Source organism: Pseudomonas sp. A214, from assembly GCF_900156295.1.
Classification (GTDB): Bacteria; Pseudomonadota; Gammaproteobacteria; order Pseudomonadales; family Pseudomonadaceae; genus Aquipseudomonas; species Aquipseudomonas rhizophila.
Map to the genome: position 1 here is coordinate 4,216,914 of NZ_LT707062.1, position 57,671 is coordinate 4,274,584.

General features: G+C 60.6%; 52 protein-coding genes (2 of these 52 cut by a window edge). 35 read left to right on the forward strand and 17 right to left on the reverse strand.

Going from position 1 to position 57,671, the window contains the following annotated elements; genetic code table 11:
* Nucleotides 1-121, reverse strand: partial view of a circularly permuted type 2 ATP-grasp protein gene (locus BW979_RS18795; protein WP_076385079.1) — the 5' end (the start) only. Its footprint begins 1,289 nt before the window's first position; only the first 121 of its 1,410 coding nucleotides appear in the window; the start codon lies at nt 119-121; the stop codon falls past the left edge of the window.
* Between the two features lie 686 nt (nt 122-807).
* On the opposite strand from BW979_RS18795, the gene BW979_RS18800 reads away from it, so the two are divergent.
* The 7 genes from BW979_RS18800 to BW979_RS18830 all read left to right on the forward strand — a co-directional run bounded on the left by BW979_RS18800 (nt 808) and on the right by BW979_RS18830 (nt 6,153).
* Nucleotides 808-1,398 (forward strand): amino acid synthesis family protein, encoded by a 591-nt coding sequence (locus BW979_RS18800; protein WP_047226613.1) that lies wholly within the window; start codon nt 808-810, stop codon nt 1,396-1,398.
* A gap of 45 nt (nt 1,399-1,443) precedes the next feature.
* Entirely contained in the window at nt 1,444-2,277 is an 834-nt protein-coding gene (locus BW979_RS18805) for an alpha/beta fold hydrolase (protein WP_047226614.1), read from the forward strand.
* Nucleotides 2,274-3,755 (forward strand): aldehyde dehydrogenase, encoded by a 1,482-nt coding sequence (locus BW979_RS18810; protein WP_047226615.1) that lies wholly within the window; start codon nt 2,274-2,276, stop codon nt 3,753-3,755. The genes BW979_RS18805 and BW979_RS18810 overlap by 4 nt, the downstream gene beginning before the upstream one ends.
* A gap of 12 nt (nt 3,756-3,767) precedes the next feature.
* Nucleotides 3,768-4,253, forward strand: coding sequence for a flavin reductase family protein (locus BW979_RS18815; RefSeq protein ID WP_047226616.1), 486 nt, complete (start codon nt 3,768-3,770; stop codon nt 4,251-4,253).
* A 116-nt stretch (nt 4,254-4,369) separates the two neighbouring features.
* Nucleotides 4,370-4,759 carry a carboxymuconolactone decarboxylase family protein gene (locus BW979_RS18820; RefSeq protein WP_047226643.1) on the forward strand — a complete coding sequence of 130 codons (390 nt, stop codon included), beginning with the start codon at nt 4,370-4,372 and terminating at the stop codon, nt 4,757-4,759.
* Nucleotides 4,760-4,834: 75 nt separating this feature from the next.
* Nucleotides 4,835-5,587 carry a GntR family transcriptional regulator gene (locus tag BW979_RS18825; RefSeq protein ID WP_047226617.1) on the forward strand — a complete coding sequence of 251 codons (753 nt, stop codon included), beginning with the start codon at nt 4,835-4,837 and terminating at the stop codon, nt 5,585-5,587.
* 2 nt (nt 5,588-5,589) lie between these two features.
* A complete protein-coding gene (locus tag BW979_RS18830; protein WP_047226618.1) occupies nt 5,590-6,153 on the forward strand; it encodes an NUDIX hydrolase in 564 nt (187 codons plus the stop codon).
* 6 nt (nt 6,154-6,159) lie between these two features.
* On the opposite strand, the gene BW979_RS18835 is transcribed toward BW979_RS18830, so the two are convergent.
* Nucleotides 6,160-6,453: a DUF1330 domain-containing protein gene (locus BW979_RS18835; RefSeq protein WP_047226619.1), complete on the reverse strand. Its 294-nt coding sequence runs from the start codon at nt 6,451-6,453 to the stop codon at nt 6,160-6,162.
* A 68-nt stretch (nt 6,454-6,521) separates the two neighbouring features.
* Here BW979_RS18835 and ribBA point away from each other — a divergent pair, with 68 nt between their 5' ends.
* The 8 genes from ribBA to BW979_RS18875 all read left to right on the forward strand — a co-directional run bounded on the left by ribBA (nt 6,522) and on the right by BW979_RS18875 (nt 14,793).
* The gene (gene ribBA, locus BW979_RS18840; RefSeq protein WP_076385081.1) at nt 6,522-7,631 is read left to right on the forward strand and encodes a bifunctional 3,4-dihydroxy-2-butanone-4-phosphate synthase/GTP cyclohydrolase II; all 1,110 of its coding nucleotides are present in this window, start codon (nt 6,522-6,524) and stop codon (nt 7,629-7,631) included.
* Between the two features lie 349 nt (nt 7,632-7,980).
* Nucleotides 7,981-9,006 carry an ABC transporter substrate-binding protein gene (locus tag BW979_RS18845; RefSeq protein ID WP_047226621.1) on the forward strand — a complete coding sequence of 342 codons (1,026 nt, stop codon included), beginning with the start codon at nt 7,981-7,983 and terminating at the stop codon, nt 9,004-9,006.
* Entirely contained in the window at nt 9,003-9,938 is a 936-nt protein-coding gene (locus BW979_RS18850; protein ID WP_076385083.1) for an ABC transporter permease, read from the forward strand. Before BW979_RS18845 ends, BW979_RS18850 begins: the two co-directional genes overlap by 4 nt.
* Before the next feature lie 6 nt (nt 9,939-9,944).
* Nucleotides 9,945-10,754 carry an ABC transporter permease gene (locus tag BW979_RS18855; RefSeq protein WP_053125546.1) on the forward strand — a complete coding sequence of 270 codons (810 nt, stop codon included), beginning with the start codon at nt 9,945-9,947 and terminating at the stop codon, nt 10,752-10,754.
* A 17-nt stretch (nt 10,755-10,771) separates the two neighbouring features.
* Complete coding sequence (locus BW979_RS18860; protein WP_076385085.1) at nt 10,772-11,923, forward strand: ABC transporter ATP-binding protein; 1,152 nt, start codon at nt 10,772-10,774, stop codon at nt 11,921-11,923.
* A gap of 40 nt (nt 11,924-11,963) precedes the next feature.
* Complete coding sequence (locus BW979_RS18865) at nt 11,964-12,449, forward strand: flavin reductase family protein (protein WP_076385087.1); 486 nt, start codon at nt 11,964-11,966, stop codon at nt 12,447-12,449.
* 29 nt (nt 12,450-12,478) lie between these two features.
* On the forward strand, nt 12,479-13,522 hold the full coding sequence (locus BW979_RS18870; RefSeq protein WP_076385089.1) for an LLM class flavin-dependent oxidoreductase: 1,044 nt from the start codon (nt 12,479-12,481) through the stop codon (nt 13,520-13,522).
* Between the two features lie 263 nt (nt 13,523-13,785).
* Entirely contained in the window at nt 13,786-14,793 is a 1,008-nt protein-coding gene (locus tag BW979_RS18875; protein ID WP_171061381.1) for an acyltransferase family protein, read from the forward strand.
* A gap of 68 nt (nt 14,794-14,861) precedes the next feature.
* Here BW979_RS18875 and BW979_RS18880 read toward each other — a convergent pair whose 3' ends face one another.
* The 3 genes from BW979_RS18880 to BW979_RS18890 form a co-directional block, all read right to left on the reverse strand.
* The gene (locus BW979_RS18880; protein WP_076385091.1) at nt 14,862-16,970 is read right to left on the reverse strand and encodes a TonB-dependent siderophore receptor; all 2,109 of its coding nucleotides are present in this window, start codon (nt 16,968-16,970) and stop codon (nt 14,862-14,864) included.
* A gap of 167 nt (nt 16,971-17,137) precedes the next feature.
* Nucleotides 17,138-18,907, reverse strand: coding sequence for a sodium:solute symporter family protein (locus tag BW979_RS18885; protein ID WP_076385093.1), 1,770 nt, complete (start codon nt 18,905-18,907; stop codon nt 17,138-17,140).
* Between the two features lie 11 nt (nt 18,908-18,918).
* On the reverse strand, nt 18,919-19,185 hold the full coding sequence (locus BW979_RS18890; RefSeq protein WP_047230535.1) for a DUF4212 domain-containing protein: 267 nt from the start codon (nt 19,183-19,185) through the stop codon (nt 18,919-18,921).
* A gap of 247 nt (nt 19,186-19,432) precedes the next feature.
* Here BW979_RS18890 and BW979_RS18895 point away from each other — a divergent pair, with 247 nt between their 5' ends.
* Nucleotides 19,433-21,229, forward strand: a complete 1,797-nt coding sequence (locus BW979_RS18895; protein WP_076385095.1) for a methyl-accepting chemotaxis protein — start codon at nt 19,433-19,435, stop codon at nt 21,227-21,229.
* A gap of 308 nt (nt 21,230-21,537) precedes the next feature.
* Here the strand turns inward: BW979_RS18895 and BW979_RS18900 are convergent, their stop codons facing one another.
* Complete coding sequence (locus BW979_RS18900) at nt 21,538-21,735, reverse strand: YbdD/YjiX family protein (RefSeq protein WP_047230563.1); 198 nt, start codon at nt 21,733-21,735, stop codon at nt 21,538-21,540.
* 16 nt (nt 21,736-21,751) lie between these two features.
* Nucleotides 21,752-23,812 carry a carbon starvation CstA family protein gene (locus tag BW979_RS18905; protein WP_076385097.1) on the reverse strand — a complete coding sequence of 687 codons (2,061 nt, stop codon included), beginning with the start codon at nt 23,810-23,812 and terminating at the stop codon, nt 21,752-21,754.
* Between the two features lie 348 nt (nt 23,813-24,160).
* On the opposite strand from BW979_RS18905, the gene BW979_RS18910 reads away from it, so the two are divergent.
* Nucleotides 24,161-25,522, forward strand: a complete 1,362-nt coding sequence (locus BW979_RS18910; RefSeq protein ID WP_047229882.1) for a cache domain-containing protein — start codon at nt 24,161-24,163, stop codon at nt 25,520-25,522.
* A gap of 31 nt (nt 25,523-25,553) precedes the next feature.
* Nucleotides 25,554-26,186, forward strand: coding sequence for a response regulator (locus tag BW979_RS18915; protein WP_047229883.1), 633 nt, complete (start codon nt 25,554-25,556; stop codon nt 26,184-26,186).
* A gap of 23 nt (nt 26,187-26,209) precedes the next feature.
* Here BW979_RS18915 and BW979_RS18920 read toward each other — a convergent pair whose 3' ends face one another.
* Complete coding sequence (locus tag BW979_RS18920; RefSeq protein WP_197685212.1) at nt 26,210-27,370, reverse strand: GGDEF domain-containing protein; 1,161 nt, start codon at nt 27,368-27,370, stop codon at nt 26,210-26,212.
* Between the two features lie 187 nt (nt 27,371-27,557).
* On the opposite strand from BW979_RS18920, the gene BW979_RS18925 reads away from it, so the two are divergent.
* The 3 genes from BW979_RS18925 (at nt 27,558) to BW979_RS18935 (ending at nt 31,030) form a co-directional block, all read left to right on the forward strand.
* Nucleotides 27,558-28,349: a transporter substrate-binding domain-containing protein gene (locus tag BW979_RS18925; protein ID WP_076385101.1), complete on the forward strand. Its 792-nt coding sequence runs from the start codon at nt 27,558-27,560 to the stop codon at nt 28,347-28,349.
* Between the two features lie 96 nt (nt 28,350-28,445).
* Nucleotides 28,446-30,323: a DUF294 nucleotidyltransferase-like domain-containing protein gene (locus BW979_RS18930; protein WP_076385103.1), complete on the forward strand. Its 1,878-nt coding sequence runs from the start codon at nt 28,446-28,448 to the stop codon at nt 30,321-30,323.
* Nucleotides 30,320-31,030, forward strand: coding sequence for a 3'-5' exonuclease (locus BW979_RS18935; RefSeq protein ID WP_076385105.1), 711 nt, complete (start codon nt 30,320-30,322; stop codon nt 31,028-31,030). Before BW979_RS18930 ends, BW979_RS18935 begins: the two co-directional genes overlap by 4 nt.
* Nucleotides 31,031-31,034: 4 nt before the next feature.
* Here the strand turns inward: BW979_RS18935 and BW979_RS18940 are convergent, their stop codons facing one another.
* The 4 genes from BW979_RS18940 to BW979_RS18955 form a co-directional block, all read right to left on the reverse strand.
* Entirely contained in the window at nt 31,035-32,705 is a 1,671-nt protein-coding gene (locus BW979_RS18940) for a BCCT family transporter (RefSeq protein WP_076385107.1), read from the reverse strand.
* A gap of 277 nt (nt 32,706-32,982) precedes the next feature.
* Nucleotides 32,983-34,002, reverse strand: a complete 1,020-nt coding sequence (locus tag BW979_RS18945) for a TRAP transporter substrate-binding protein (protein WP_047229889.1) — start codon at nt 34,000-34,002, stop codon at nt 32,983-32,985.
* A gap of 56 nt (nt 34,003-34,058) precedes the next feature.
* Nucleotides 34,059-35,339 (reverse strand): TRAP transporter large permease subunit, encoded by a 1,281-nt coding sequence (locus BW979_RS18950; protein WP_047229890.1) that lies wholly within the window; start codon nt 35,337-35,339, stop codon nt 34,059-34,061.
* Entirely contained in the window at nt 35,336-35,884 is a 549-nt protein-coding gene (locus BW979_RS18955; protein WP_076385109.1) for a TRAP transporter small permease, read from the reverse strand. The genes BW979_RS18950 and BW979_RS18955 overlap by 4 nt, the downstream gene beginning before the upstream one ends.
* A 1,009-nt stretch (nt 35,885-36,893) precedes the next feature.
* On the opposite strand from BW979_RS18955, the gene wecB reads away from it, so the two are divergent.
* The 6 genes from wecB (at nt 36,894) to BW979_RS18985 (ending at nt 45,643) form a co-directional block, all read left to right on the forward strand.
* A complete protein-coding gene (gene wecB, locus BW979_RS18960) occupies nt 36,894-38,051 on the forward strand; it encodes a non-hydrolyzing UDP-N-acetylglucosamine 2-epimerase (RefSeq protein ID WP_231990590.1) in 1,158 nt (385 codons plus the stop codon).
* A gap of 37 nt (nt 38,052-38,088) precedes the next feature.
* Nucleotides 38,089-40,302 carry a hypothetical protein gene (locus BW979_RS18965; protein WP_076385111.1) on the forward strand — a complete coding sequence of 738 codons (2,214 nt, stop codon included), beginning with the start codon at nt 38,089-38,091 and terminating at the stop codon, nt 40,300-40,302.
* A gap of 12 nt (nt 40,303-40,314) precedes the next feature.
* On the forward strand, nt 40,315-42,429 hold the full coding sequence (locus BW979_RS18970) for a glycosyl transferase family protein (protein WP_076385113.1): 2,115 nt from the start codon (nt 40,315-40,317) through the stop codon (nt 42,427-42,429).
* On the forward strand, nt 42,426-44,231 hold the full coding sequence (locus BW979_RS18975) for a bacteriophage N4 adsorption protein A (RefSeq protein ID WP_076385115.1): 1,806 nt from the start codon (nt 42,426-42,428) through the stop codon (nt 44,229-44,231). The genes BW979_RS18970 and BW979_RS18975 overlap by 4 nt, the downstream gene beginning before the upstream one ends.
* A gap of 39 nt (nt 44,232-44,270) precedes the next feature.
* Complete coding sequence (locus BW979_RS18980; RefSeq protein WP_076386684.1) at nt 44,271-45,146, forward strand: hypothetical protein; 876 nt, start codon at nt 44,271-44,273, stop codon at nt 45,144-45,146.
* 200 nt (nt 45,147-45,346) lie between these two features.
* Entirely contained in the window at nt 45,347-45,643 is a 297-nt protein-coding gene (locus BW979_RS18985; RefSeq protein WP_047229897.1) for a hypothetical protein, read from the forward strand.
* A gap of 99 nt (nt 45,644-45,742) precedes the next feature.
* On the opposite strand, the gene hpaR (BW979_RS18990) is transcribed toward BW979_RS18985, so the two are convergent.
* Both hpaR (BW979_RS18990) and hpaA read right to left on the reverse strand, forming a co-directional pair.
* A complete protein-coding gene (gene hpaR / locus BW979_RS18990; protein WP_047229898.1) occupies nt 45,743-46,165 on the reverse strand; it encodes a homoprotocatechuate degradation operon regulator HpaR in 423 nt (140 codons plus the stop codon).
* 123 nt (nt 46,166-46,288) lie between these two features.
* Nucleotides 46,289-47,194: a 4-hydroxyphenylacetate catabolism regulatory protein HpaA gene (hpaA, locus tag BW979_RS18995; protein WP_076385117.1), complete on the reverse strand. Its 906-nt coding sequence runs from the start codon at nt 47,192-47,194 to the stop codon at nt 46,289-46,291.
* A 186-nt stretch (nt 47,195-47,380) separates the two neighbouring features.
* Between hpaA and BW979_RS19000 the strand changes: the two genes are divergently transcribed.
* The 8 genes from BW979_RS19000 to hpaI all read left to right on the forward strand — a co-directional run bounded on the left by BW979_RS19000 (nt 47,381) and on the right by hpaI (nt 54,830).
* Nucleotides 47,381-48,058: a fumarylacetoacetate hydrolase family protein gene (locus tag BW979_RS19000; protein ID WP_047229900.1), complete on the forward strand. Its 678-nt coding sequence runs from the start codon at nt 47,381-47,383 to the stop codon at nt 48,056-48,058.
* A complete protein-coding gene (locus BW979_RS19005) occupies nt 48,055-48,825 on the forward strand; it encodes a fumarylacetoacetate hydrolase family protein (RefSeq protein ID WP_076385119.1) in 771 nt (256 codons plus the stop codon). Before BW979_RS19000 ends, BW979_RS19005 begins: the two co-directional genes overlap by 4 nt.
* A gap of 5 nt (nt 48,826-48,830) precedes the next feature.
* Entirely contained in the window at nt 48,831-50,291 is a 1,461-nt protein-coding gene (gene hpaE / locus BW979_RS19010) for a 5-carboxymethyl-2-hydroxymuconate semialdehyde dehydrogenase (RefSeq protein WP_076385121.1), read from the forward strand.
* A 229-nt stretch (nt 50,292-50,520) separates the two neighbouring features.
* Nucleotides 50,521-51,378: a 3,4-dihydroxyphenylacetate 2,3-dioxygenase gene (hpaD, locus tag BW979_RS19015; protein WP_076385123.1), complete on the forward strand. Its 858-nt coding sequence runs from the start codon at nt 50,521-50,523 to the stop codon at nt 51,376-51,378.
* A gap of 76 nt (nt 51,379-51,454) precedes the next feature.
* The gene (locus BW979_RS19020) at nt 51,455-51,847 is read left to right on the forward strand and encodes a 5-carboxymethyl-2-hydroxymuconate Delta-isomerase (protein WP_047229904.1); all 393 of its coding nucleotides are present in this window, start codon (nt 51,455-51,457) and stop codon (nt 51,845-51,847) included.
* Between the two features lie 50 nt (nt 51,848-51,897).
* Nucleotides 51,898-53,202 carry an MFS transporter gene (locus BW979_RS19025; RefSeq protein WP_047229905.1) on the forward strand — a complete coding sequence of 435 codons (1,305 nt, stop codon included), beginning with the start codon at nt 51,898-51,900 and terminating at the stop codon, nt 53,200-53,202.
* Between the two features lie 12 nt (nt 53,203-53,214).
* Nucleotides 53,215-54,018 carry a 2-oxo-hept-4-ene-1,7-dioate hydratase gene (gene hpaH / locus BW979_RS19030; protein ID WP_076385125.1) on the forward strand — a complete coding sequence of 268 codons (804 nt, stop codon included), beginning with the start codon at nt 53,215-53,217 and terminating at the stop codon, nt 54,016-54,018.
* 14 nt (nt 54,019-54,032) lie between these two features.
* Complete coding sequence (gene hpaI, locus BW979_RS19035; protein WP_076385127.1) at nt 54,033-54,830, forward strand: 4-hydroxy-2-oxoheptanedioate aldolase; 798 nt, start codon at nt 54,033-54,035, stop codon at nt 54,828-54,830.
* Between the two features lie 139 nt (nt 54,831-54,969).
* On the opposite strand, the gene hpaR (BW979_RS19040) is transcribed toward hpaI, so the two are convergent.
* From hpaR (BW979_RS19040) to BW979_RS19050, 3 genes are all read right to left on the reverse strand, one after another.
* Complete coding sequence (gene hpaR / locus BW979_RS19040) at nt 54,970-55,392, reverse strand: homoprotocatechuate degradation operon regulator HpaR (RefSeq protein ID WP_047229908.1); 423 nt, start codon at nt 55,390-55,392, stop codon at nt 54,970-54,972.
* A 133-nt stretch (nt 55,393-55,525) separates the two neighbouring features.
* Nucleotides 55,526-56,467: a p-hydroxyphenylacetate 3-hydroxylase reductase component gene (locus tag BW979_RS19045; protein WP_047229909.1), complete on the reverse strand. Its 942-nt coding sequence runs from the start codon at nt 56,465-56,467 to the stop codon at nt 55,526-55,528.
* A 71-nt stretch (nt 56,468-56,538) separates the two neighbouring features.
* Nucleotides 56,539-57,671: the 3' portion of a p-hydroxyphenylacetate 3-hydroxylase oxygenase component gene (locus tag BW979_RS19050; RefSeq protein ID WP_047229910.1), read on the reverse strand. It continues 37 nt past the right edge of the window; 1,133 of the gene's 1,170 nt are visible here — the last part of the coding sequence; its start codon lies off the right edge, out of view; it ends in the stop codon at nt 56,539-56,541.

Below are 57,671 nucleotides of genomic sequence, written 5' to 3' on the forward strand. Positions count from 1 at the left end.
CGCGACGCCGCTGTTCCAGCAGCTCCAGCGGCGTGTCCGCCAGCCAGCGCGAGAAGGCTTGATAGTGCGGGCGGCAGTCACCCTTTGCATCATACATTTCATTAAAAAAAGCTTGGGGCATAGCCAACTCCCAGCCGCGTTCTACACGGCATTTTTTATCACTTCGTCATTCCAATGGTCCGGCCTTGCTTTGTTTTAATGAGCCCTGTTTTTCTGAGTACCTCGATTGCACCGGTCTCTGATCTGGCCTTTGCGTCTGGATGACGTGCGCCCCCTGATTAAATCTGCGCCGTGAATGCTCCTCTGATAACCCCGCGCTGTAGTGGCCTACTTTCTTGAGCTCTAGCAAAGGCTGTGCCTAAGCCCGGTGCACCAGGACATTGCTGGAGAAACCGTCGTAGATGTACGCCCCCGCGATATTTAGTTTCATTTTTGCGACATACGCTCCTTTATACGCTGAAACGTTTATTTCAGCTTTTTCCTACATGCGCCCGAACGAGTCGAATCGGTGCAATAAGTCAGGTAACAGGTCGGTAATGCCCCGAAAGAGGGAAATTTATACTCACCGCCCTTCAGAGCGCTCAAAAGCGACTCTCCTTTTTAAGCAAGAGACTTATCCCGCACTCAGGATTAAAGCACTCATCAGGCAGAGCGCTCAGCGATCACAGCCCCCCCCACGCCCCTCACTATCCGGCTCGGCCATTTGTCGCCTCCCTGCGAACAAACTCAAAGCAGACACTTGCGCCAGTAGTATTATGGTATACCATCATACGCACAGACCAATTCCACCCTCCTACGGAGCAGCTCATGAGTTTCGAAATTCGCAAGATCGTCAGCTATGTCGAAGAAACCTTTATCGAAGGCGGCAAGGCCACCGACAAGCCGGTGACCATGGTCGGGTTGGCGGTGGTGATGAAAAACCCTTGGCTGGGCCGTGGCTTCGTTGAAGACCTGAAACCGGAAATCCGCGCCAACTGTTCGGATCTTGGCGCACTGATGGTCGAGCGTCTGGTGGGCATCATCGGTGGCGCGGAAAAAATCGAAGCCTATGGCAAGGCCGCGGTGGTGGGTGCCGACGGTGAAATCGAGCACGCCTCCGCCGTGATCCACACCCTGCGTTTTGGCAACCATTACCGTGAAGCGGTGAAAGCCAAGAGCTACCTGAGCTTCACCAATAAACGTGGCGGCCCCGGCACCTCGATCCAGATCCCGATGATGCACAAGGACGACGAAGGTCTGCGCTCGCACTACATCACCCTGGAAATGCAGATCGAGGATGCACCACGCGCCGACGAAATTGTTGTGGTGCTGGGTTGCGCCGATGGCGGTCGCCTGCACCCGCGCATCGGCAATCGCTACATCGATCTGGAAGAACTGGCCGCCGAGAAGGCGCAGTGATCCAGCCTGGGCAACCACAATAAAAAAGGCATGCAGGAGCGCTCCATGATTCGGCTCACCGCTGAACTCACCCCGGCCGGCACCAGTTATCTGGTGACCGGCCAAGGCCAGCCCGTGGTCTTGATCCACGGCGTGGGCCTGAACAAAGAAATGTGGGGCGGCCAGATCGTTGGCCTGGCCACAAAATACCGCGTGATTGCCTATGACATGCTTGGTCACGGGGCCAGTCCGCGTCCCGAAAGCGGCGCCGGCCTGCTGGGTTACGCCGACCAGTTAGTGGAGCTGCTCGACCATCTGCAAGTGCCCCAGTCGACAGTGATCGGTTTCTCCATGGGCGGCCTGGTGGCCCGTGCGTTTGCCTTGCATTATCCGCAACGCCTGCAAGGCCTGGTGGTCCTTAACAGCGTATTCAACCGCAGCGCCGAGCAGCGTGCCGGGGTCATCGCCCGCACCGCCCAGGCCGCCGAACATGGCCCGGACGCTAACGCCGAGGCCGCGCTGTCACGCTGGTTCAGCCGCGAGTATCAGGCCGCCAACCCGGCGCAGATTGCCGCCCTGCGCCAGACCCTGGCAGGAAATGATCCTCAGGGTTACCTGACCACCTATGAACTGTTTGCCACCCAGGATATGTACCGCGCCGACGACCTGGGCAGCATCACGGTGCCAACGTTGATTGCCACCGGCGAACTGGACCCGGGCTCGACGCCGGAAATGGCCCGTGAACTGGCCGAGCGAATTCCCGGTGCAACGGTTGCCGTGCTTGACGAGCAGCGGCATATGATGCCGGTAGAATCGCCGCGCCTGGTCAACCAGTTGCTGCTGGAATTTCTCGACAGCGCAAATACCCGACAAAATCCAATAAAGGGGATCGTTGCATGACACTCGCACGCTTTTCGATGTGCATCGGCGGTGAATGGGTCGATGCCCTGTCCGGCAAGACTTTCGAAAGCCTGAACCCGGCCCTGGCCAAGCCCTGGGCCGAGTTGCCCGATGCCGACGAAGCCGATGTCGAGCGCGCCGTGCAGGCTGCACAGACGGCGTTCGAGAGTCCTGCCTGGCGTGGCTTGACCGCCACCGCTCGCGGCAAACTGCTGCGGCGTCTGGGCGACCTGATCGCTGAAAACAAAGAACAGCTGGCCCAACTGGAAAGCCGCGACAACGGCAAGCTGATCCGTGAAACCCGCGGGCAGGTCGGTTACCTGCCGGAGTTTTTCCATTACACCGCGGGTCTGGCCGACAAACTTGAGGGCGGCACCCTGCCCCTCGACAAACCGGACCTGTTTGCCTACACCGTGCACGAAGCGATGGGCGTCGTTGCAGCGATCATTCCCTGGAACAGTCCGCTGTACCTGACCGCGATCAAGCTAGCCCCGGCGCTGGCGGCCGGCAACACCATCGTGATCAAACCCTCCGAGCACGCTTCGGCCACCATCCTGGAGCTGGCTCGCCTGGCCCTGGAAGCCGGGATTCCACCGGGGGTGGTCAATGTCGTCACCGGCTACGGCCCGAGCACCGGCGCCGCCCTCACCTGTCATCCGCTGGTGCGCAAGATCGCCTTCACCGGCGGCGCCGCCACGGCCCGGCATGTGGTGCGCAGCAGTGCTGAAAACTTCGCCAAGCTGTCGCTGGAGCTGGGCGGAAAATCACCGAATATCATCTTCGCCGACGCCGACCTGGACAGCGCCATCAATGGCGCGATAGCCGGGATCTACGCCGCATCGGGACAGAGTTGCGTCTCTGGTTCGCGACTGCTGGTGCAGGATGAAATCTACGATGAGTTCGTCTCGCGCCTGGTAGAGCGGGCCCAGCGCATCCGCATCGGCAACCCTCAGGAAGATGCCAGTGAGATGGGCCCGATGGCCACCGCGCAGCAACTGGCAGTGGTCGAAGGTCTGGTGGCCGACGCTATCGCTGAGGGCGCTCGTCTTCGCTTGGGCGGCAAGCGCCCAGCGAACCTGGGCGAAGGCTGGTTCTACGAGCCGACCTTGTTCGAATGCGACCGCAACTCCATGAAGATCATGCAGGAAGAAGTGTTCGGCCCGGTGGCGTCGGTCATTCGTTTCAAGGATGAAGCCGAGGCATTGGCGATTGCCAACGACTCGCAGTTCGGCCTCGCCGCCGGTATCTGGACCCGCGACCTGGGCCGCGCCCATCGCCTGGCCCGGGACGTGCGTTCGGGGATCATTTGGGTCAACACTTACCGCGCGGTCTCGGCCATGGCGCCCATTGGCGGCTTCAAGAACAGCGGCTACGGACGCGAGAGCGGCATCGATTCGGTGCTCGCTTATACCGAACTCAAAACGGTGTGGATCAATCTCTCTCAGGCGCCCATGCCTGACCCGTTCGTGATGCGCTAGGAGTCCTGAGAAATGATCGAGCCCGGCATTTACAAAGAAGTCATGAGTTCGTTCCCATCCGGCGTCACGGTGGTGACCACCCTGGACCCAGACGGCAACATCGTCGGCATCACCGCCAGCGCCTTCAGCGCGCTGTCGATCGACCCGGCGCTGGTGCTGTTTTGCCCCAACTACGCCTCCGACACCTACCCGATCCTGCGTGACAGCAAACAGTTCGCGATCCACCTGCTGTCCGCCGACCAGACCGCCGAAGCCTATGCCTTCGCCGGAAAAGGCAAGGACAAGGCCAAGGGTATCGACTGGCACCTGAGCGAGCGCGGTAACCCGCTGCTGAGCAAAGCCACAGCGATCATCGAGTGTGAACTGTGGCGCGAATACGATGGTGGTGACCACGCGATCATCGTCGGCGCGGTGAAAAACCTGATCCTGCCCGAGCAGCCGGTGACGCCGATGATCTACCACAAAGGCAAGCTCGGCCCACTGCCGGTGCTGGCCTGAGTCTTCCGGGCGCAGATCCAATGTGGGAGCGCCCCATTTTCTCAGGAGCCGGCATGAGCCAAGCAGACGTGCAACTGCACAACCAACCTCTATCGACGATGTTGAGAGCCACCACGATGAGCAACGACAAATATGAACAAGGCCTGAAGATCCGCACCCAAGTGCTGGGCGAGGACTACGTCAACCGCTCCATCGAGAACGCCGACGATTTCACTCGCCCCTTGCAGGAAATGGTCACCGAATACTGCTGGGGCCATGTCTGGGGCCGTGAGGGTTTATCGCTCAAGGAACGCAGCATGATTAATCTGGCCATGATCTCGGCGCTCAATCGTCCGCACGAACTCAAGCTGCATGTGCGTGGCGCCTTGCGTAACGGCCTGAGTCGTGAGCAAATACGCGAAATTCTGCTTCAGGTCGGCATCTATTGCGGCGTCCCTGCTGCCGTAGACAGTTTCCGGCTCGCCCGTGAAGCCTTCGCCGAAGCCGATGCCGAGGCCTCCAGTTAACCCTCGGCTGTTTGATCTGAGCGGGCAAGCCTCTTGCCCCTTCTGCATGGACAGCCACATTACAGAGCGGACCCGATGAAACGCCTGCCACTCGACGACAGCTTCAAGGTCAATCGCAACCCCGTTACCCTGCGCGAAATCGTGCTGGATAAACTGCGAAGCGCCATCATGAATTTCCAGCTTCTGCCGGGAGATCGTCTGGTCGAACGCGATCTGTGCGATCGCCTGGGCGTGAGCCGCACGTCGGTGCGCGAAGCCTTGCGTCACCTCGAATCCGAAGGGCTGGTGGAATTCGCCGATGCCAAGGGCCCACGAGTCGCGATCATCACGTTGGCCGATGCCGGCGATATCTATGAACTGCGCTGTGTACTCGAGGGTTTGATCGTTCAGCTGTTCACCCTGCGGGCCAAGGCCAAGGACATCAAAGCGCTGGAAAAAGCCCTGGAGGAGAACCGCAAGGCCCTCAAGGACGGCGAACTGCAACAGGTCATCGATTCAGTACAGGGTTTCTACGATGTGCTGCTGGAAGGCTCCGGCAACCATGTTGCCGCCACTCAGTTGCGCCAGTTGCAGGCCCGGATCAGCTATCTGCGGGCGACCTCGGTGTCCCAGCAGAACCGTCGCGGTAGCAGCAACCAGGAAATGGAACGCATGGTCGAGGCAATCAAGAGTGGCGATCCGCTGGCCGCCCACCAGGCTTGTGTCGACCATGTGCGCGCCGCCGCCAAGGTCGCCCTGGAGTACCTCAAGCGCCAGCAGGAAGAAACCGGCGACATCCCTGAAATCACGGCGCCCATCGCCCTGAAAGAACCTCGCATAGGTCGCTGATCATGTTCAGCCCCAGCTTTTGTCCAAGGTGCGGCGGCAGCGACTTGAGTCACCGCCTGCCAGCGGGCGATACCCACGAACGCCTGATGTGCGGTGGCTGTGGCTATATCCATTATGTGAATCCGAAGATCATTGCCGGCTGCATCATCGAGCAGGACGGCAAGTACCTGCTGTGCCAGCGCGCAATTCCTCCGCGCCCCGGCACCTGGACGCTGCCGGCGGGCTTCATGGAGGGCGGTGAGACCACCGAGCAGGCGGCACTGCGCGAAGTCTGGGAAGAGACCGGCGTTCGCGCGGACATTCTCTCGCCCTACTCGATCTTCAGCGTGCCGAAAATCAGCGAGGTGTACATCATCTTTCGCGCCATCGCGCTGGAGATCACTGGCCAGTTCGGCCCGGAAACCCTCGCTTGCCAGTTCTTCGCCCCTGAAGATATTCCGTGGGACAGTATTTACTACCCGGCCATCCGCCAGATCCTCGAACGCTACATCGAGGAACGCCAGGCCGGGGTCTACGGCATCTACATTGGCAACGACGACAGCGGCAAGATTCATTTCATCCGCTGACAGGCCTCAGGGCGCAATACCCTCGACGATGATCACCTCAGCCTTGGCTACGTCCAGGCGATAGCGCTTGGCCGCCTGATACTGCTGCGAGTGATAACAGGCCAGCGCCTGCTCGTAAGAATCGAACTCGATCACCACGCTGCGTTGCGGCGTGGCCCTGCCTTCCATCGCCTTGCTACGCCCGCCCCGGGCCAGCATCCGTCCGCCATACAGAGCAAACGCCGCTGGCGCCCGCTGGGTGTATTGGCTGTATTGATCGGGGTCGGTGACATCTACATGAGCAATCCAGTACGCCTTCATAGTGACCTCTCGGTTTATTTTGTATTATGGTATACCAGGTATTTTAACCTGACACCGAGAATTCCAGCATGGCCTTCAACAGCATCGAAGAAATCATCGAAGACTACCGACAAGGCAAGATGGTGCTCCTGGTTGACGACGAGGATCGGGAGAACGAAGGCGACCTGTTGCTGGCCGCCGACCGCTGCAGCGCCGAAGCCATCAGCTTCATGGCTCGCGAAGCGCGCGGATTGATCTGCCTGACCTTGACCGACGAACACTGTCAGCGCTTGGGCCTGGAGCAAATGGTGCCCAGCAATGGCAGTGTCTTCAGCACCGCCTTCACCATATCCATCGAGGCGGCCGTTGGCGTGACTACCGGCATATCTGCTGCCGACCGCGCGCGCACCGTTGCCGCGGCGGTCGCTGTCGGCGCCGGTCCCACAGACCTGGTGCAGCCGGGCCATATCTTTCCGTTGCGCGCCAAGGAAGGTGGCGTGCTGACCCGCGCCGGTCACACCGAAGCCGGTTGCGACCTGGCGCGCCTGGCAGGCTTCACACCGGCGTCGGTGATCGTCGAAGTGATGAACGACGACGGCACCATGGCCCGCCGTCCTGACCTTGAGATTTTTGCCCACAGGCACGGGATCAAGATCGGCACCATCGCCGACCTGATCCACTACCGCTTGAGCACCGAGCACACCGTGGTGCGCATCGGTGAACGCGAATTGCCCACGGTGCACGGTACCTTTCGCTTATTCACCTTCGAAGACCGCATCGAAGGCGGCGTGCACATGGCGATGGTGATGGGCGATATTCGCCGGGAAGAACCGACCTTGGTGCGAGTGCACGTGATCGACCCGCTGCGGGACCTGGTGGGTGCCGAATACAACGGGCCTTCCAATTGGACGCTGTGGGCGGCCCTGCAACGGGTCGCCGAAGAAGGCTGCGGCGTGGTGGTCGTACTGGCCAATCACGAATCGTCCCAGGCGTTGCTCGAGCGCGTACCGCAGCTGACCCAGCCGCCACGCCAGTTCAGCCGGTCGCAATCACGCATCTATTCTGAAGTAGGCACCGGTGCGCAGATTCTCCAGGACCTGGGCGTCGGCAAGTTGCGGCACCTGGGGCCGCCGCTCAAATACGCGGGGTTGACGGGGTATGACCTGGAGGTGGTGGAGAGTATTCCCTTTACCGGATAAGCATGAGGCATCACCGTCCTCTGTGGGAGCGAGCCTGCTCGCGATAGCGGTAGACCTATCGGTCTCAAATGTTGACTGACACACCGCTATCGCGAGCAGGCTCGCTCCCACAGAGAGTGCAAAAAATCCCGGCCAGACAGATAGCCGGTACGGCAAAATGCTTGCAGAAAGTTTGGAATACCATAATATGATATTCCATAGACCGACCACTCCAGCCAAGTGCGCCCAGCGGGCAAGCACACAAAACCAGCCCTTGGCCCGGTCGCCTGCAAGGCCAGATGGACCTGAAGCTCCCGATAAGCGGGTAAACACAAGCCCGCTCAATAAACACAACAATGAGGGCGTGAAAATGGTGTTGAAGAAAAGTGCAGCCGCAATTTTTTTTGCAGGTCTGCTGAGCGTTACCAGCCAGGCATCGATGGCGGCCGAAAGCATCAACTTCGTCAGTTGGGGCGGCAGCACCCAGGACGCCCAGAAGCAGGCTTGGGCCGCCCCGTTCAGCAAGGCCAGCGGCATCACCGTGGTCCAGGATGGTCCGACCGACTACGGCAAACTCAAGGCCATGGTCGAAAGCGGTAACGTGCAGTGGGACGTGGTAGATGTCGAAGCGGACTTTGCCTTGCGCGCCGCCGCTGAGGGTTTGCTCGAACCCCTGGACTTCTCGGTCATCGAACGCGACAAGATCGATCCACGCTTCGTGTCCGATCACGGCGTCGGCTCGTTCTACTTCTCGTTCGTCCTCGGCTACAACGAAGACAAGCTCGGTTCCGGTAAACCTGAGGACTGGTCCGCGCTGTTCGACACCAAGACCTACCCTGGCAAACGCGCCCTGTACAAGTGGCCAAGCCCTGGCGTGCTTGAACTGGCTCTGCTGGCCGACGGCGTTGCAGCGGACAAGCTTTACCCGCTGGACCTGGACCGCGCCTTCAAAAAACTCGACACCATCAAAAAAGACATCGTCTGGTGGGGCGGCGGTGCCCAGTCCCAGCAACTGCTTGCCTCCGGCGAAGCCAGCATCGGGCAGTTCTGGAATGGCCGTATCTATGCGCTGCAGCAGGACGACGCCCCCGTCGGCGTAAGCTGGAAACAAAACCTGGTCATGGCCGACATCCTGGTCATTCCAAAAGGCTCGAAAAACAAGGCCGCGGCCATGAAGTTCCTGGCCAACGCCAGCAGCGCCAAGGGCCAGGCGGACTTTTCCAACCTGACCGCTTACGCGCCGGTCAACGTCGACAGCATCGCACGCCTGGATTCGGTGCTCGCTCCCAACTTGCCGACCGCCCACGCCAAGGATCAGATCACACTTGATTACGCGTACTGGGCCAAGAACGGTCAGGACATCGCGACACGGTGGAACGAATGGCTGGTGAAATGAAAATTTCGGCAACGGCAACCCCTCGCACCGGGAGCGCCCCTGGCGCTGCCGACGCGGCAACCGCCAAGGCAGCGATGGTCGCGCAAACGCCGTCGCTGGCACAGCGCTGGCGCGGGGCCGGCAATCTGCTCCCCGCCCTGCTGTTCCTGGGCCTGTTCTTCCTGGCGCCGTTGATTGGGTTGCTGCTGCGTGGCGTGCTGGAACCGGTGCCCGGGCTGGGCAACTACGAGCAATTGTTCGCCAATTCGGCCTATGCAAGGGTGTTGTTCAACACCTTTTCGGTAGCCGGGCTGGTGACGCTGTTCAGCCTGTTGCTGGGCTTCCCCCTGGCCTGGGCCATCACCCTGGTGCCTCGAGGCTGGGGCCGCTGGATGCTGAACATTGTCTTGCTGTCGATGTGGACCAGCCTGCTGGCCCGTACTTATTCCTGGCTGGTGCTGCTGCAAGCCTCCGGGGTGATCAACAAGACGCTGATGGCGCTGGGCATCATCGACCAACCGCTGGAGATGGTGCACAACCTCACCGGCGTGGTCATCGGCATGAGCTACATCATGATCCCATTCATTGTCCTGCCGTTGCAGGCGACCATGCAGGCCATCGACCCGATGATCCTGCAAGCCGGCTCCATCTGCGGCGCCAGCCCGTGGACCAACTTCTTCCGGGTGTTCCTGCCGCTGTGCCGGCCGGGTCTGTTCTCCGGCGGGTTGATGGTGTTCGTGATGTCGCTCGGTTACTACGTGACCCCGGCGTTGCTGGGCGGTGCGCAGAACATGATGCTGCCCGAATTCATCATCCAGCAGGTGCAGTCGTTCCTCAACTGGGGCCTGGCCAGTGCCGGCGCTGCCTTGTTGGTGGTGATCACCCTGGTGTTGTTCTACTTCTACCTGAAGCTCCAGCCGGAATCCCCGGTGGGTGCCAGCAACGCGAGGTAAGCCGTCATGCTCCTGACCCCCAATGCCATGAGCCGGCGCATGCGGTTCGGTCTGTACTTCACCACTGGCCTGATTGCGCTGTTCCTGCTGTTGCCGATCGTGTTCATCGTGCTGCTGTCGTTCGGTTCGTCCCAGTGGCTGGTCTTCCCGCCACCGGGCTGGACATTGAAATGGTACGGCCAGTTTTTCTCCAATCCCGACTGGATGAGCGCGGCATTGACCAGCCTCAAGGTCGCGGTACTGACCACCGTCTGCGCTGTGGCCCTGGGCCTGCCGACCGCATTTGCCCTTGTACGTGGACGCTTCCCCGGCCGGGAAATGCTCTACGGCCTGTTCACCCTGCCGATGATCGTGCCACTGGTGATCATCGCAGTGGCGGTGTACGCGCTGTTTCTCAAACTCGGCTACACCGGCACGATGTTCGCGTTCGTGGTCAGCCACGTCATCGTCGCGCTGCCGTTCACCATCATTTCGATCATCAATTCGTTGAAGCTGTTCGACCAGTCCATTGAGGACGCTGCGGTGATCTGCGGCGCCTCACGCCTGCAAGCGGTGTTCAAGGTGACCTTCCCGGCGATCCGCCCAGGCATGGTCGCCGGTGCCCTGTTCGCGTTCCTGGTGTCGTGGGACGAGGTGGTGCTGAGCGTCATGATGGCCAGCCCGACCTTACAAACCCTGCCAGTAAAGATGTGGACCACCCTGCGCCAGGACCTGACGCCTGTGATCGCCGTCGCTTCGACGCTGCTGATCGGCCTCTCGGTTTTGGTGATGGTGATCGCCGCCGCCCTGCGCCGGCGCAATGAAATCAGCGCCTGAGCGCCTAGGAGAACACGATGAGTGCCGTCAAAGACCCCGCACAACAGAACAACAAGACTCTGGTCAGCCTGCGCAACCTGAACAAGCACTACGGCGACTTTGCTGCCGTGGACGACATTTCCCTGGACATCCAGGACGGTGAATTCCTGACTTTTCTGGGCTCCAGCGGCTCGGGCAAAAGTACCACGCTGTCGATGCTGGCCGGGTTCGAGACCCCCAGCAGTGGCGAGATCCTGGTGGACGGCAAATCCCTGGTAAACGTTCCACCCCACAAACGCGACATCGGCATGGTGTTCCAACGGTATTCGCTGTTCCCGCATTTGTCGGTGCGTGACAACATTGCCTTCCCGCTGGCGATCCGCAAACTGGCCGCTGCTGAACGTGATCGTCGCGTCGACGCCATGCTCAAGCTGGTGCAGCTTGATCAATTTGCCCACCGCCGCCCTTCGCAACTGTCCGGCGGCCAGCAGCAGCGCGTGGCGATTGCCCGGGCGCTGGTCTACGAACCACGCATTTTGCTGATGGACGAGCCTCTCGGCGCCCTGGACAAAAAGCTTCGCGAAGACCTGCAGGATGAACTGCGTCAGTTGCATCGACGCCTGGGCATCACCATCGTCTACGTCACGCACGACCAGGAAGAAGCCATGCGCCTGTCCCAACGCATTGCCATCTTCAGCCACGGCAAGATCGTCGGCCTGGGCAGCGGCTACGACCTCTATCAGAACCCGCCGAATGCCTTTGTTGCCTCGTTTCTAGGCAATTCCAACTTTCTCAAGCTCAAGGCCCAGGGCAACGCGGTGGCGACGTTTGAAGACCAGTCCTTGTCCATTCGACTGACCACCGGTCTGCAAAGCGATCAGGCTGTATTGCTGATGGTGCGCCCGGAAAAAGCCTTGGCCCTGAGCGTCGAACAAGCCGCCCAGGAGCCCTTGGCGGCCGGCTGGAATGAGGTCTCGGCCAAGGTCGTCGAGGTGCTGTTTCTCGGTGAGAGCCAGACCTGCAGCGTGGTGACTTCGGGCGGCACTGCCATGACGGTCAAAGCGCTTTCCGCCGCCGGCATGCCCCTCAAGACCGGCGACCCGGTGCGCGTGCGCTGGGCCACGACCGATGCGTGCGTCTACACCCAATGGGCCGAAAGCGACCTCAACAAGGCCGCCGGGGCTCATTGAGGAACCGCGTCATAACCGAATTGCGTACGAGGACTGCTAAATGATCGATGCCAGCGTTTACAAACAAGTCATGGGCTCGTTTCCGTCCGGTGTGACGGTGATCACCACACTCGATGACGACGGGCACATCGTGGGCCTCACCGCCAGCGCCTTCAGCTCATTGTCGATGGAGCCGGCCCTGGTGCTGTTTTGCCCCAACTACAGCTCCGATTCCTATCCGGTGCTGATCAAGAACAAGCGCTTCGCCATTCACCTGCTCTCCGGCGGACAACAGAACGAAGCCTACGCATTCGCCCGCAAAGGCAAGGACAAAGCCGAAGGCATCGAATGGACCCTGAGCGAGTTGGGTAACCCGCTGCTGAGCAACGCCACCGCCATCATTGAATGTGAACTGTGGCGCGAATACGAAGGCGGCGACCACGCCATTATGGTCGGGGCCGTGAAGAACCTGATCGTGCCGCAACACACACCGGGGCCGCTGGTTTACTGCCACGGCAAGATGGGCGCCCTGCCCGTCCTCGCCTGAACCGATCGCCAACCATAAGAGAAAGCGCCATGAAATTTTCCCTGTTCGTACACATGGAGCGCTGGGACGAAAGCGTCAGCCATCGCCAGTTGTTCGAAAACCTGAGCGAGCTGACCCTGATGGCCGAGGCCGGCGGTTTCAGCACCGTGTGGATCGGCGAGCACCACGCCATGGAGTACACCATCTCGCCAAGCCCGATGCCATTGCTGGCATACCTGGCCGGCAAGACCACCACGATTCACCTGGGCGCAGGCACCATCATCGCGCCATTCTGGCACCCGCTGCGGGTGGCCGGCGAATGTGCGTTGCTGGATGTGATCAGCAATGGCCGCATGGAAGTCGGTCTGGCCCGGGGCGCCTATCAAGTGGAGTTCGACCGCATGGCTGGCGGCATGCCCGCCTCCTCCGGCGGCCAGGCTCTGCGGGAAATGGTCCCGGTGGTGCGTGCCCTGTGGCAAGGCGACTACGCCCATGACGGCGAAACCTGGAAATTCCCCACCTCCACCAGCGTGCCCAAGCCGATTCGCAAACCCCACCCACCGATGTGGATCGCCGCCCGCGACCCGGACTCCCACAACTTTGCCGTCGCCAATGGTTGCAACGTCATGGTTACGCCGCTGATGAAGGGCGATGAAGAAGTCCTGGACCTGAAGAACAAGTTCCAGGCTGCCCTGGACAACAACCCTGACGTGCCGCGTCCACAACTGATGGTGCTGCGTCACACCCACGTGCATGCCGCCGACGATCCCGAAGGCTGGAAAATCGGCGCTCAGGCGATCTCCAAGTTCTACCGCACCTTCGACGCCTGGTTCGGCAACAAGCAAGTTCCGGTCAACGGCTTTCTGGCACCAAGCCCGGAAGAAAAATTCGCCGAGCGTCCGGAGTTCCAGCTGGAGAACATTCGCAAGAACACCATGATCGGCACCCCGCAGCAGATCATCGAACGGATCAAGTATTACCAGGAACTGGGCGTGGATGAGTTCAGCTTCTGGTGCGACAACAGCCTGTCCCATGCCGAGAAGAAGAAGTCCCTGGAGCTGTTTATCCAGCAGGTGGTGCCAGCCTTCAATTGATATCCAACCCTGGAATCCCCCGGGGTCAGTTCCACCGTCATCGCGAGCAGGCTCGCTCCCACAGGGGGTCTATGGCGTTCACATAATGAGTGAACACCCGCGGCCAATGTGGGAGCGAGCCTGCTCGCGATGGCGGCCTGACTGAGACAACGATGTCATATCTGCCAAATTCCCCCACTTCCCCGTCGCCGCCCCGCAAACCTCTGTTCAGCGCCGATAAACCCCAATAACTTAACCGTTCAACGGATCAACTCTGATTAAGGATGATGGGCGTGGGGAGTTATCGGTTGCTGCTGGCCATGCTCGTGGCGATTTCCCACATGGGCGTGATGTTCGTAGGCTTCAACCCCGGCGTTGTTGCCGTGGTGTCGTTTCTGATTATCAGCGGTTTTGTGATGACGCCCTTGATCGACAGGAGCTACAACGTCCCAGGGAAAATCGGCCTGTTCTACCTTGACCGATTGTTGAGACTTTACCCGCAGTTCCTTCTGTATTTCGTCCTCTCCTGCGCGGTGATCCATTTCCTGCTGCCGGGCACGCCACAGGCGGCGGCGCTGACAATCGAAAACATCGCCACCAGCCTGCCCATCGTGCCGCTGGGTTTCTATATGTTCGGCATCACTGTGCCGGAGATCCTGCCACCTGGCTGGTCTCTGGGGCTGGAGATGTGCTTTTACCTGCTGATCCCGTTTCTGATCCTTTATAAGGCCCGAGGCATTGCGTTCGCGGTGTCCGTAACGGTTTTCCTGGTCGCCTCGCTGGGCTACGTCAACACCGACATCTACGGCTACCGTCTACTGCCGGGCGTGTTGTTCATCTTCCTGTGCGGCAGCTACCTGTACCACGCCCAGCCCAAAGGACTATGGGTCGCCTCCATCACCACGGTCGTGGCAGCGATAATGTTCCTGGCCATTGTTGTCGGGTTCATTCCCCGCCGCCCCTTCAACGCAGAAGTAACCTTGGGCATAGTCTTGGGTGTGCCGGCGGTGCATGTGCTCAGCAGGCTCAAGCATCACTGGATGGATGAGTTTCTGGGGAATATCAGCTATGGCGTGTTCCTCAACCATTTTGTGGTGATGTACGTGTTGCGGGCGTTCTGGCCGGTTGAGTACAGCGCCCTGATGATTACACTGGTGCTGGTGTTGTCGCTGGCATTGAGTGGCTTGTCGTATTACTGCGTTGAGCGACCGGCGCTGAAGCTGCGCCACGCGTTGAGGGCGGGCGCTAAACGTGAGATCGCACAGATACCCGTGGGCCGCACACCGGCGTAGCCGCTGACCCCGAATAAAAAAATGCCCGGATTAGTTTCCGGGCATTTTTTGTTTTCAGAACAGCGCACTCAGAACGTCACGCTGGCACTCAGGCGGGCGGTACGCGGTTCGCCGACATTGACCTGCACTTCGCTGCCGGTGGAAGACGGGTAGTAGTGTTTATCGAACAGGTTGTCCACGTTCACCTGCAACGAGGTCTTGTGCCCCAATACCGGTGACTCCCAGCGCAGGAAGGCGTCGGCCACGGTGTAGCTGCTGAGCCAGAAACCGTTGGCGGCATTCGCGGCGCGCTCTCCAACATAACGCGCACCGGCGCCGGCGTGCCACGCGCCGAATTCAGCGGGCACGTTCAGATGGTGGGTCAGGTACAGGCTGGCGGTGTGCTTGGGTGCGTCGGGCAGGCGATGACCTTCGTTTTTCGGGTCATCCAATATCTCGGTATGGGTGTAGGCGTAAGTGCCTATCAAGTCCCAACGGTCGGCCAGGCGACCGGTGATGTCCAACTCCAGGCCTTGGGAGCCAACTTTGCCGGCGGCTTCGGAGACGTCGTCAACAGTGGTCACCACGTTCTTTTTAACGATGTCGAACAGGGCGAGGTTGATGTTCAAGCCTGGCAATGGATCGTACTTGGCGCCGATTTCATAGCTGCGGCCCTCTTCCGGTTTGAAGGTGGCAAGGTTTTTATCGACGGTATCGTTAGGCTTGAACGACCGGCTGTAGTTGCCATAAAGCGACAGTTCCTCGGTGGCTTTATAGACGAGGCCCAGGAATGGGACAAAGGCATCGCCGTTATCGTCACGAACGTGGACGCGCGTGAGCATGCCTTGGTCGGCGTATTGATCGTAATGCTGGTAACGGCCCCCAAAGACCAGGATCCAGCGGTCATCCAGATGCCAGTTGTCCTTGAGATACACCGAACTGGAAGTCAGCTTGTTGCTCAAGTTGCTTTGCGGCGCATTTACCGTGCTTGGCTCCCCCAGACCACCGTACACCGGTGCCGCAGGGTCAAAGCCTGATTGATAAGCTCCGCGATAGGTTTTGCCACGGAATTGATCGGACACCTGATTGTCGACACCGATCAACAGGTCATGACGCTGGCCGAACAGTTCCTGCTTGCCCATGAAATCCCAACTGGCGTAGCGGGTTTCATCGTCATAGTGCGCGCCGTTGGCGGCACGCTGGAAAACTCCGTTCGACAGCCGCGGCTGCGCAATCGAAAGACTATACCGATCATTGTTCCAGCCATAGGTCACGCGGGTCTTCCACGCTTCACTCAGCTCATACTCAAACCGCGCTGTCGCCGTTTCGCGAATCCCCACGCTTTTGGCCCAAGGCTCATCAAGGCGCTTGTTGTAATCAATGTCGGCCGGATGCCCGTCGGTGAACACCGTGCCACGATCGAAAGGATTGGAATATTCGTTGTACTCATAACTGAGGTTCAACGAGGCCCGCTCACCCGTCCAGGCCAGGGACGGCGCCACCAGCGTGCTCTCGTTGACGCCATAGTTGCGCCAATAATCCTCATGCCCACGCTCGGCAATCAACCGATACGCCAGGCCGGTATCGCCCAACGGCCCGGTGGTATCCAGGGCCATGGTGCCGCCACCTTCGCTGTAGGCCGAGCCGCTCAGCGTCGTGCTCTGGGTGTATTCGGGTTTCTTGCTGATGATGTTGACCAGGCCGCCGGGCTCCAGAGCGCCGTATAACATCGAGGCCGGGCCCTTGAGCACTTCGACCCGCTCGGTGGTGGCGCTGAAGTTGCGTCCCAGGTTCGAACGCACACCATCGCGCAGGATCGAGCCGTCATCGTTGGTGCCGAACCCGCGCTTGACCAACGAATCCCGCGAACCGCCCAGGGTATTGCCCTGGCTGACGCCGCTGACAAATTTCATCGCATCGCCCAGCGAGCGCACCTGATAGTCCGCCAGGGTCTGCCGGGTCACCACGTTGATCGACTGCGCCTCTTCCTTGAGCGGTACATCGCTTTTGCTCGCGGTGCTGGCTTGCGACGCCGTGTACCCTTCGTCCTGAGTGATGCGACTGCCCTGGATGTCCGTGGTTGGCAGTTCGAGAATGTCCTGCGCCCACAAAGGGCTTGCGATGAAACAGCAGGACAGCGTTGGCAACACGCGTTTGAAAAAGGCGTTGCGGGTAGCGAGAGGGGTGGAACGATTCAAGACGCAGCACTCACAGAGGGATGTTAATGAGAGAGAATATACTTTGAGAATGATTCCCAGTAAATATTTCTAACGCTTTCCCGCTTGACCCGCGCAAAAAAAAAGACGCCGGATCACTCCGGCGCCTTTGTTCGTTTCCCACCCCTGTTATCAGGGCTTACCGCACATCAATGATCGATGGCCGCACCCGCCCCCCTTGGAACCCGGATATCTTCCACCAGGTGCTGAATGTGCTCCGGCGGCGGCGCGGTAAAGCGTGACACCACCACCGCGGCTACGAAGTTGAAGAGCATCCCCAGGGTGCCGATGCCTTCCGGCGATACGCCCAGCCACCAGTGCTCGGCAGTGTTCATCGCCGGATTGATGAATTTGAAGTAGACGATGTAGGTGAATGTAAACGTCAGCCCCACAATCATCCCGGCGATCGCGCCTTCGCGGTTCATGCGTTTGGAGAAGATCCCCATGACAATCACCGGGAAGAACGAGGACGCCGCCAGTCCAAAGGCGAACGCCACCACCTGGGCCACGAATGCCGGCGGGTAGATGCCGAACAACCCGGCGATCAGCACCGCCACGCCAGCGGCGATCCGGGCGGCCAGCAACTCTTGCTTTTCAGTGATCCTGGGCATGATGTTGCTTTTGAGCAGGTCATGGGAGACCGATGTGGAAATCACCAGCAGCAACCCCGCTGCCGTCGACAGCGCCGCCGCCAGGCCACCGGCGGCAATCAGGGCGATGACCCAGCCTGGCAACCCGGCAATCTCCGGGTTGGCCAGAACCATGATGTCGTTGTCGACATACAGTTCGTTGGCCACTGGTGAAACCTGGTTGCTCAGCAGCCGCTGCTCGTTCGCCCCGCGCTCACCCGTGAAACTCGGCGCGCCGACCAGGGCTGCCCCCGGGCCATACTGGATGATGCCGTCATTGTTTTTGTCCGCCCAGGCGATCAGCCCCGAATTTTCCCAGGTCTTGAACCAGGCTGGCGCTGTGGCGTAGCTGACGTTGGGGATCGAGGTCAGCAGATTGGTGCGCGCGAAAGCCGCCACGGCCGGTGCGGTGGTGTAGAGGATGGCGATGAACAGCAGTGCGTAACCTGCTGACTTGCGCGCATCACGCACTGTCGGGGTGGTGAAGAAACGCACGATCACATGAGGCAGGCCCGCAGTACCGACCATCAGCGCCATGGTGATGAAAAACACGTCGGTGGTCGATTTGGTGCCGTCGGTATAGGCCGTGAAACCGAGTTCCGCACCCAGCCCGTTGAGCCGCTCGATCACACTCTGGCCGGAGCCGGTGACCTCGCTGATGAAGCCCAGTTGCGGGATCGGATTACCGGTGATCATGATCGAGATGTAGATCGCAGGCACCATGTAGGCAAAAATCATCACGCAGTACTGCGCCACCTGGGTGTAGGTGATGCCCTTCATGCCGCCCAGCACGGAATAGAAGAACACGATGGCCATACCGATCATCACGCCGGTATTGATATCCACTTCCAGGTAACGGGAGAACACGATGCCCACACCGCGCATCTGCCCTGCCACATACGTGAAGGAAATGAAGATCACGCAGATCACCGCCACCACCCGCGCCGTCTGCGAGTAGTAACGCGCGCCGACGAACTCTGGGACGGTGAACTTGCCGAACTTGCGCAGATACGGCGCCAGACACATCGCCAGCAGCACATAGCCGCCGGTCCAGCCCATCAGGTAGACCGAGCCGTCATAGCCGGCGAAGGCGATGATCCCGGCCATGGAGATGAACGAGGCGGCCGACATCCAGTCGGCCCCGGTGGCCATGCCGTTGAGTACCGGGTGCACGCCTTTGCTGGCAACGTAGTACTCGCTGGTGGAGCCGGCGCGCGTCCAGATGGCAATGGCGATATAGAGCGCAAAGGACGCGCCGACGAACAGGTAGATCAGGGTTTGGGTATCCATGCTCGTCGGCCTCAGTCTTCGTGGACGTCATATTTGCGATCGAGCTGATTCATCTTCCAGACATAGAAGAAGATCTCGAGCACAAAGACATAGATGGACCCCTGCTGGGCGAACCAGAATCCCAGGGGCGTACCGAAGAAGCTGATGGTGTTGAGCTGGTCAACCAGCAAAATGCCAAAGCCGAACGACACCAAGAACCAGATTGCCAGCAATACCAGCATCCAGCGTAGGTTCTCCGTCCAGTAGGCACGCGCAGCCTGTTGCTTTTGAGTGGACATGGAAATCAACTCCCGTTGTTTTTATTGTTTTCCACTCAAACCGTAGCAGTCGCTGGGCAGAGCGCTAGTACGACTTTCGTCTACCTTCGCCACTCTGGATATTGACATCCGCGTTCCCTCACTTACTGGGACGGGTTAAAGATCGCGGAAACCGCCGCAGTGATATCAAATCGCCCATTTCCCTAAAGCTTTGCCGTGCGCGGTCGAATGTATGCAATCAAAGTGATTTTTTACCCGGGAGCAACGGATGCAGACGCTAAAGGCCTTGTACGAGTCTATCGAGATGCAGTTTTTCGATACGCTCACCAAAAAGCTGTCGAGCCTTTTCCTGCTGGTCGTGGTCAGTGGCTTGCTTTACTGGGTGGCAGTCAGTGCCCGCGCCGACATTGTGCTGCAGTTGCACACTGCGCAACTGGACCCCGCGCTGCTGGGGCAAGTCGAAGGCCGGCTCGACAGCCTCACCCATGCCCTGCTCTTCGGCGCGCTGCTGACGCTGTGCATGATCAGCTTCATGGTCTGGTACTTTCGCCACCTCATCGTGCGCCCCGTCACGGCCATGACCAAGGCCCTCGAGGAGATCGCCAGCGGCGAAGGCGACCTGTCCAAAGACCTGCCCCTGGTGACCCACGACGAAATCCGCGTGCTGGCCGACACTTGCAACCGCTTCCTGGCCAAGCAGCGGGAGATCATCAGTAATGTCCAGGCGCTGACCGTGCACATTGCGGTCGAATCGGCCCGCTCGTTGAAAAACATCAGCGACTCCAGCGACAGCGCTACTCACCAGGCCCGCTTCGCCAAGGAAGTGATGGACCAGAGCAACACCGCCGTAGGTCGCATCGAAGAAGTCTCGCGCCAGACTCAGGGCATTTCCAGCACCACTGCGCAGAACCTGAGCATGGCTCGCGACTCCTATGCAGAACTGCTGGAAGTGACGGGCAACATCAGTGAAATCTCCAGCAGCCTCAATGAATTCGCCACGCTGGTAGGCGCCCTGAACCAACGTTCTTCGAGCATCAAGTCCATCGTTGGGCTGATCCAGCAGATCTCTGCCCAAACCAACTTGCTGGCCCTCAACGCGGCCATCGAAGCCGCCCGGGCCGGTGAAAGCGGTCGGGGGTTTGCCGTGGTGGCCGATGAGGTGCGCACCTTGGCGCAGAATGTCAGCCGGGCTACCGACGACATCTCACGAAACATCGACGCCATGCTCGAAGAAGTCAGTTCCACACATGAACAGACCAACCAGATCAGCCACAGCGCCCGGGAAACCCAGAAAGTCGTGGAGCGTGCCTCGGGCCATTTCGAAAGCATGATCGGCGACTTCGAATCCACCAATGGCAAGTTGGCCGATATTGCGTCCCATATCCAGCTTTTCGCCGAATCCAACACGGGTATCAACGAACGGGTTACGCAGATCCATGCCGACAGCCAGTCGATTGACCAGCGCATGCAGCATTCGGCAACGGCGACCCGTGACTTGTCCGGTGTCGCTGAAAAGGTCCAGGCATTGTTGGGCCGGTTCGTGCTCGGCCATGGCAAGCTGGATGCCGCCATCACCCGGGCCAGCCAGTGCCGCGACGGCCTCCAGGTCCAATTGGAGGCGCTGCAGCAGGATGGCCTTAACCTGTTCGATCAGAACTACCAACTGATCCCCGGCACCGATCCCAAGCAATACATGACCAGCTACACCGAGCGTTTTGCCCAAGTCTGCCAGGAAGAATGCGACAAACTCACCCGCAGCACCCCGGGCGGCAAAGTCTCATTCATCGTCGACACCAAGGGTTATTGCCCAGTGAACAACAGCTGGGTTTCGAAACAACCGACCGGTGACCGCACCGTCGACCTGCCGGTGTGCCGCAACAAGCGCATCTTCAACGACCCGATCGGCCTGCGCGCGGCGGGCAACACCCAACGCTTCCTGCTCCAGACCTACCTGCGCGATACCGGGGAAATCATGACCGAGATCGACGTACCGTTCTTCTTCGGCGGCCGCCATTGGGGCAATTTGCGGGTCGGGTTCGATGCAGCGGTGCTGTTGGCAGAGTGATGCACTGCACCTGGTTCGGTGCTGATGCACATCCCGAGACCACCCCAAAACAACGGTGGGAGCAAGCCTGCTCGCGAAAGCGGTGGGTCAGCAAACATACATGCTGCTGACCTGATGCCATCGCGAGCAGGCTCGCTCCCACAAGGGGATCGGTGGTGTATGCAAATCCCGAGGCTGCCCCAAAACAACTGTGGGAGCGGGCTTGCTCGCGAAAGCGGTGGATCAGCAAACATCAATGCTGCTGACCTGACGCCATCGCGAGCAAGCTCGCTCCCACAGGGTTACCTCATCAACCTGAAATCAGTTGATCAACAGCACTTGGGCCCCGCCTTGCCACCGTATCGGGCTTCCTGGCGTTCGCGGAAGAACGCCTCGTAGTCCATCAGCGGTTTGTCCGGGTGTTTGCTTTGCATGTGCTCGACGTAGTTGTCGTAGTCGGGCATGCCGACCATCAGGCGGGCGGCCTGACCGAGGTATTTACCGAGGCGACTCAAGTCATTGAACATCGTTGCAATCCTCGATTCAGGCGTCCGGCACGGCCTGGAAGGGCGCTTCTTTATCCGTGCGTTCCTTGTGACCCCAGGCAGCGATGCCGACCTTGAGCGCGTAGAACAGGATGCTGAAGACCACCAGCAGGAACAACACCGTCAGCGTTGCGTTGGTGTAAGCGTTGTACACCACGTGCTGCATCTGCTCGATGCTCTTGGCCGGGGCCAGGATCTGGCCGGCGGCCAGGGCATCGTTGTATTTGCGCGCCAGGGCCAGGAAGCCGATCGCCGGGTTGGCGTCGAACAGCTTGATCAGGCCCGCCGTGGTGGTGCAGATCAGCAGCCAGACCGCCGGCAGCATGGTCACCCAGACGTAGCGCTGGCGCTTCATCTTGATCAGTACCACGGTGCCGAGCATCAGGGCGATACCGGCCAGCATCTGGTTGGAGATGCCGAACAGCGGCCACAAAGTGTTGATGCCGCCCAGCGGATCGATCACGCCCTGGTACAACAGGTAGCCCCACAGCGCCACACAGCCGGCGGTGGCGATCAGGTTGGCGACCCAGGATTCAGTCCGCTTGAGGGCTGGTACGAACGAGCCCAGCAGGTCCTGCAGCATGAAGCGCCCGGCACGGGTGCCGGCGTCTACCGCCGTGAGGATGAACAGCGCCTCGAACAGGATTGCGAAGTGGTACCAGAACGCCATGGTGTTCTCACCCGGCAACACCGAGTGCAGGATCTGCGCGATCCCCACCGCCAGCGTCGGCGCACCGCCGGCACGGGCCAGGATGGTGGTCTCGCCGATGTCATTGGCCACCGCCTGCAGCGCTTCGGGGGTGATTGCAAAGCCCCAGCTGCTGACAGTCTGCGCCACGCTCACCACATCACCGCCGACGATCGCCGCCGGGCTGTTCATGGCGAAGTACACACCCGGCTCGATCACCGAAGCGGCGACCATTGCCATGATGGCCACGAACGACTCCATCAGCATGCCGCCGTAACCGATGTAGCGGGCGTTGACTTCGTTATCGAGCATCTTCGGCGTGGTGCCCGAAGAGATCAGCGCGTGGAAACCCGAAACCGCGCCACAGGCGATGGTGATGAACAGGAACGGGAACAATCCGCCCTTCCACACCGGGCCCGTGCCGTCGGTGAACTGGGTCAGTGCCGGCATTTTCAGCTCGGGCATAGTGACCAGGATGCCGATCGCCAGGGCGACGATGGTTCCGATCTTCAAGAAGGTGGACAGGTAGTCGCGCGGCGCCAGGATCAGCCAGATCGGCAACACCGCGGCAACAAAACCGTAGCCGATCAGCATCCAGGTGATTTGCACGCCGGTGAAGGTGAAGGCCTCGGCCCAGACCGGGTCTGCGGCCACTTGCCCGCCGAGCCAGATCGAACCCAGCAGCAACAGCACGCCGATGAGGGAGATTTCACCAATGCGGCCCGGGCGGATGTAGCGCATGTAGATGCCCATGAACATCGCGATCGGGATGGTCGCCATCACCGTGAAGATCCCCCACGGGCTCTCGGCCAGGGCCTTGACCACGATCAGCGCCAGCACCGCGAGGATGATGATCATGATCAGGAAGCAGCCGAACAGCGCGATGGTGCCGGGAACGCGGCCCATCTCTTCGCGGACCATGTCGCCCAGGGAGCGACCGTTGCGACGAGTGGACAGGAACAGGACCATGAAGTCCTGCACGGCACCGGCCAGCACCACCCCGGCGATCAGCCAGAGCGTACCGGGCAGGTAGCCCATCTGCGCCGCCAGTACCGGCCCGACCAGCGGCCCCGCACCGGCAATGGCCGCGAAGTGGTGGCCGAACAGGATGTGTTTGTTGGTCGGGACATAGTCCAGGCCATCGTTGTTGAGCACGGCGGGGGTGGCCCGGCGCGCATCGAGTTGCATCACGTTATTGGCGATGAACAGGCTGTAGTAGCGGTAGGCGACCAGGTAGATGGCCACGGCTGCGACGACGATCCAGAGGGCGTTGATCGGTTCGCCGCGGCGCAAGGCCACGACACTCAACGCACAAGCTCCCAGAACAGCCACGGCAAACCAGGCAAGGTGTTTAACCAGACGGGTTGTCATTGCGTGTCTCCTGCCGATATCCAGTGGATTGCGGCGATTGTTTTTATAGTGTGCCCCGACTATTCGGAGCCGGCCCAATATCCGTGGAAGCCGTCAATAAATAAATCCGCAGTACTACGTACGGGCCATCTACGTAGTTCTACGTAGATTCTCGTGGGATCCCTCTGTGTGAGCCTATGCAAAGCCAATGCAGGCTAACGACTGTGGGAGCAAAGCTTGCTCGCGATAACGCTGGGTCTGTTGGCAACAGTCCAGGCTGATCCGTCGCGATCGCGAGCAAGCTTTGCTCCCACAGCGTTATGATGCCGACCATTCGCCTCCCCCCGTTGAGTCCGGACAGGAGTACACATGCTGCTCAAACACAAAATCGTCGCCTTGGGAATTCTGCCCCTGGTCCTGGCGATTGCCGTCATCTGCGCCTTGGTGATCTCGCTTAATCGCCAGTTGGGTGATCAACAGGCGCAACTGATCGAAGACAGCATCCTGGCCAGCAAGCGCGCAGAGCTGAAAAACTACGTCGAAATGGCGCAAAGCCTGATCGCCCCGCTGTATAACAACGGCCAGGGCGACGCACGCGCGCAGCAGCAGGTGCTGGAGGAGCTGCGCAAGCTCAGTTTCGGCATCAATGGCTATTTCTTCGTCTACGACCGCCAGGGGCGCAGCCTGATGCATGCCCGGCAGTCCGAACTGGTGGGCCAATACCTCTGGGACATGAAAGATCCCCAGGGGCTGCCGGTGATCCAGGCATTGCTCAAGAGCGCTGAATCCGGCGAAGGTTTCCAGCGCTACGCCTGGAACAAGCCCTCCTCCGGCCAGGTGACCGACAAGCTGGCCTATGTGGTGATGCTGGATCGCTGGGGTTGGATGCTCGGGACCGGGATTTACCTGGAGGATGTCGAGCGCGCCACCCAGCAAGCCCGCGCTGAGGTGGCCCAGGGCATCCACACCACCATGCAGGCCATCGCCGCCATTGCGCTGGTGGCGGTCCTGCTGGTGTTTGCCGGCGGCATGACCCTCAACGTCAGCGAACATCGCTTGGCCGACAAAAAGCTGCAACGACTGAACCAGCGCATCGTCAGCTTGCAGGAAGAGGAACGCGCGCGAGTTTCACGCGAGCTGCACGACGGCATCAGCCAATTACTGGTGTCGATAAAATTCCAGTTTGAACTGGCCAGTCACGTCCTCGAAAAGGGGCAGGAAAACGGCCTGGGCATCCTGAAGAACGCGACAGACCGGCTGGGGGAAGCCATTGGCGAGATCCGCAACATCTCCCACGACTTGCGCTCCTCCCTGCTCGACACCCTGGGCCTGTCCGCCGCCATCGGCCAGCTCGCGGCCGAATTCCAGCAACGCAGCGGGCTTGAAGTGTCGTACAAAAGCAACGAATTCGATTGCCGCCTGGAAAATGGAGCACCGGTTTCGCTGTTTCGCATTGCTCAGGAAGCCTTGACCAATATCGAGCGTCACGCCGGGGCGAAAAGTGTCGGCATCACCCTGTTCGGGTCCGGCCAGTCCTTGCGCCTGACGGTGGTGGACGACGGGATGGGTTTCAACGTACCGCAGGTCGAACGTGGCCACGCCGGCATCGGCCTGCGCAATATCCGCGAGCGGGTCGAGCATTTCGGCGGACGGCTGGAAATGACCTCGGTGCCGGGACGAAGCGAGCTGGATATCCTGCTGCCCATGAACATGCTGGCGACACAAAGCTGATGCGCGCCCAACCTGACAAGAGCACCTGCCGATGAACCTGCCCTCTGTGATCCGCGTCGCGCTGGTCGATGATCATTCCCTGGTCCGCGATGGCATCAGGGCCCTGTTGTCCGTCATGCCCCAACTGGACGTGGTGGGCGAAGCCGAGAATGGTGCACAGGCCATCGAGATGGTCGGGCGCTGCCAACCGGACCTGTTGCTGATGGACATCAGCCTCAAGGACATGAACGGACTTGAACTGACCCGCCTGCTGGGCAAGCAATACCCCAACCTCAAGATCCTCATCCTGAGCATGTACGACAATTATGAGTATGTGAGTGAGTCCGTGCGTTGCGGCGCCAGTGGCTACGTGCTCAAGAACGCCCCTTCGCGGGAAATCATCGCGGCCATTGAAGCCATCATCAGCGGTGGCACCTTCTACAGTGCCGAGATCGCCCAACGGCTGGCCACCGACCCAACCACCGACAACGAGCTGACGCCGCGCGAGAGTCAGGTGTTGTACAAAATGGTCCAGGGGCTGAACAACAAGGAAATGGCCCGGGAACTGGACATCAGCGTGCGTACCGTCGAAACCCATCGCCTGAGCATCCGCCGCAAGCTCAACATCGACAAGCCCGCGGCCCTGGTGAAATACGCCATCGATCACGGGATCATTTCACGCTAGCAACCCCGGCTCGCGCTCGCGGCTTATGACTGAACCTCGGTGGGCCTTTCGATCCGACCCGGAACTTCATCGGCCACCGTGCGATTGCGCCCGGTTCGCTTCGCCTGGTAAAGCAAGGTATCTACGCGCTTGTAAAGATCCTGCCAGGTTTCCCTGGGGCCTAGACTGCCGACACCGAAACTCGCGGTGACCGGCCCGACCGTATCGCGCGTGACAGGCGTACCGTTCTCGATGGCCGCCCGCAAGCGCTCGGCACATTCGTAAGCTTCCCGGGCATCGGTGTCCGGCAGGAGCACAGCGAATTCTTCACCACCGAGGCGCCCGACGATGTCCCGTTTGCGCGCCGAAGTGCGCAGCAGTTGGCCAACTTCGCGCAAGACGTTATCGCCCACGTCATGGCCATGGCTATCGTTGATGTTCTTGAAGTTGTCGATATCGCACAGTGCCAGCGCTGTCGTGCCGCGCGGGCTCTTCATCAGCAGCATCGACACCCGTTCTTCGAAGCCGCGCCGGTTCAAGACACCGGTCAACGGGTCAAAGTCGCGTTCGCGACGCAGGTCATCGATCACGTCAGCAATGGCCGCGGCGAGAATCACAAAGGCAAGTCCGATACCGAGCACCGCCAGGGACAACTGGAGCGCCTGCCAGAACACCGAGTTGGCGAAAGCGACCCGGTCCAGCGGCACCGACAGCCCGACAGTCAGCAGGGTCCGCGGAAAGAAATGCAACGCGAAGACCAGCAACACCCAGAACAGCGCCTTGTCAACGAGTCGCCCGCGTAACAGCGATCTGAGCTTGACCGCCGCCACAAGCAAAATCGCACCATAGCCGAAGTTCTGGATGTAGATGCGCGCAAGCAGGTTGCGGTCGATATAAAAGAACCAGGCCAGTGCCAGGGAAATGACGCATACCACGGCCACGTCCAGCCGCCAGCCGAGGCGTTTTTGCGAGCGCAGCAAAACGCCTTCGGCCACTGCCAGGACCGCCGAGGTATACAGCGCGCCGGACACAATGGCATTGGGCCCGACCCCAGGAGGCCAGCCGAAAAGCTGCGACGTGGCACCACATGCGAACAGGCCACAGCCACCAGCCAGGAGCAGCAGATAGTCGCGTTTTTTGTCGATAAACCAGGCGCAGACGAACGCAACCCCAAAGACCGACAGGATCCCTGGGACCATCAACATAAGCGTAATTCTGACGACTGATGCGTCCATCCGAAACGTGTTTCTCCCCTGACCCAAGTCTGCCATCGCCCATGATGACAGAGGCGAAGGCAGCACACCTGCGAAGTTTGAGGCGCCAATGACAGCCCGCCAACCTTTTCACTACACTGCCCTTCTTGTCCCCTCCCTTGCGAGACGTGCAGTCCCTATGAAAAACATAACAAACACAATGACGTTCTGTGGCCTGCTGGCGTTCTGCGGCAGCGCCCTTGCCGAGCCAGCCCCTTCGCACCTTGATCAGGTCCTGCAACGCGGCGAGCTGAAAGTATGTACGACGGGCGACTACAAGCCTTACACCTACAAAGCCGAAACAGGTGAATACGAGGGGATCGACATTGACATGGCCCGTTCGCTGGCCGCCAGCCTAGGGGTCAAGGTTCAATGGGTGCAGACCAGCTGGAAAACCCTGATGCCGGACATGGTCGCCGGTAAATGCGATATCGGCATGGGCGGGATTTCCGTGACCCTGGAGCGTCAGAAAAAAGCCAACTTCAGCACCACCCTGGATGTGGATGGCAAAATCCCACTGGTGCGTTGCGAGGACCAGGCGCGCTACCAGACCATTGAACAGCTCAACCAGCCTTCGGTGCGCCTGGTGGAACCGGCGGGCGGCACCAACGAAGCTTTCGTCCGGGCGTTCCTGCCCAAAGGGCAACTCAAGTTCCACGACAACGTGACCATCTTCCAGGAGCTGCTGGACAAGCGGGCCGACGTGATGATCACCGATGCCTCGGAAGCGCTCTATCAGCAGAAACTCAAACCCGGTCTTTGCGCCGTCAACCCCAGCCGCTACTTGCAGTATGGCGAGAAGGCCTACCTGCTGCCACGGGACGACATCACCTGGAAAATGTACGTCGACCAGTGGCTGCACCTGAGCAAAGCAAATGGCAGCTACCAGAAGGTCATCGGCCAGTGGCTGGCGGTGCCCCAGCAACAGTGACAATGCCTGCGCCGCACACGACTCACTCACCCAGGGTTTGTGTGCGGCCCCTGGAACTGGCATGTTGGTCTCTCAATTGATCAGCCACGAGGTTCCATGCAGATCGAGTTACTGGAAATCAGCGAGCACCTGCATCGTTTTCCCCCTTTCGATGCCCTGCCCCAGCAAACCCTGGAGGCCATAGCCCAGCGCGTCGAAGTCAGCTACTTCAAGGCCGGCAGCGATATTCTCGAGGCAGGCTCCATCGTCCACGACCTGCATTATGTGCGCAGTGGCGCAGTCGAGATCTACCGGCGTAACGGCCAGTTGTACAACCGTCTGGTGGAAGGCGATATCTTTGGTCAGGCCAGCCTGCTGCGCAGCAACAAAGTGCGTTTTCCGGCGCGGGCCCTTGAAGACAGCCTGATCTACTTCATCCCGGCGGATGTGTTTGCCCAACTGTGCGAGCAACATGACAGCTTCGCCGACTTTGTCGAGGCCGAAGGACACTCCAGGCTCAAATCCGCCGTAGAGGCCCAGGGCCGCGCCAGCGAACTGATCCAATTGAAATCCCGCGCGCTGATTTCCCGGGACCTGGTCTGGGTCACCCCGCACACCAGCGTTCACGAAGCGGCACGGTTGATGTCCCAGGAAAGCGTTTCCTGCGTCGTCGTCCTGGAACCTGCCGGGCATCACCCGGAAAAAATGCTCGGCATCGTCACCGACCGCGACCTGCGCACCCGGGTAGTGGCCGCCAACCGCAGCGGCGATACCTGCATCGGTGAAGTGATGTCGACCGATCCGGTGGTCATCCAGGCCGATGACTCGTTGTTCGAAGCCATGTTGTGCATGCTTCGCAGCAACATCCACCACCTACCGGTGGTGCACAAGGGACGCACGCTGGGGTTGATCAACCTGTCGGACATCATCCGGCACGAGTCCCAGAGCAGCCTGTACCTGGTCAACAGCATCTCCAACCAGACCTCTGTCGAGGGCTTGCGCTCATTGTTGCGAGATCTGCGCGGCACCTACATTCGCATGGTGCGCGACGGTGCGACGGCTCACATGATCGGCAGCGCCATCTCGGGCATTGGCCGCGCCTTCACCCAGCGGTTGCTCGAATTGGCCGAGCGGGAACTGGGGCCGCCGCCGGTTCCGTACTGCTTCATGGTGCTGGGATCGATGGCGCGGGACGAACAACTGCTGGTGACCGACCAGGACAACGCCCTGGTGCTGGATGATCGTTTCGACCCGGCCCTGCACGACGAATACTTCAAAAGCCTGGCAACCTTCGTCAGCGACGGCCTGGCAGAGTGCGGCTACAGCTACTGCAAGGGCGGCATCATGGCCACCAACGCGCAATGGCGGCAGCCGTTGCGAGTATGGCGCGAGTATTTCAGCCAGTGGATCGAGAAGCCCAATGCCGCCACCCTGCTCAACAGTTGCATCTTCTTTGACCTGGACGGGGTCTATGGGCAACTGGAAATGGTCAACGAACTCAAGGTGCTCTGCGCTGAAAAATCCAGGGTGACCCCCGCCTTCCTGGCGGCGATGGCCCGGAATGCCTTGAACCGCACGCCCCCCTTGGGTTTCTTTCGCACCTTCGTAATGGAAACCGACGGCAAGCAAAAACAGATCATCAACCTCAAGGGCCGTGGCACGGCGCCATTGACCGATCTGATCCGTATCCACGCCCTGGCCTGCGGGACCACGGCGCAGAATTCCTTTGATCGTCTCGAAGCCATCAGCACCACACAGCTCGTGCAACCGCAGGCCATTGAGCATCTGCGCTATGCCTTGGAATTCCTGTCGATGGTGCGTATCCGACACCAGGTCGACGCCATCGAACAGGGCCAGAAACCGGATAACTACATCGAACCGGAGCGCTTTTCCACCACCGAGCGGCACAACCTCAAGGAAGCGTTTCAGGTATTGAGCAATGCGCAGAAATTCCTGCGATTCCGCTACCCCGGTCACGCTCGGCCATCCCGATGAACAATCCGAAGGGGCAAGAAACGCTGGATTGGGCGGCACGTTTCAAACGTCTGGAACAGCAAGCCCGGCACCCGCTGCTGCAACGCTTCTACCAACAGGGTGTCATCGATGCCGGGACTGCACTGGAGCAGGTGGAACTGCTGGCCATGGACCTTGAAACCACCGGTCTGAACGCGCGCACCGACAGTATCGTCAGCATCGGCCTGCTGCCGTTCACCCTCAGGCGCATACGCTGCGGTGAAGCCCTGTACTGGGTGATCAAGCCCTCGCAGCTCAGTCATGAGTCGGTGACGTTTCACCACATCACACACTCCGACATCCGTCATGCTCCCCGATTGCCGGACGTCATGGAGAAAGTGCTGGAAGCCATGGCAGGGAAGATCATGGTGGTGCATTACCGGGCCATCGAACGCAACTTCCTGGATCAGGCGTTACGCAATCACCTTGGGGAGGGCCTGCAATTTCCGGTGATTGACACGATGCAGCTGGAAGCGCGGCAGGTGCGCGGTCAGCGGCGTTGGCTGGACCGGCTGTTACGCCGTCCACCCGAGTCCATCCGGTTAGCGGACAGTCGCTTGCGCTACCACCTGCCGCCCTATCACGCCCATCATGCCTTGACCGATGCCCTGGCGACGGCCGAGCTGTTGCAAGCGCAAATAGCCACTCACTACAGCCCGTCCGTCCCTATCGGCCAGCTGTGGGATTAAAAGGTCAGGTGCGCGGTTCCGACATCAATCCCTTGACCAGGGAAATACAGCCCAGCAGCAGGACAATGGCAAACGGTAAGCCGGTGGAAACCGCCATGGCTTGCAACGCGATCAAACCGCCACCCAACAACAGCGCAATAGCGATCACACCTTCGATGATGGCCCAGAACACCCGCTGTGGAACGGGCGCATCGACCTTGCCGCCAGCGGTGATGGTGTCGATGACCAGCGAACCGGAATCCGAAGAGGTGATGAAAAACACGATCACCAGCACGATACCGAGCAGTGACGTGATCTCCTTGAGCGGAAGCCCTTCGAGCATGGCAAACAGCTTGAGCTCCAACACCGCATCCTTGACCCCACTCAGCCCCTGGAGGGTGGCCTGGTCGATGGCTGTCCCGCCAAAGGTGGTCATCCACAATACCGACACCAGCGAAGGTACCAGCAGCACCGAGATCAGGAACTCGCGAACAGTACGGCCGCGACTGACGCGGGCAATGAACATCCCCACAAACGGCGACCAGCTGATCCACCAGGCCCAGTAGAACGCCGTCCAGCCTTGGGTGAATTCAGTGTCTGTGCGACCGAAGGGGTTGGACAACGCCGGCAGGTACTCGGCGTAGGTCACCAGGTTCTTGAAGAAGCCGGTAAGGATCGCCAGGGTTGGCCCCACCACGATAATGAACACAAGCAACAACAGGGCCAGGCCCATGTTGATTTCGGAGAGCAGCTTGACGCCCTTCTCCAACCCGGCGAGCACCGACCACAGGGCAATCAGGGTGATGCCGATGATCAGCACGACTTTGCTCACGCTGGTCGATTGAATGCCAAACAGGTGTTCAATCCCCGCAGCGGCCTGCTCGGCACCGATGCCCAGCGAAGTCGCCAGCCCGAACAGGGTGGCGAATACCGCCAGGATGTCGATGATATGGCCGGGCCATCCCCAGACGCGCTCACCCAGCAGCGGGTAGAAGATCGAGCGTATCGACAGCGGCAAGCCTTTGTTGAAGGAGAACAGGGCCAGGGACAACGCGACAATGGCGTAGATGGCCCAAGGGTGCAGACCCCAGTGGAAAATGGTCGCGGCCATGGCCAGGTCGGCGGAGGCTTTCATATCGCCCGCCGCACCGCCCAGAGGCGCCCAGTCGGTACGCGCCCCGCTGGCGTCGAGTGTGACACCGCCCATGGCGGCAGCGTAATGGGACATGGGTTCTGCCACGCCGTAGAACATCAGGCCGATGCCCATCCCAGCGGCGAACAACATGGAGAACCAGCCCACATAGGTGTGGTCCGGCGTGGCATCCTGACCGCCCAATCGAACCTTGCCCAAGGGCGAGACGATCAGCGCCAGACACAGCACTACGAAGATGTTGGCCACGCTCATGAAGAACCAGGCCAGATGCTTGGTCAACCAACTGCGCATGGCGCTGAAAAGCGGTTCGACTTCATTCTGCAGTGCAAGTGTCACGATGACGAACAGCAGAATGGTCGCCGCGGAGATGATGAAAACTTTGCCGTGGATATCCAGAGAGAAAGAGAACTGACCTCGGATATTGTCTTGCCCGATCACGTAGTCGGTGTCGATGAGATTGGCTTTGCCGCTGGGGGCTGGTATCCCCTCTGTGCCGGTTGACTGGGGTTGTCCTGATAGATCGTCTACAGGGTTTTTTCCCACGAGAACCTCCTTTTGTTATCCGCGCGCTTGGGCGCGCATGGTCTGATAAGCCCCGCTGTTCCTATGGTAAAAACGAGATGTGTGCGCATGTATCTTAACAAGCTTATGAGCCAGTCTGGGACATTGCGGCCGTTCAAGCGTTCCCCGGCTGGGAAAATGGCCCGTGCGCGAGCCCTCAGGGGACCGGCATCACGGCTGGGAAAAGCCTGAATCGCAAAGAAAAAAAAGGCGCCGGAATTGCCCCGGCGCCCTTTGATCAGCCTGTGTGTCGCTCAGCTCACTGCGCGGCGCGTACCTTGGCAATTTCGTCGTACATCATCTTCACCAGATTGGCATCCAGGGACTTGGCGAACTTGTCGATCACCGGTTGCACACGCTCGCGAAAGCGATCTTTCTCGGCCGGGGTGATCTCGTTCACGGTCATCGCACCGGCCAGTGTTGCTTTGGCCTTGTCCATGCTCGCAGCGGTGACTTCCCGCTGGTACTTCTGCGCCTCGGCGGCGGCCTGGCGGATCAGGTTTTTTTCATCCTCATTCAGACGGCTCCAGGTTTTCTGACTGATGATCAGCGACTGGGGATTGAAGATGTGGCCGGTCACCGACAGGTACTTCTGCACCTCGAAGAACTTGTTGCCCTCAATCACCGTGAAGGGGTTCTCCTGGCCGTCGATGGTGTGCTGCTCAAGGCCAGTGTAGACCTCGGGAAACGCCATCGGCACCGGGTTAGCGCCCAGGGCGGTAAAGGTTTCCAGGTAGATCGGTGACTGGATCACGCGAATCTTCAAGCCCTGCATGTCTTCAAGCTTGGCCACGGGATGCTTGCTGTTGGTCAGGTTGCGGAAACCCAGGTCCCAGTAGCCCAGGCCAACCAGCCCTTTGCTGTCCAATTGCGCCGCCAGTTTCTGGCCGACCGGCCCGTCGATCACCGCGTGGGCTTCTTCGGCGTTGTTGAACAGGAAGGGGAAATCGAGCATCGCGAAATCCGCTGCCTGGGCGGCCAGGATGCCGGAGTTGAGCACGGTGATGTCCAGCGTACCGCCCTGCAGGGCCGAGACCGTCTGCACGTCACCACCCAGGGTTCCGCCGGGGAACAGACGGACCTTGAGCTTGCCGCCGCTCTTCTCGCTCAGCAGGTCGGCGAACTTCTGTGCGCCTTGCCCTTGAGGGTGCTCCTTGACGTTCTGGAACGCAAATCGCAGGGTACGCTCGCGGATCTCGTCCGCGTGGCTGACCACGCTGCCCAGCAGCAGTCCCGTTGCACATGCCCCGGCCAACAAGGTTTTCATCAGTTGTCCCATGTCACTCTCCGATCATTATTGTTTTAGAAGTCGAGCTACTACCGCTTGCACCGGCGTCAACCGGTGAAGAATTTCAAAGGTCCCAGAACCAGTTGCGGAAACAGGACCAGAAGGAACAGCACCGCCAGTTGCGCGAGCAGGAACGGCCACACGCCACGAACGATCTCTTCGATATTGAGTTTCGAAACCCCGCTCACCACATTGAGCACGGTACCCACCGGTGGCGTAATCAGGCCGATGGCAGTGTTGATGAGAAACAGCACGCCGAAATAAACCGGATCGATACCCGCCTGGGTCACCGCTGGCATCAGCACCGGGGTGAGGATGAGGATGGTGGGCGTCATGTCCATGACCGTACCGACCATGATGATCAACAGCATGATCACCACCAGGAGCAAGGTCGGGCTGTCCATGAACGGTTCGAGCACTGCCGCCAACTGGCCTGGCAAGTCGGCAATGGTCACCAGCCACGAGGACACCATGGCCGCCGCCACAAGGAGCATCACCACCGAGGTGGTCTTGGCCGAGGACAGGATCACTTCGTACAGCTGGCTGACTTTCATTTCCCGGTAGATGACCAGGGACACAAACAGCGAATAGACCGCTGCCACCACCGCCGCTTCCGTCGGGGTGAAAATACCGAACTTGAGACCCAGGATGATGATCAGCGGCAGGCCCATGGCCCAACTGCCCTCGACCAGGGCCCGCATCACTTCGGCCCGCGAGCGCTTGGGTGGTGTCTGCACATGCTCGCTGCGGGAGATGAACCACCAGGCGATGGCCAGGGCGACACCGAGCATCAGACCCGGCACGATCCCGGCCAAAAACAGCTTGGAAATCGATACCCCGGACGCCACGCCAAACACAATGAAGCCAATGCTCGGCGGAATGACCGGGGCAATGATGCCTCCGGCGGCAATCAAGCCGGCCGAACGCGCCCGGTTGTGCCCCGCCAGCACCATCATCGGCACCAGCAAGGCCGCCAGCGCCGCCGCGTCGGCCACCGCCGACCCCGAAAGCGATGCCAACAGGCAGGACGCGATGATCGCCACGTAACCCAGGCCGCCACGCTTGTGTCCCACCAGCGCCATGGCGATGTTGACGATGCGTTTGGACAGGCCGCCGGAGTTCATCACTTCGCCGGCCAGCATGAAGAACGGCACAGCCATCAACGGAAAACTGTCGGCACCGTTAAGCAGGTTCTGGGCGATGATTTGTGCGTCAAACAGATCCAGATAAAACATCAACGCCACACTGACCACCAGCAAGGCAAAGGCAATGGGAATGCCCAGCGCCATGCTGCCTATCAATGACCCGAGGAAAATAACCAGTGTCATGGGCGGGTACTCTTGATGGGGTTATGGGCGATCACTTCGGCGGCGTCGTTGTCCTTGACCATGACCATTTCGTCATCCCTGAGCTTGCCGAACAGCGCCAGGTAGAGCTCATAGACCAGGATGGCGGCGGCGCTGGCGCCGAACACCAGGCCGGCAGCGTAGAACACTGCCATCGACATACCCGAGGCTGGCGCGACCACATCCAGGTTGATGACCGCCTGCTGCCAACTGCCGCTGAAGATCAGCCAGCAGATGTACAACATCATCAGGTGCCCGATGACCAGGCAGAGGCGCTTGCCGGCCGGAGGCAGGCGTTTGACCAGACTGTCGAGCCCCAGATGGGCACGGTCCTTGAGCGCCACCAAGGCGCCGAGAAAAATCATCCAGACGAAGAACCAGCGCGACAGTTCCTCCGAGACGCTGATGCCTGAGTTGAAGGCATAACGCAGCACCACATTGCCGAACACCAGCACGATCATTGCGACCATGCACAGCACAATCAGCAGTTTGAGCAGTTTGAAATACAGATCGACGACCTTTGTCATCTTGAAGACCTCCCGGACTTGTCGAGCGCCGGCATCCAGCAACCGGCGCGATAGGACCGCAACGATGGGCGGGAGCTATCGGGTCAGGACACAGCAGCTGAGCGTTGTTCCGGGACCGGAGCAACGAAGCGAGGGATAGGGGCTGAGCGCTTGCAGACGGGTACGCATGGGGGTTCCTCAATTTTTTATTATGGTCTTGGTCAAGCTGAGCAAGAGGTGTTGCGCCTAAAATGTACCAACCGGTTAGTTCGGTCAATCACCTTGGCGGGAGGCCCACACAAAGCGTGCGATTATCGGATAAGCGTGTGGGCCGGCTTATCCGGTATTTTTGGTGTTCCACACCGTGCCCAATGCGTTTTTTATTTATCAACAGACAACTTTATTTATGAACTAGCGCCACACAAAACTGTTCAACTCCGCTGATCTGAAAATCCAATAATAAAATTGAACCTTATTTAACTTCTGCACTTCACCGACACCCCGCCAACGCGATAATACTTCCAACCTCGACAACAAACAGGCGTCATTTCAATGACAAACATCCAGGCACCTTTATATAAAGCGGCGCCAGAAATAAGACCTCGATGGACTTGGCGTGATCAAGACGCCCTTTCCAGCACTCAATAAATTACAAAAAAACCTTATTATTCAAAATCTTAAACGATTTTTATTTCAGAATAAGAGCGCAACTTTCCAACCTCCCCTCAACCCTTCTTAATCAAAACAACAAAATACCTTTCAAATAAAACTTTGCGCCCGTGTTCTTTGGTGTTATTACTTCGCCGCTCCAAACTGCAATAGGCCATTACGCAACTTTCCGCGTGCGTAACGCGCCTGCCTGATATTGGACCCCACTTAATTCAACTTGCTTGTTTACTCAAACGCATGATCGCGCTTGGGCGAACGGCTGTGCAGCGCAGCAAACTGCGCGAGGAAGGGCGTCATCGCTACTCATCAGTCACGGATCAGGATTCTTTCGATCTTCGGTACCCGTCCGGAAGCCATCAAGATGGCACCTTTGGTCAAGGCCCTCGCCGCCGAACCGGGCATTGAGTCGCTGATCTGTGTCACCGGCCAGCATCAGAGCATGCTTGAGCAGGTGCTGGACCTGTTCGATCTCAAGGCCCATTTCACCCTCAACGTGATGACGCCGCACCAGACGCTCAACTCGCTGACGGCTGCGTTGTACGGCGCGATCGACCCGGTGCTGGAACAGACCCGGCCGGATCGGGTGCTGGTCCACGGCGACACCACCTCGGCCATGGTGGCTTCGATGGCCTCCTTTCATCGACGCATTCCCGTGGGTCATGTGGAAGCTGGGCTGCGCACCGGCGATATCTACAGCCCATGGCCGGAAGAAATGAACCGTCGTTGCATCGACCTCAGCGCCGACCTGCTGTTTGCCCCCACCGCACAATCTCGCGATAACCTGCTGGACGAACGTCTGCAGGGCCGCTGCCTGGTGACCGGCAATACCGTCATCGATGCGTTGCAGATGACCGCCCGGCGCATCGAGCAGGATGCACAACTGCGACAAACACTGGACCAACAGTTCCCGTTCCTGCAAACCGGACGCAAGCTGCTGCTGGTCACCGGCCACCGCCGGGAGAACTTTGGCGAAGGCTTCCTGGACATCTGCAAGGCCTTGCGTCACTTGGCCCAGCGTCCCGACATCCAGATCGTCTACCCGGTGCACCTCAATCCCAGCGTACTGGGCCCGGTGACGGAACAACTGGGTGACCTGCTCAACGTGCACCTGATCAAGCCCCTGGATTACCTGGCGTTCGTGCGCCTGATGCAACACGCCCACGTCATCCTCACGGACTCCGGTGGTGTGCAGGAAGAAGCGCCGTCCCTGGGCAAACCGGTGCTGGTGATGCGCGACGTCACCGAACGCCCCGAAGCCGTAGCTGCGGGCACGGTGCGTCTGGTCGGCACCTCCCCGGCCTCGATCATTGCCGGCGTGGACGCACTGTTCGACGACAAGGCCTTGTGGCGCCGCGCGTCTCAGGCAGCCAACCCCTATGGTGATGGCAAGGCCAGCCAGCGCATCGTCGATACCCTGATGGGGCGCCCGATGGACGAATTTCTCGTGGGCCAGTCGCAATTGCCCCAAGACTGGGCTCACCCACCGATGTACGCGCCACGCCAGTTGCTCGCCTCCTAATCGCTGCTCCCCCTTATCAGAATCGAGATTTACCTGAATGAAGCCTTCCGTTGCCATCTCTACGGGTGCGCTCAGCGCCCTTGCCTGTGGCCTGAGCCTGCTTGCGCTCATGCCAACCTTTGCCTTGGCTGCCGATAGCCCGCTTACCCAGGCAATCCATCGGCTCAACGCCGATACCCGCCAGGAGCGCGAAGTCCGCTTGAGCGACCTGGGCATCAGTGCGCCGATCCTGCTGGGCGCCAGCGATTCCCGACGGGAACTGTATCTACCCGTGCCGGCCGGGGTTGCCCTCAATGAGGCGACCCTGCAACTGGACGCCAGCTATCTCAATGGCGAAGGGGGCCGCAACACCCTGCTGCTGTCGCTCGATGGCTATCCGGTGCGCGCCGAAGGACTCAGCGAACCTCAGGGCAGTGCCAGCGCCACACTGGGCGTCGACAAGGCTGCGCGCGACAACGGCCTGGTGCGGCTGGGCATTGCCTGGTCTTCGGTGGTCTCCCGGCCGTTGTGCGAAGACGACCGAGTCATCGGCAACGTGCTGCGCATCCAGCCCGACACACGCCTGAACTACAGCTACGACGCCAGCCAACTGCAGGATGTCGGTGCCGCCTGGACGGCATTGCCTGCTCAACCCGGGATCCTGGTTGCACCCGGTTCGTTGTCCGCCGACAGCTATGACGCGGCCTGGCGATTGGGCGTGGCCCTGGAGCGAATGGGCAAGCACAGCCGCATCCTGCCGTTCCCTGCCGTACAAGACAGTGTGGATTTGAGCGCTCTGCGCATCCCGGCCGAACTGTTGAGCCTCCCGGCCTTCGCCAGCCTCAACGCGAAGGGTCAGCACAGCCTGGCCAACCCGGCTGAGATCGGCGCGCTGCTGATGCTGGGGCAAACCCCGAATGTACAGGCCGATCTGGCCATCAACGACCCGCAATTGCTCCAGGCCATCAATCAGTCCCTGGATGCGTTGCAGAGTCAGGTCCAAAGCGTCGACCCAACGGCGGCCAGTGCATTGACCCAATGGCGCGCACAACACGTCAACGCAGCCACGGCAGGCGCCGGTCCAGACGATGTGCGCCTGGCGCTGCTGGGTACTCGCCCGGTCCTGATGATCGCCCCGCACGCCACCGGCAAAGCCCTGTCGCTGCTTGGTTCAGCGTGGAACAAACTGGCGCGCAGCCGTCAGTTGACCATCAGCCAAGCGCAAACGCCTTTGAGCAACGATGGCCGCGTGGCCCTGTCGCGACTGGGCGGCGCACCTGGCACCTATGACGTGGCCTCCCGATTCGACTGGAGCACTTCGTTCCCCTTGGGCAGCGTGGCGTATGACGGTCGCTTGCCGGTGACAGCCGTGGTGGACCTGTCCGCAGCACCGGGGGCTTCACACACCCCGCCCGTGGCCTCGCTGTTTTTTAACGATTTCCTGATCGGGGCCCAGCAGTTGACCACCGATGGTCAGTCACAACGCATCCAGGCCCATATCCCCAGCTATGCCCTGGGTTCAAAAAACGTATTGCGCGTCTCGTTCCAGCGCCAGCCTGTCAGCGATCGCTGCCTGGAAACACCCCAGGCCTTCCCGGTAGCGGTGCTGCCGAGCAGCCATATCGTGCTGGACAAAATTGCCTTGGGCGACGGTTTCTCCGGCATGGCCGCGCGCTTCGCCGTGGCGACCCAGATCCTCGTTCCCCAGGCATACCTCGACCGACCGGCCGCCAGTCTGGCCCGGGTGATCTCGGTGGCCGATGCCGCCGGTGTTTCACCGTTGCGCGCGCAGTTGAACGTCAGCTCCGATCCCAAAGCCGTGGTCAGCCCGGACAAAGCCTTCCTGGCGTTCGAGTTGCCGCTTGAGGACAGCAAGGAATCGGTCCTGGTCGATGAACAGGGACGTCTGCGCATCAACCATGAAGATCACTTGCTGCTGGATGTGCAGCCCCTCAACCAACTGGCTTCGCTACAAGTGGTGCAAGCCTCGGGACAGCATGGCCTGGTGTATCGGACCCTGGGCAGCCAAGCGCCCGACTTCGCCCAGCCGATTGTACTGACCCGTGGCGATGTGGCGATTCTCGGCGACAGCGGCGCGGTGACGATCATCGACAGCAAGGACCCCAGCGGCAGTCGGTTGCTCGGCCGTGAAGAACCCAAAGGGCTGGATGCCTGGCGTAAACCCTCGCTGCTCTGGCTGATCCCTGGCGCCATTGTGTTGTTCCTTCTCCTGTTGCTGGCTGGCCGTAGCGCCCGTCGCAATCGCCAGTAACGGTACCCTTCGATGACGTCGCTTTATTGGCCCTATTGGCTGGCCCACTACTACAACTACCTGGAAGCGGCGACCATCGTCGTCGCGGTGGTGATCCTGATCTCCAGCCTGGACGACCTGATCATTGACCTGTGGTACTGGTCTCGCCGCCTGTACCGCAAGCTCACCGCGGACCGCAAATACCGGTCGCTGACCGTCGACCAACTGCTGGCCCGGGACGAACAGCCCCTGGCGATCATGGTGCCGGCCTGGCTGGAATATGACGTCATCGCACCGATGATCGAGAACATGGTCTCGACGCTCGATTACCAGAACTACGTGGTCTTCGTCGGCACCTATGTCAACGACCAGCGCACCATCGACGAAGTCGAGCGGATGCGCCGGCGCTACAAGCAACTGCACCGCGTGGAAGTGCCCCATGCCGGACCGACCTGCAAGGCCGACTGTCTGAACTGGGTGATCCAGGCGATCTTCCTGCACGAGAAAACCCATGGCATGACCTTCGCCGGGGTGGTGTTGCACGACAGCGAAGACGTGCTGCATCCATTGGAATTGCGGCTGTTCAACTACCTGCTGCCGCGCAAGGACATGATCCAGTTGCCCGTGGTGTCGCTGGAGCGCAACTGGTACGAATGGGTGGCGGGCGTCTACATGGACGAGTTCGCCGAATGGCACGGCAAGGACCTGGTGGTGCGTGAAAGCATGACCGACACCGTGCCCTCGGCCGGCGTCGGCACCTGTTTCTCCCATCGCGCGTTGCGGGTACTGGCCGGCGAAACCGAAAACCAGCCGTTCAACACCGACAGCCTCACCGAGGACTACGACGTCGGCGCGCGACTGGCCAAGGTCGGCATGAACGCCATCTTCGTGCGTTTCCCGGTGCAGTTTCGGGTGCTGCGCAAATCCTGGTTCCGCAAGCCCTACGAATCGACCCTGACAATGCCACTGTGCGTGCGCGAGTTCTTCCCGGACACCTTCCGCACGGCGTTCCGACAAAAGGCCCGCTGGACTCTGGGCATCGGCCTGCAAGGCTGGGAACAGATGGGCTGGAGCGGCTCGTTGGCCAACCGCTACCTGCTGTTTCGCGACCGCAAGGGCGTGGTGACGGCGTTCGTCAGTATCATCGCCTACGTGATTCTGGTGCAGCTGCTGGGCTTGATCATTCTGCGCAACAGCGGCTGGTGGGACGTCACCTTCCCGACGCCCTTTGAAACCAACGACCTGATCAAATACCTGCTGGTGGCCAACGGCATTGCCCTGCTCTGGCGGATCCTGCACCGTTGTTATTTCACCACCGTGCTGTACGGCTGGCAGCATGGCTTGCTGTCGATCCCGCGCATGCTGGTGGGTAACTTCGTCAACTTCATGGCCGCGTCCAGAGCCTGGCGGATGTTCCTGGTGGGCAAGGTGATGAATCGCAAACTGGTCTGGGACAAGACCATGCACGACTTCCCTTCCACCGACCTGGTGGCCATCGCGCCCCGCCGCCTGGGCAGCGTGTTGCTGTCCTGGCAGGCCATTACCGACACCCACCTGCAGAGTGCCCTGGACCAGCAACAATCACGCAACATGCCCCTGGGGCGCATTTTGCTCAACAACGGCTGGCTGGACGACGAGACCCTGGCCGAAGCCATCGCGTTCCAGAATGACCTGCCCCGGGTCTTCGACGTGGCGCAAAAAGCCGCCGCCTCCACCTCGTCACTGACCGGCGAGTTTGCCCTGCGCTGGCGGGTCATTCCCCTGGGCCGCAACGCTGACGGCTGCGAACAGATCGCTGTTGCCAACCCCCTGTCCGACGAAGGCCTGCAACAGATCGCCGCCGAACTGGGCAGCGAGCCGGTGCAACTGATTGCCAGGGAAAGTGAAATTCTCGCGCTGTTGCGCCAATTGCCGGAACGCAACGGCCACGCCGTACCGAATGCCAGTGCACCGCTGCTGGGTGACTTGCTGATCGAAATGGGCCTGCTCGATCGCGATCAGTTCAGCCGCGCCATGTTGCAGTATCGACCGCAGCACCACGGTCGGATCGGCGATTACCTGGTCGACAGCGGCGTGCTGCCCCGGGCCACTATCGAACAGGTGGCGGCGCGTCAGCACAGCGTCTACCCCATGGAGCTTCCGGCATGAACCGCGCCCTTCTGACCCTCTTGGCCACGGGGCTGAGCCTGATACCGGCCGTGGCTGCTGCCGAAACCTTGCCATTGCCGTTGTCCGGCCCGGCCTACACCGCCGCCAACCAAGCCTACAGCGCCTACGAGCGCAAGGACTACGACCTGGCCATCGCCAAGGCGCGCGAGGCCCTGCGCCTGCGCGCCGACGTGACGCGTCTGCACACCCTGATCGCCATGGCCGAACGTGACAAGAAACGGCGCGACCAGCCCCGGAGCGCCGCATCGTCCGCCGTGGCCGCGGCACCGGGCTTCATGGCCGCCACCCAAGGGTACAGGGCCTATGATCGCGAACGGTTCGGTCTGGCTGCGCAATCGGCTCGCGAGGCGATTGCCCAGGCTCCCCGTCGCCGGGAGTACCGGCTATTGCTGATCGACGCCTTGCAGCGCCAGCATCTTCTGGTCGAAGCCGACCAGGCTGTGGGCGAAGCGCTCAGGGTCTTCGCCAACGATGACGCGCTCCTGATGCGTCGAACGGCGATTCGTCGCCAACTGGCGGCGCCGCTGGCGGTCCAGGGCTACCGTGCCTTGCAGCAAGGCGATGCGGTGCTGGCCGTGGACAAGGCTCGCCAAGCCATGGCTTGGGCTCCGGAAATCGCCGCCAACCAGCAATTGCTCAACAGCGCGCTGCTGACGGCCGAGGATCGCGACGCACCGATTCTCGAGTGCCAGGAAAGTACCTTCGGCCTGACGTGCGCCACCCGACCGGAGAACACCGAAGGACAGGCACCGGTCAGTGATTTGCAGCTGGCCTATGATTCAGTCCGGGCCGGTGACGACGAGGCGGCCCACGCCGCGTTCCGCAGGGCCGATGCCAGCACCCGGCTCGCCCCGGCAGCGGCTCAGGATGCAGCTTACAACGCCATGCGCGTTCATGAAGACGACGAAGCGGTGGCGTATTTCAAGCGCGTCATCGATGCCCAGGCAACCGCTGAGTCGCCCATGTCTGCACAACAGCTGTTCGATACCCGTCGTGCCGTGGGCGACATTTCACGCACCATGGGCTTGACCAGCACCACCAGCTATCGCGGCAACAGTTCCAGTGGCCTGAGCGCTGCTCCGGGCACCAGCAACAGCGGCAGCCAAAGCAATGATCAACTGCAGAACAGCACTGAGCTGTCCTGGCGGCCGCTGGGGTATCGCAATGCGCGTTTCGTCGAACTCTACGGGCGCGTCACCGACACCCTGTGGAGCAAGAACAGCGACTCGGACACCGGTGCGGATGCCTTGCAAGGGGCGCTGGGGGTACGGATCAAACCCTTCAGCTCCATCAACATCATGGCCGCCTTTGAACGCACCTTTCCCCTGGGCTCCTCGAACGTCGAGGGCGACTGGCTGGCGCGCCTGGGCTACGGTTCGAGTATCGGCACCGACCTGCGGGTCGATGCGCCCAGTTGGTGGACCTCGCAGCTGTACGCCGAAGTCGGTCGATACATCAACGACTCGCGCAATTATTTCAACAGCGAATGGCAAGTGGGACGCAGCTACGCCATCGGCGGTACCGGCTCGCGCTGGGTGACCTTCCCCCATGTCGTGGCGGCGGTGGACTACGATTCCAAGATGAAAAGCGGCGCCGACGGTGACTTCTCGTCCGGCAACGCCGGCGGGATCGGCGTGGGCAACAACGTACGCTACTGGTTCCGCGAAGACGCCTACAACGCCCCGCGCTCCTATGTGGATTTTTCCCTGCAGTACAGGGCCAGGGTATTTGGCGAGGAACGCGCCAAAGGCGTGTTCGCTCGCTTGACCTACTCCTATTGAGGCCGTTGATGTGATGTGCAATTGCAAGAAGACGCTCGCTTGAAAATCTTCGGCCATATCATCAGTCGCACGGCTGTGGCGGCGCTCTCGCTGGCCACGGCCCTCGGCGCAGGCACAGGGACGTATTACATGATGAACCAGGAGGTTGCACCGAACATCGTTGGCATCGTCTGGCAGCCAGACAACCAGACCGTGGGCATCAAAGGCAACTGGGAAAAGCTGGGGGTGCGCGAGCTGCTGGTGCAATGGACGGTGGTGGATGACCAGGCCTTCGTGCCCGGCACCGGCCTGCCCAGCGTGCCGCTGCTGCCTGACTGGGCGCGCATCGCCAAGGCGCCCTGGGCCCAGGATGTCATCCTCGGGCTGGCCGGCCATTTCAGTGAAAACCGCTCCAGGGACAACATCGAGCAACTGGCCACGGTGTCGGAGCGCATTGCGCAACTGCCGACGCCACTGCACGTGACTGGGTGGTACTTTCCGGCCGAGGTCGATCCCAGCTGGTCTCGCGCCAAGGAACTGCCCGCCTTGCTGGCCAAGCTGCCGCGCCCGTTGTGGATCAGCGTCTACGACGGCGCCAACATCGGCCCCGCCGCCACTGCCGACTGGCTCAAGCAATGGTTGCCGGACGATATTGGCGTGTTCTTCCAGGATGGCGTCGGCGTCTACGCCCGCACCGCCCCGGTGGCCCGGGACTACGCCGACACCCTGCGTGACCGGCTCGGGAAGGATCGCGTGCGGATCATCGTCGAAGCCTTCCGCCCCAAGTTCGGCGGCGGCTTTCGCTCGGCCACGGTTGCCGAACTCACACCCCAACTGGCCGCCTATGCCGGCTATCCGCTGTACCTGTTCGACGGCCCCCATTATCTGACGCCTGAGTTGGTGGAGCAGCTGGAGCAATCCTTGGCCAAGCCGTGATCATGGCTCGAGGCCTTCGTCCTGGCCTGGCCCCATAGATTTGTATCGCTGTGTATATGAACGGCGAGTTGATACGAAATCGCTGACTTCGAGCCTTGCCGACACACAACGTCGATACACCTTCGCGTTTAACTGTGATCACCGGACAGCAGCACACCCGTTGCCACCGGCCCACTCAATCAAGCGCAAGGAGAATCACCATGTTCACTTTCTCGAAAGTTTCGTCCCTGGCAATCGCTCTGACACTGATGGGCGGGCTCGGCCTGTCGAACATCGCTTCGGCCACGGCCATGAGTGCAGCGGCGAAGGGTCAGGCTGCACAGTTGGTGGTTGAAGGCGGCTCCGATCGTCTGAGCCAGAACCGCGTAGCCGAGGGTGGCTCCGATCGCCTGCTTCAAAACCGCGTGGCTGAAGGTGGCTCCGATCGTCTGCTTCAAAACCGCGTGGCTGAAGGTGGCGCTGATCGTCTTCAGGAACTGCGCGAACGCAACGCTTAAGAGTTGCCGATAGCCGTGCCGAGTTTGGATCGAAGTCTCAGCGCAATGGATTATTCGGGGTGAGGGAGCTTGCCCTCTCACCCCGAATGTTTGCCTGGCTCACGGCTTGATGTTCTTCAGCTCGTTGAGCAGCGCCAACAGTTGCTGCATCTTTTCTTCACCAAACTGGTCTTCGATGCGGCGATAGTTGCTTTCCATCCCCTCACTCATCGACACGAAGCACTGCTGCCCACGCTCGGTCAGCCCTACGAAAACCCGACGCTGATCCTGGCTCGACTTCTGCCGACGCACCAGCCCATCACGCTCCAGACGGCTGAGCACACCGGTCATGCTGGGTTTGAGGATGCAGGCCTGATGAGCGAGCTGGTGGCTCTCCAGCTCTCCTTGCTGATGCAGGATACGGATCACCCGCCATTGTTGTTCCGTAAGGTCATGCTGGTTCAGCGCCGGGCGGAAAAAAGCCATGGCCGCTTCGCGCGCTTGCAACAGGGTCAGTGTCAATGAAGGTCTGGGGTTGGCCATGTTCGGACTGTTTGGATGGACGAGCTGGCAGCTTAGTGTTGCGGACAAGCGGCTGCAAGAAACAACGCCGCGCACTGGACGGCTGCATGACGCCGGTGGCGAGTGCTCCACCAGCAACAACGCTCAACGCAACCCCGATTGCCGCTGGCGATACTCCCCTGGTGTGAGCCGGGCGTAGCGCTGGAAGAAACGACTGAAATACGCCGGGTCCTTGAACCCGAGCTGGTAGCAGATTTCATTGGCTGAACTGCCGGTAAACAACAGCAACCGCTTGGCCTCCTGCATCAGCCGTTCCATGATCAGCTGCTTGGAAGGCAGGTCGGCGATCCGTCGGCACACATCGTTGAGCCGCGCCTCGGTGACGCCGATGCCCTCGGCGTAGCGCGACAACGGCCAATGTTGCAGATAGTGAGCTTCGATCAGCTCATTGAAGCGGTGGAAAATCTTCAGGTCCTCATGGCGGGCCGGTCGTGCCTGCAGAGAATTGGAACACAGACGCAGCAGACTGATCATGATCAGCCGCGTCAAACCGTCCAGCGCCGCGCTGCGCCCCGGCCGCTCGGCACAGACCTCCTCGCTCAGCTCCTCGAACAGGTACTCCAGTCGCCGCACCTCCCCCGCCTGTTCCGGCCCCAACTGCGCCAACGCAACGCAGGCCGCAGGCATTTGCACACCCGCCGGCGCCAGGCTCGGATCGGCGTCGATCAACTGCCACACCAATTGCTGACGAACGGTCAACACATGCCCGTCACTGTCGGCTTCGGTCACAAAAGAATGGGGAATGGTGGGTGGCGTAAGGAAAAACATAGGCCCGGATTCGACGTATTGCTGGTCGTCCAGATACACCCGTACGGCGCCGCTTTTCACGTAGTGAACCTGAAAGAAACGGTCATGCCGATGCACCGGCATATTGCGACCGAAGAAACCCGCCAGGTTGGCAAGCCGATCGTAGTGAACCTCGGCATCGCTGTAACGCTGGTCGTACACCTGGCCAATGTTGATGTTGGGGATTGGCTGACGGTCAGTCATCACGCATTTCTCGTTTTTTATTCTGATTCAGGCAGCGGCTTGGATTCATCCTGCGCCGATTTCCCGAGGGCAACCAGTGTCCGGTGATTCTGCCACGCTTGACGATAGTTAACATCTTAATTATAACTGTTAACACATTAACAATATCTGCAGAGCCCTCATCTCTGCCGCTGCCAGGAGACAAGCATGAGCCGTGCCCTGCATGACGTCGCGACCGGCACCCTGTTTGGGGTTGCACTGAACTATCAGGGGCTGCTGAAACAGCGCCTCGCCGAGTTCGAGCAACCGCCTTACCAGAAGCCGCCGGTCAAACCGGTGTTGTTCATCAAGACACCCAACACCCGCAACCGGCACGACGCCGACGTGGTTCATCCAGGTCACGGCCAGCGGCTGCAACCGGGGCCTGCGCTTGGCGTGGTGATGGGCAAGTCGGCCAGCCGTGTCAGCGCCGCCGAAGCACTGGACTATGTGGCCGGCTATACCGTGGTCAATGAATTCAGCCTGCCGGAAGACAGCTATTACCGCCCCGCCGTCAAGGCCAAGTGCCGGGACGGCTTCTGTGCCATCGGGCCTGAACTGGTGCCCACGGCCAACGTTGCCGACCCCCATAGCCTGACAATCAGGCTGTACGTCAACGGCGAGGTGCGCCAGCACAACAACACGGCCAATTTCGTTCGCAACATTCCCCAATTGATCGCCGAGATCAGCGAGTTCATGACGTTGCATGCCGGCGACGTTCTGATCACTGGCACGCCCGAGGGCCGGGTTGATGTCGTGCCTGGCGATCGCGTCGAAGTGGAGATCAGCGGCCTGGGCCGCCTCGTCAATAGCGTTGTGGCCGAGCACACAGGAGCACGTTCATGAAACACGCGCGCATTGGTTTTGAAGGCCAGGTCCACACGGTCACCGTTGAAGCTCACAACGCCGTTCGCCTGGCCGACGGTAGGCTGCTGGCCGAGGATCAGGTCCAGTGGTTGCCGCCGGCCACCGGCAGCATGTTCGCCCTGGGCCTGAACTACGCCGATCACGCCGCCGAACTGGCGTTCAAGCCGCCAACCGAACCGTTGGCGTTCATCAAATCCCCGGGCACCTACACCGGCCACAACCAGATGACCTGGCGCCCCGACAACGTCGCCTACATGCACTACGAGTGCGAGCTGGTGGCGGTCATCGGCAAAGCCGCGCGCAACGTCAAGCGCGAGGACGCGCTGGGTTACCTGGCCGGTTACACCGTGTGCAACGACTATGCGATCCGCGACTACCTGGAAAACTACTACCGCCCCAGCCTGCGGGTGAAAAACCGTGATGCCACCACACCTGTCGGCCCGTGGATGGTCGATGTGGCCGATGTACCGGACCCCGGCAACCTGAAGTTGCGCACCTGGATCAACGGCGAACTGCGCCAGGAAGGCTCGACCCGCGACATGATTTTCGACATCCCCTACCTGATCGAATACCTGTCCAGCTTCATGACCCTGCAACCCGGCGACATGATCGCCACCGGCACGCCCGAAGGCCTGGCGGACGTGGTGCCCGGTGATGAAGTAGTCGTGGAAGTGGAAGGCGTCGGCCGCCTGGTCAATCGAATTGTCAGCGAAGCCGAGTTCTTCGCATCCCGTAAAGAGGCGTGAGCAGCATGATCAAGCACTGGATCAACGGCCGTGAGGTCGAAAGCAAAGATGTGTTCGTCAACTACAACCCGGCCACCGGTGATGCCATTGGCGAAGTTGCCAGCGGCGGCGCCGAAGAAGTTGCCCAGGCCGTGGCCGCGGCCAAGGACGCTTTCCCGAAGTGGGCCAACACGCCGGCCAAGGAGCGCGCCCGACTGATGCGCAAGCTCGGTGAACTGATCGAGCAGAACGTGCCGAAACTGGCCGAACTGGAAACCCTCGACACTGGCTTGCCGATTCATCAGACCAAGAACGTGCTGATCCCGCGCGCCTCCCACAACTTCGACTTTTTCGCCGAAGTCTGCACGCGGATGGACGGCCACACCTATCCGGTCGACGACCAGATGCTTAACTACACCTTGTACCAACCAGTCGGAGTCTGTGCATTGGTCTCGCCCTGGAACGTGCCGTTCATGACTGCAACGTGGAAGACCGCGCCGTGCCTGTCGCTGGGCAACACCGCCGTGCTGAAAATGTCCGAGCTGTCGCCGCTGACCGCGAACGAGCTGGGGCGCCTGGCGGTGGAAGCCGGCATTCCCAACGGTGTGTTGAACGTGATCCAGGGTTATGGCGCCACGGCCGGCGACGCGTTGGTGCGTCATCCGGATGTGCGGGCGATTTCCTTCACAGGCGGCACCGCCACCGGCAAGAAGATCATGCAGACCGCCGGGCTGAAAAAGTATTCGATGGAACTGGGCGGCAAGTCGCCGGTACTGATTTTCGAAGACGCCGACCTTGAACGGGCCCTCGACGCAGCGCTGTTCACCATCTTCTCGCTCAATGGCGAACGTTGCACCGCCGGCAGCCGGATCTTCATCCAGGAAAGCGTCTACCCCCAGTTCGTGGCCGAGTTCGCCGCCCGGGCCAAACGCCTGATTGTCGGTGATCCGCAAGACCCGAAAACCCAGGTCGGCTCGATGATCACCCAGGCCCACTACGACAAGGTCACCGGCTACATCAAGATCGGCCTCGAAGAAGGCGCCACGCTCCTGGCCGGTGGCCTGGAGCGCCCGGCCAACCTACCGGCGCACTTGAGTCGCGGCCAGTTCATCCAGCCGACAGTGTTCGCCAACGTGGACAACAACATGCGCATCGCCCAGGAAGAAATCTTCGGCCCGGTGGTGTGCCTGATCCCGTTCAAGGACGAAGCACAAGCCTTGCAACTGGCCAACGAGACTGACTATGGGCTGGCCTCGTACATCTGGACCCAGGACATCGGCAAGGCCCATCGCCTGGCCCATGGCATCGAGGCCGGCATGGTGTTCATCAACAGCCAGAACGTGCGCGACCTGCGCCAGCCTTTCGGCGGCGTGAAGGGTTCCGGAACCGGCCGCGAAGGTGGACAGTACAGCTTTGAAGTCTTCGCCGAGATCAAGAACGTCTGCATCTCCATGGGCGGGCATCACATTCCGCGCTGGGGGGCATGATCACAGACAAATCGGGTGATTAACCTTGTGGCGAGGGGATTTATCCCCGCTGGGCTGCACAGCAGCCCTACACCCGACGACTCGGTGTGTCAGGCCTATTGAGGGGCCGCTCCGCGCCCCAGCGGGGATAAATCCCCTCGCCACAAATGCAGTGATCCACCCAGAGCATCAAGACCCGATTCACCCGTTATCCGAGATTCAACAAGAACAATTTTTCAGGAGAATCATCATGGGCGAAGTCGTCCTGGCTGCGAAAATCTGCCACGTTCCCTCGATGTACCTGTCGGAGCTGCCGGGCAAACACCACGGCTGCCGCGCAGCGGCCATTGCCGGCCATAAGGAAATCGGTCGCCGCGCCCGTGAACTGGGCGCCGACACCGCCGTGGTGTTTGACGTGCACTGGCTGGTCAACAGCGCCTACCACGTCAACAGTGGCACGCACTTCAAAGGCATCTACACCAGCAACGAGTTGCCGCACTTCATCAAGAACATGGAGTACGAATACTCCGGCGCTCCGGAACTGGGCGAATTGATCGCCGCCGAGGCCAATGCCGCCGACGTGCGCACCCTGGCCCACAACATCCCGAGCCTGGAGCTGGAATACGGCACGCTGGTGCCCATGCGCTACATGCACATGGATGTTCCGCAAGACCAGAAATTCGACGTGGTGTCGGTTGCCGCCTGGTGCGCCTGGCACCGTCTGCAAGACAGCTTCACCTTCGGTGCCGCCGTGCGCCGGGCCATCGAAAAAAGTGATCGCAAGGTGCTGGTGCTGGCTTCCGGCTCGCTGTCGCACCGCTTTTCCGATGATCGCAATGCCGAAGCCAACATCCACAACTGGACGCGCGAGTTCGACAAACAGGTCGACCTGCATGTCGTGGAGCTGTGGCGCCAGGGTCGCTGGAAAGAGTTCTGCGCCATGCTGCCCGATTACGCCGAGCACTGTTTCGGTGAGGGCAAGATGCATGACACCGCCATGCTTCTGGGGCTGCTCGGTGGGCCGGACTATGCCAAACCCGCCGAAATCATCACCGAACCTTTCGGCAGTTCCGGTACGGGCCAGATCAACGCCATTTTTCCAGTTTGAGCCACAGCGGCAGCCGACCACCCTCGACTTGCCGCTTGAAGCTTGCCACTCACAGCTGCCGACGCAGGAGGCCTCCATGCCCCACTTCATTGCCGAATACACCGACAACATCGAACAACAAGCCGATCTGCCCGGTCTGTTTGAAAAGGTTCACACCCTGCTGGGTGACAGCGGTGTGTTTCCCCTGGGTGGTATCCGCAGCCGTGGTGTGCGCCTGGATACCTGGCGCATGGCCGACGGCAAGCACGACTATGCCTTCGTCCACATGACCTTGAAGGTCGGCCATGGCCGTGACCTGGCTACCCGCCAGAAAGTGGCGCAAAAGCTCTTTGAAGTGATCACGGCGCACTTCGCCGAACTCCAGGCCCAGCGCTTGCTGGCGCTGTCGTTCGAGATGATCGAGCTGCACGAACAGCTCAACTTCAAGGCCAACAACGTTCACGCCTTCCTCAACGCCCAGGCCCATTAAACCCGCCTGCCCGTTCGCCCTTCGGCCTCTCTGACAAAAAGTACAAAATCATGAGCACAGCCAATACCGCCGACACTGCCGGCACAATCGCCCACGACCGCACCCATGCCACCGTCACCTGGCGACTGATGCCATTGCTGTTGGTCTGCTACCTTTTCGCCCACCTGGACCGCATCAACATTGGCTTTGCCAAGATGCAGATGAGCGCCGACCTGCAGTTTAGCGACACGGTCTATGGCTTCGGCGCGGGCCTGTTCTTCATCGCCTACGCGCTGTTCGGCGTGCCAAGCAACATCGCCCTGGACCGGGTCGGCCCGCGCCGCTGGATCGCCACGCTGATGGTGGTCTGGGGGGCTTTGTCCACCGGCATGTTCCTGATCGAAAGCGCCGCCGGGTTCTACGTGTTGCGCTTTCTGCTGGGGGTGGCCGAAGCCGGGTTCTTCCCGGGCATTCTGGTCTTTCTCAACCGTTGGTACCCGGCACGACGCCGCGCCCAGGTGACCGCGCTGTTTGCCATTGCCGTGCCGATGGCCGGCGTGATTGGCGGGCCCTTGTCGGGCGGCATCCTTGAACACTTCCATGACTTCGGTGGCCTGCGCGGCTGGCAGTGGATGTTCGTCATCGAAGGGCTGCCGGTGATTCTGCTCGGCCTGGTGGTGCTCAAGTGCCTGCCGGACAGTTTCGAGACGGTCAACTGGCTGACACCGCAAGCCAAACAGCAACTGCGCGCGCAACTGAGCGTCGAAGAACAACGCAAATCCATCACCTCGTTCTCGGCGATTCTCAACAACCCGCAGGTCTGGTTGCTGGTGGCGGTGTATTTCGCCGTGATGCTGGCGGTGAACACCCTGGCTTTCTGGATGCCCACGTTGATTCACGGCGCCGGAATCGGCAGCGACGGTCAGGTTGGATTGCTCAGCGCCGTGCCGTATCTGGCCGGCTGCTTTTTCATGATCGGCTGCGGCCGTTCGTCAGACCGCCATCGCGAACGGCGCTGGCACCTCTGCGTACCGCTGCTGATGGCGGCGGCAGGCATTGCCATCGCCGGTCTCTCACCCACCAGCCCAACCCTGGTACTGGGTGGCCTGATCATCGCGGGTATGGGTGCCAGTGCAGCGTTGCCGATGTTCTGGCAACTGCCGCCGGCCTTCCTGTCCAACAGCACCCAGGCCGCCGGCATCGCACTGATCAGCTCCTTCGGCAGCATTGCCTCATTCCTGGCGCCCTATCTGATCGGCTGGATGCGCGACACCACCCAGAGCGCCAGCCTGGCCCTTTATGTGCTGGCGCTGCTCATCGCCGTGGGGGGCCTGCTGGTGCTTCGCACCCAGGCCGCCATCGTCAACCCTCAATAAGAGATGCTCTTCATGCTCGATCAAAACCTCATCCAGCAGGCCGCCGCCCGCCTCGACCACGCAGAACGTTCGCGCGAACAGGTGCGGCAGTTTTCCCTCGACCATCCGTATATCACCCTGGACGACGCTTACGCCATCCAGCGCGCCTGGGTTGCGCAAAAGATCAAGGACGGCCGCAAGCTGGTCGGCCACAAGATCGGCCTGACCTCCCGGGCCATGCAGGTCTCGTCGAACATCACTGAGCCGGACTATGGTGCCCTGCTCGATGACATGTTCTTCGACGAGGGCACCGACATCCCGTTCGAGCGTTTCATCGTGCCCCGGGTAGAAGTGGAACTGGCGTTCATCCTCGGCAAGCCGTTGAAAGGCCCGAACGTGACGGTATTCGACGTGCTGGACGCCACCGAATGGGTGATCCCGGCACTGGAAATCATTGATGCCCGCATCCAGCAGATCGATCCACAAAGCAAGGCCACCCGCAAAGTCTTCGACACCATCTCCGACAATGCCGCCAACGCCGGCGTGGTCATGGGCGGGCGCGCGGTGCGCCCCACTGAAATCGACCTGCGCAAGGTGCCTGCGGTGCTCTACCGCAACGGCGTGATCGAAGAATCCGGCGTCTCGGCGGCGGTGCTCAATCATCCGGCCAAAGGCGTGGCCTGGCTGGCGAACAAACTGGCGGCCTACGACGTCACCCTGCAGCCGGGACAAATCATTCTAGGTGGCTCCTTCACCCGTCCCGTGGCGGCCAACCCGGGGGATACCTTCCATGTCGACTACGACATGCTCGGTTCCATCGCTTGCCGTTTCGTCTGATCGGAGACTGACTCATGGACATGCCCATCAATACCTTCAAGCAACGGCTGCGCAGCGGTGAGGCGCAGATTGGCCTGTGGCTGGGCCTGGCCGACGCCTACTGTGCGGAACTGGCGGCCAACGCCGGCTTCGACTGGTTGCTGATCGACGGCGAACACGCGCCCAATGATGTGCGCGGGATGCTCGGCCAGCTCCAGGCCGTGGCCCCCTACCCCAGCCAACCGGTGATCCGCCCGGTGGTCGGCGACACCGCATTGATCAAACAGGTGCTCGACATCGGTGTGCAAACCTTGCTGGTGCCGATGGTCGAAAGCGCCGGCCAGGCTCGCGAACTGGTGCGCGCCATTCACTACCCGCCTCAAGGCGTCCGAGGCGTCGGCAGTGCGCTGGCCCGTGCATCACGCTGGAACAGTATTGCCGGTTACCTCGATAAGGCCGACGAACAGATGTGCCTGCTGGTGCAGATCGAAAGCCGCGAGGGCCTGGCCAACCTGGATGCCATCGCCGCAGTGGAAGGTGTTGACGGGGTCTTCATAGGTCCGGCGGATCTGAGCGCGTCCATGGGTTTTCGTGGCAATCCCGGGCATCCGACCGTGCAAGCCGCCATCGAGGACGCCATCGCCCGCATCCGCCAGGCCGGCAAAGCGGCCGGGATTCTCAGCGCCGATGAAAAGCTCGCCCGGCGTTATATCGAGCTGGGCGCTGGGTTTGTCGCGGTGGGGGTGGATACAACCGTGTTGATGCGCGGTTTGCAAAGCCTTGCGGCGACGTTCAAAGACACACCAAAACCTGCGGCTAGCGGTGTGTACTGATAGCAACACAAACCTCTGTGGCGAGGGGGCCTGTGGGAGCAAAGCTTGCTCGCGAAACCGGCACCTCGGTTTCTGAGAGACCGCAGTGCCTTCATCGCGGGCAAGCCTTGCTCCCACAGAAGTTAACCAACCCGGGATCTCAACGCCTGATCGCTTTCAGGTCATTGAGCAACTCCAGTAACGTCTGCAACTTCTGCTCCCCCAACTTGCCCTGCAAACGCTGGTAATTCTCTTCCATGCTCTGGCTCATCGAATCGAAGCTCGCCTGCCCCTGCGGCGCCAGGCGCACCAGCACCCGCCGCTGATCCTGTTCGGCCTTGCGCCGTTCCACCATGCCCGCCGCTTCCATGCGCGTCAGCACGCCGGTCATGCTCGGTTTGAGAATGCAGGCCAGTTCAGCGAGGCGATTGATCTCCAGCTCGTCGTGCTGGCTGAGGATACGGATGACTCGCCATTGCTGTTCGGTCAAACCGTGCTGGTTGAGGGAGGGACGGAAAAAACCCATGGCCGCTTCACGGGCCTGTAGAAGGGTGAGGGTCAAGGATTGGCGCGGTTTGGGCATAGGTGTGTTCGCGAGGAAATTTAGTTAATGAGTTAACTAAATCTTAACAGCTTCGGCGCCAAGTTACCTTGGGGCGAAGGGATTTCTCTCCTCGCCACAAGGCTGAGTGTCGCGCTTGAACCCCTGTAACAACTCAAGCGCCTTTGATGACGCCTTTGAGCACGGCCTTGAAATGCTCCACCTGTTGCTCGCTGAACTGGCCGAATACCTTGTCCTGCTGCTCCTTGGCAATTGCCCAGAGTCCTTCGGTTTCGTCCACGCCCTTGACGGTCAGACGCACTCGCTCGCCCTCATCGGTGACCAGGCCCTTGCGCTTGAGGTTAGCCACGGCCTCTTCGATCTCACGCGCCGGCATCGCCACTTCCCGTTGCAGGTCGCACAGGTTCAGCCCTGCATCGTTTTCCAGCACCATCAACATCCGTGCTTCGCTGGTGCGCAGCCCGGTGGACAGCTGGCGCGGCTGGTAACTGGCCTGATAGGCCCGCAGCGCCTGGGTCATCAGGTAATACAGATTGTGGCTCAAACGGCCCTGGAAGTGACTGCTGGGGGACTGTCCCTCCTCCCGTTTGGTCATGCGGGTGTGGGGCAAGATCATCGAGTAGGCGCCCTGGTGATAGAGCAACGGTGAGCGGCCGTAATCATCAAACGCCACGACTTTACCGATCATGATCCAGTGATCACCGCCATCGACCTGTTGGAATTTTTCACAGTGAAAACGCGCCGAGCAATCGACAAACACCGGAGCACCTCCCTCCCCGGCCTCGAACTGGATCTCGGCGAACCGATCCTCCTTGGGCCGAGCGAAGTTGTTCGACAGGTCGATCTGATCGGCGGCCAGCACGTTCACCGCAAAATGGCTGGCGGCCTCGAACACACCGTGACTGCTGGAGCGCTTGTCGATGCTCCAGAGAATCAGCGGCGGATCCAGGGACACCGAGTTGAAACTGTTGGCCGTCACACCGACCTTGCGACCATCTTCGGCGGCCGCGGTGACCACGGTCACGCCAGTGGCAAAGTTACCCAGGGCCCGGCGAAACGCACGGGTGTCGAAAGCGCTATCGCACACATCAGACATACAAGACTCCCGGCCGCCTCAGTCGACGGCCTCAATTGTTTTTATATGAGCCAGGCTCAGCGAGCAGGCGGTCAAACCATGGTGGGGTCGGGCTCCAGGCCCATCAGTTCACGGCCCAGAATCTGCGCGCAGACGTCGTAGTCGGTGTAGGCGTGAGCACCGGTCAAATGGGCATCGCGGAACAGTCGTTGCAGTTCATTGGTCTCGAACCAGGCGCCACCCCCGGCTGCCTCCATCAGGCGATCCACTGCCTGAATGCACATTTTGGTGGCGTACCCCTGGTTGGTCCGCCAGAACGCCAGGGTTTCGCGGCTGGGGTATTGGTGGCGCTCACTGTGCTCGGCATGCTCTTGCCAGGTTTTCTCCAGAAACGCCCGGGCCGCCGCCACCTGATGAGTGGACTCGGCCAGGCGCATCAGCGCTGGAGTGGCGGCGCCGACCGCCGCGCCGGTGTAGGCGCGCACGCGGGTTCGGGTTTTCTCGCGAAAAACCTCCAGCATGCGTTCCGCCACACCCAGGCTCACGGTGGAGAAACCGCTGGCGAAATACGGGCGATACGGCGAGTAGAAAATCTTGCTGTCGGGGTACAGGCCAAACCCGGCGGATTTGCCTTCCATCATGTCCTTGGCTTTCTGAATCCGGTGTTCCGGCACAAACGCGTTGTCGATGATCAAGGTCTTGCTGCCACTGCCGCGCATGCCTACCGCGTACCAGTCATCGCGGATTTCATAATCGCTGCGAGGCAGCACCGCGAAGCAATAGTCCTGGGTTCCTTCGGCATTTTTGCGGCGAAATCCCACGATCGCCCACTCGGCATGGTCACAGCCGCTGCTCCAGCCCATTTCGCCGCTGAACATCACACCGCCCTCGACCTCCTCGGTGCGACCGAAAGGTGCAATGCTGCTACTGGCAGTCGCATCGGGATCGTCACCCCAGACTTCTTCCTGGGTTTTGGCCGGGAACATTGCCAATTGATGGCTGTGGGTGCACAACAGGCTCATGGCCCAGGCGGTGCTGGCGCAGGAGCCGGCCAGCAACGCGATGCAGTCGGCGAACTGCGGTAGCGATATTTCCATGCCGCCGTACTTTTTCGGCTGGAAAGCCCGGTGCATGCCGATACCTTTGAGCAAGGCTATATTTTCGACAGGAACGCTACGGTCCTTCTCTGCCTGGAAGGCATTGGCGGCAATGACCGGCAGGATAG

Bases quoted from the DNA above. Each gene is read 5' to 3' on its own strand.
- BW979_RS18800 (WP_047226613.1), top strand. From the start codon at position 808: ATGAGTTTCGAAATTCGCAAGATCGTCAGCTATGTCGAAGAAACCTTT.
- BW979_RS18805 (WP_047226614.1), top strand. From the start codon at position 1,444: ATGATTCGGCTCACCGCTGAACTCACCCCGGCCGGCACCAGTTATCTG.
- BW979_RS18810 (WP_047226615.1), top strand. From the start codon at position 2,274: ATGACACTCGCACGCTTTTCGATGTGCATCGGCGGTGAATGGGTCGAT.
- BW979_RS18815 (WP_047226616.1), top strand. From the start codon at position 3,768: ATGATCGAGCCCGGCATTTACAAAGAAGTCATGAGTTCGTTCCCATCC.
- BW979_RS18820 (WP_047226643.1), top strand. From the start codon at position 4,370: ATGAGCAACGACAAATATGAACAAGGCCTGAAGATCCGCACCCAAGTG.
- BW979_RS18825 (WP_047226617.1), top strand. From the start codon at position 4,835: ATGAAACGCCTGCCACTCGACGACAGCTTCAAGGTCAATCGCAACCCC.
- BW979_RS18830 (WP_047226618.1), top strand. From the start codon at position 5,590: ATGTTCAGCCCCAGCTTTTGTCCAAGGTGCGGCGGCAGCGACTTGAGT.
- BW979_RS18835 (WP_047226619.1), bottom strand. From the start codon at position 6,453: ATGAAGGCGTACTGGATTGCTCATGTAGATGTCACCGACCCCGATCAA.
- ribBA (WP_076385081.1), top strand. From the start codon at position 6,522: ATGGCCTTCAACAGCATCGAAGAAATCATCGAAGACTACCGACAAGGC.
- BW979_RS18845 (WP_047226621.1), top strand. From the start codon at position 7,981: ATGGTGTTGAAGAAAAGTGCAGCCGCAATTTTTTTTGCAGGTCTGCTG.
- BW979_RS18850 (WP_076385083.1), top strand. From the start codon at position 9,003: ATGAAAATTTCGGCAACGGCAACCCCTCGCACCGGGAGCGCCCCTGGC.
- BW979_RS18855 (WP_053125546.1), top strand. From the start codon at position 9,945: ATGCTCCTGACCCCCAATGCCATGAGCCGGCGCATGCGGTTCGGTCTG.
- BW979_RS18860 (WP_076385085.1), top strand. From the start codon at position 10,772: ATGAGTGCCGTCAAAGACCCCGCACAACAGAACAACAAGACTCTGGTC.
- BW979_RS18865 (WP_076385087.1), top strand. From the start codon at position 11,964: ATGATCGATGCCAGCGTTTACAAACAAGTCATGGGCTCGTTTCCGTCC.
- BW979_RS18870 (WP_076385089.1), top strand. From the start codon at position 12,479: ATGAAATTTTCCCTGTTCGTACACATGGAGCGCTGGGACGAAAGCGTC.
- BW979_RS18875 (WP_171061381.1), top strand. From the start codon at position 13,786: ATGATGGGCGTGGGGAGTTATCGGTTGCTGCTGGCCATGCTCGTGGCG.
- BW979_RS18885 (WP_076385093.1), bottom strand. From the start codon at position 18,907: ATGGATACCCAAACCCTGATCTACCTGTTCGTCGGCGCGTCCTTTGCG.
- BW979_RS18890 (WP_047230535.1), bottom strand. From the start codon at position 19,185: ATGTCCACTCAAAAGCAACAGGCTGCGCGTGCCTACTGGACGGAGAAC.
- BW979_RS18895 (WP_076385095.1), top strand. From the start codon at position 19,433: ATGCAGACGCTAAAGGCCTTGTACGAGTCTATCGAGATGCAGTTTTTC.
- BW979_RS18900 (WP_047230563.1), bottom strand. From the start codon at position 21,735: ATGTTCAATGACTTGAGTCGCCTCGGTAAATACCTCGGTCAGGCCGCC.
- BW979_RS18905 (WP_076385097.1), bottom strand. From the start codon at position 23,812: ATGACAACCCGTCTGGTTAAACACCTTGCCTGGTTTGCCGTGGCTGTT.
- BW979_RS18910 (WP_047229882.1), top strand. From the start codon at position 24,161: ATGCTGCTCAAACACAAAATCGTCGCCTTGGGAATTCTGCCCCTGGTC.
- BW979_RS18915 (WP_047229883.1), top strand. From the start codon at position 25,554: ATGAACCTGCCCTCTGTGATCCGCGTCGCGCTGGTCGATGATCATTCC.
- BW979_RS18920 (WP_197685212.1), bottom strand. From the start codon at position 27,370: ATGTTGATGGTCCCAGGGATCCTGTCGGTCTTTGGGGTTGCGTTCGTC.
- BW979_RS18925 (WP_076385101.1), top strand. From the start codon at position 27,558: ATGAAAAACATAACAAACACAATGACGTTCTGTGGCCTGCTGGCGTTC.
- BW979_RS18930 (WP_076385103.1), top strand. From the start codon at position 28,446: ATGCAGATCGAGTTACTGGAAATCAGCGAGCACCTGCATCGTTTTCCC.
- BW979_RS18935 (WP_076385105.1), top strand. From the start codon at position 30,320: ATGAACAATCCGAAGGGGCAAGAAACGCTGGATTGGGCGGCACGTTTC.
- BW979_RS18945 (WP_047229889.1), bottom strand. From the start codon at position 34,002: ATGGGACAACTGATGAAAACCTTGTTGGCCGGGGCATGTGCAACGGGA.
- BW979_RS18950 (WP_047229890.1), bottom strand. From the start codon at position 35,339: ATGACACTGGTTATTTTCCTCGGGTCATTGATAGGCAGCATGGCGCTG.
- BW979_RS18955 (WP_076385109.1), bottom strand. From the start codon at position 35,884: ATGACAAAGGTCGTCGATCTGTATTTCAAACTGCTCAAACTGCTGATT.
- wecB (WP_231990590.1), top strand. From the start codon at position 36,894: ATGGCACCTTTGGTCAAGGCCCTCGCCGCCGAACCGGGCATTGAGTCG.
- BW979_RS18965 (WP_076385111.1), top strand. From the start codon at position 38,089: ATGAAGCCTTCCGTTGCCATCTCTACGGGTGCGCTCAGCGCCCTTGCC.
- BW979_RS18970 (WP_076385113.1), top strand. From the start codon at position 40,315: ATGACGTCGCTTTATTGGCCCTATTGGCTGGCCCACTACTACAACTAC.
- BW979_RS18975 (WP_076385115.1), top strand. From the start codon at position 42,426: ATGAACCGCGCCCTTCTGACCCTCTTGGCCACGGGGCTGAGCCTGATA.
- BW979_RS18985 (WP_047229897.1), top strand. From the start codon at position 45,347: ATGTTCACTTTCTCGAAAGTTTCGTCCCTGGCAATCGCTCTGACACTG.
- hpaR (WP_047229898.1), bottom strand. From the start codon at position 46,165: ATGGCCAACCCCAGACCTTCATTGACACTGACCCTGTTGCAAGCGCGC.
- hpaA (WP_076385117.1), bottom strand. From the start codon at position 47,194: ATGACTGACCGTCAGCCAATCCCCAACATCAACATTGGCCAGGTGTAC.
- BW979_RS19000 (WP_047229900.1), top strand. From the start codon at position 47,381: ATGAGCCGTGCCCTGCATGACGTCGCGACCGGCACCCTGTTTGGGGTT.
- BW979_RS19005 (WP_076385119.1), top strand. From the start codon at position 48,055: ATGAAACACGCGCGCATTGGTTTTGAAGGCCAGGTCCACACGGTCACC.
- hpaE (WP_076385121.1), top strand. From the start codon at position 48,831: ATGATCAAGCACTGGATCAACGGCCGTGAGGTCGAAAGCAAAGATGTG.
- hpaD (WP_076385123.1), top strand. From the start codon at position 50,521: ATGGGCGAAGTCGTCCTGGCTGCGAAAATCTGCCACGTTCCCTCGATG.
- BW979_RS19020 (WP_047229904.1), top strand. From the start codon at position 51,455: ATGCCCCACTTCATTGCCGAATACACCGACAACATCGAACAACAAGCC.
- BW979_RS19025 (WP_047229905.1), top strand. From the start codon at position 51,898: ATGAGCACAGCCAATACCGCCGACACTGCCGGCACAATCGCCCACGAC.
- hpaH (WP_076385125.1), top strand. From the start codon at position 53,215: ATGCTCGATCAAAACCTCATCCAGCAGGCCGCCGCCCGCCTCGACCAC.
- hpaI (WP_076385127.1), top strand. From the start codon at position 54,033: ATGGACATGCCCATCAATACCTTCAAGCAACGGCTGCGCAGCGGTGAG.
- hpaR (WP_047229908.1), bottom strand. From the start codon at position 55,392: ATGCCCAAACCGCGCCAATCCTTGACCCTCACCCTTCTACAGGCCCGT.
- BW979_RS19045 (WP_047229909.1), bottom strand. From the start codon at position 56,467: ATGTCTGATGTGTGCGATAGCGCTTTCGACACCCGTGCGTTTCGCCGG.